Here is a 57300-nt window from a genome sequence, read left to right as displayed (position 1 = left end):
GTTGCAGAGGCCGGATCTCCACGCCGTCCGCCCCGTACTTTGTCCAGCCCTCTGGCAGCCCCATCAGCCGTTCGCTTTCCGTTTCCGTCAGAAAACGGATACAGCCGCCCTCCGGGTCGCCCTCATACCAGAAGGCGAAGGGCGTCACGTCACTGGCTAAAAGAGTGGGAAAAGGGTCAGTTGGTAATCCGAAGCTGTTTCGGAAGGCCGTTTCTTCCTGCCTTTTTGCCGCTCCCCGCATACGGAAGCACTGAAAGGGGTGGATGACTGGTATCTGCCGCCCTGTTTCAAAAGAAGCTGTTCGATCTCCTTCGGCGGCGGCCCGCCCGCCCTCTCCGCAAGGCGGAGGAAGTGGGAGCATTGGACGGGGCTTAAATAGTATGTCTGCGGCACGTCTGCCTCCAAAATCCGCCACGACGAAAATCCGCTGCCTTCGTGCCAGCCTTCGGGTGCCTGCCCAATACTGGGCGTCCATGAGCCGCCAGCACACATCAGGCGTTCCCCCTCGCACCATTCCGGCATTTCCCCATCTTCCCGAAGGAGGCATTGGAACTTCGGTGTCCGAGAAGGCGGATAGGACGGCTCTAAAGTCCATCCGGTCATTTGTAGAAAACGCTCCCATGACGTTTTCCCAAACAGCGATAGCTGGATATAGGTTATCAGTAGCATCCCTCATTTCCTGTATGATACGAAACGCCTGATAGAACAGGCTTGATTTTGCCCCGGCAAGGCCGGAGCGGTTGCCGATCAGAGAAAGGTTCTGACAGGGGGAACCGAAGGTTATCACATGGACCGGCGGGATTTTCCCGCCGTCCACCTTCGTAATATCTCCCAAATGCGCCATATCGGGAAAGTGCCTTTTGGTTATGGAGATGGGCGCTTTTTCAATCTCGCTGGCCCAGACCGGACGGATACCGCACCGGGAAGCAGCCAGAGGGAACACGCCGATCCCGTCGAAAAGGCTCCCCAGCTTAATGTCCGGCATGGCCCGGGGTGCCGTGTCCCTTCACGGCAAGCACCCCTTCCAGCGTTGTCGCCGCAATGCCCAGCCGTCCGGCAACCGCAATATCGTTTTTCACATCCTCGTCCACAACGCTGCCGCAGACGATCAGGGTATGAGAACGCCGCAGCATATCCCGGCGCATATCAATCCCGGCCTTATGTTCCTCGGGAACGCTGTCATTCAAAAACAGCGGCAGGTACAAGAGCGGGCAGATCGGGGAAAAGCCCGCCTCATAAGCAAGGCGGCAGTAGTGAGCCGCCAGCTCCATATCAACATCCGGCTCGCCGCTCCATGCGGCGGTCAGGTACGCTAAAGGTCGTTTCATTGGTTGAGCCTCCATTTCTGTTTTGGTTTAGGGAAAAGCAAGAGTTCGCCCAATCCCTCCGCCCCTTCCCCCGGGAAGGGGAACGGCTCTGGAGAATTTATATCCCCGTCGCTTGACCGGGAAAAAGCATAACCGGGAGAAATCCGTCAAGGGTGCCTCTGGCACCGCCTGCGGCGGCGCTGCCCTTGACTGATTTTCCCGGCTATGCTACGGAATAACTGGCGACGGGGAATCATTTATATCTCCAGAGCTTCGGGGCGCGGGGCAGAGCCCCGCAATCCTCGGGCCATGCTGACCCGAAGTTTTAGCTTACTTTTCCTGTTCGGTTTTCTTCTCCGGTTTTTCGTGTTCCTTCTGCTGACCCTTCCAGTCGTCCAGCAGCTTGATGATCTGGTCCTTCATTTCCCTCGGCGTAGTTTCCTTGCCGAAATACTTGCTCAGTTCCGCACCTGTCAAAATCACTTTGTCTACCTCCTTTTTGTCCTCCATCATAATGCCGTCGATCACATCCCCGTTGAGCAGCTTCTTTTCGTCCAGTTCCCGCATACGCTTTGCCTGCGCCTGTGAAGGCGAGGACTGCTGGCTGTCAATGGCAACGGCGATATAGTTCTGGTTCTTCTTGCCGATATAGGAAAGCTCCACCGCCGTAGTAAAGCCCAGTTTTTTTTCATCCATCAGCTTCATCAAGTCGGGAACCAGCTCATTGAGCCGGATATACCGCTGCACCTGTTTGACCGCCATCTTATTACGCTCGGCCACAATTTCGTTGGAGCGTTTTCCTGCGTCCTTCGGGTCAATCTGGCCCGAAGTGCGGGAGCCCTGGTGCTTGATAGCCTCAAGCTGCATTTTCAAGGCTTTGGCCCGCTCACTGGGGAGGATTTCTTCACGCTGGTTGAGATTATCCTCGACCATCTGCGTGATGGCTTCATCGTCTGTCAGGTTTCGGACGATACAGGGCATATCCGCATATCCGGCAAGCTCGCTGGCTTTCTGGCGGCGGTGGCCGGACACGATCTCATAGCCGCCATCCTCACGGGGACGGACGATAGCGGGCTGGGTCACGCCCTTGTCCTTAACGCTGGACACCATAGCCCGCATTTCTTCATCGTCCCGGACTTCAAAGGGATGGTTCTTGAAGGCGTGGAGTTCGTTCAGCTTGATATAGACGATCTGCTCCTTGCCCCGGCGTGGAGCATCCTTCGGTTTTTCGGGTTCCTTCGGAGCGGGAGCGGCCTGTACCGTTGGAGCCGTTTTTTTCTCCGGTTCCTTTTTGACCGCCTTTTCCGTTTTCTGTGCGGGAGCTTTGGATTTCGAGGCTGCGTCCTTGTCCTTATCTGCTTTCGGGGGACGGCCCCGGCGCTTCGGCTGTTCCGGCTCTTTGGGTTTTTCCTCTGCTTTTTTCGGAGCCTCCGGCTGCTTTTCCGGTTTCTCCGCTTTTGCCGGGTCAGGCTTTTCCACGCCGGGAGCTGCCGCTCGTTCCTCGGCTTTCTTTTCCTTCATAATTTCAGCGAAGTTATAGACAGAAACCTGTGGGGTCTTTACCTCTGGTTCCGTCTTTTTTTCCGGCTCCGGGGAAACGGAAACCTTCTCCGACTCTTTTGGGGGATTAGGCGGTGTTTCCTTGCCCGGCCCGCTATCCGTTACCGGCTGTTCCGGCGTTTTTGTGGTTTTATCATCTGCCATAAGCATTTACCTCCTGTTTTTTGGCATGAAAAAAGGGGCTCAACTTTTCAGTCAAGCCCCCGTGGGAAGTTCCTCCTTTCTCCGCCATGATACAAAAATACCGCCCGTAGTCTCGTTTGGGCGGTACTTTGTGTAAGATTGGCAGTCCATTATTAAGTTTTTTATTATGTTCCCTTTGTACACCGTTGCAAGGGTGTCAACAGAGGGACAGGTCAAACAAGGATATTCCCTAGCGGAGCAACGTGCGGAAATTGAAAAATATTGCAGTTCCAAAAGTTACAACTTGGTAGGAATATTCAAGGACGAGGGTATCAGCGGAGCGAAAGCCAACGAGGACGAAATGAGCATTGAGCGTGGCGGTCAGACTTGGTAAAGGTTCTGCTACACAGAGAACTCAAAAAGAACAATGTGGATATTAAAGCGATTGACAGACCGAATTATTCAATCTACACGCAAAATCCAAACGAAATTTTTGTAAATGGGATGTTTGAACTTTTGGATGTGTATGAGCGGTTGGAGATAGCATTGAAATTAAAACGTGGACGATTGCAGAAAGCCAAGGGCGGTGGTTATGCAGGTGGTGGCGCTCCGTTTGGTTATGAGAGTCTGCGTGGTGGCAAAAAATTATATGTAAATGCAACAGAGGCAAAAGCGGTACGGAGAGTATTTGAGATTAAGCAGAGTTTTCCAGATATGACGCTGAAAAGCATAGCAGAGTTTATGAAAATGGAAGGACACAAGGGCAGAAAAGGTGCTGACTTTAACGCTATGCTTGTGAAGCGTATTCTTGATAAAGAGAATTTTTATAGAGGATATTACAATTACGACGGTATTGAGAGCGTGGGAGAGTATGAACCGTTACTTTCATAGAAAATAATATGTGTCTTGACATTGCTATCATTTTGGAAAGATTGCAGTTGTTATATGATAAATTGCAGGAGCAGAAAAAACGTGGAACGGACTGTTGATAGGAAATTGTACTGACAGCAAAAGTAGAAGAATAGCAGTGGGCAGGAAAGAAACAGCATTCAGAAGGGCATGGATGGTATTACATAGTAATTAGAAATTTTGAAAAAAATGTGAGCAGGAAGGAACGTGCAGCGAATATGGAAACATTGGAAAAGGTTTGGGTTCTATATGACGAGATGTTTTGTGACGAATTATCCATAAAGCTACTATATCAGAAGAAAGATTCAATTAGCGAGTTCGTGGATGAAAATGAAAATCCCATTAGCAAAAGTGCAGTAGCAGTCTGGATTATGGAGAACTATTACAATGACAGAAAATTTGTGGAGTACTGCAAAGAGAGAAAAGGGAAAATACTCGAAACAGCGGAGCAACTGTATCAATATAATGAGGAATACAGAAAGAGCGTAGATGAAGAAAGATTGTATCTGCTGTATCTGATTGGCATAGCGGTTACAAAAGTTGCAAATACTTTTGGAGTAAGTCGGCAGACAGTATATAGCAGAATTAAAAACTTTGAAGAAAACAGATATATAAAAGTTTTCACATTACTCCGACTAATCTGTAATTGGATTAGCCGGAGCTTTTTATATTCCAGTATTAAATGCTACAAAAGAACACCTGTTTGTGCAACAAAGTATTGACAATGACATACTATAGAAGGTAGAATGATGAGTAGTCGGAGGTGTCAAATAGTGAAAAAATCAATATCAATAAGCATACGAGTGAGCGAAGAAGAATTAGATAAATTCAAGCAGGCAGCTAGATTAGAGGCATATGCTTCGTATAGCGAATTTGTACGAAGGACAGCACTTATCGAGGCAGCGAAAATAATAAAAAAGAACGAGAATGAAGGAGCAAAATTCGATGAATGTAATTAGCTTGTTTAGTGGTTGTGGAGGACTTGATTTAGGATTTGAGAAAGCTGGATTTAATATACCTGTAGCGAATGAATTTGATAAAACAATATGGGAAACGTTTAAGGTCAATCATCCTAATACACATTTAATAGAGGGGGATATCAGACAGGTTACAAGAGATGATATAGCACAATATATAGATGGAGAAGTGGATGGCATCATAGGGGGACCGCCTTGTCAGTCATGGTCGGAAGCAGGATCTCTTAAGGGAATTAAGGATGCAAGAGGTCAGTTGTTTTTTGATTATATAAGAATATTAAAAGAATTCCAGCCAAAGTTTTTTTTAGCGGAAAATGTAAGTGGAATGCTTGCAAATAGACATTCAATTGCGGTTCAGAATATTTTAGAATTATTTGATGAGGCAGGATATGATGTTTCTTTTACATTGGTTAATGCTAAAGATTATGGTGTTGCAGAAGAAAGGAAAAGAGTATTTTACATAGGGTTTAGAAAAGATTTGAATATAGACTTTGGTTTTCCGAAGGGGTCCACTAAAGATGATTCTAAGAAGATTACCTTACGTGATATAATTTGGGATTTGCAGGATATGGCAGTTCCTTCAGGAGAAAAGAATCGACATAATCCAAAAGCGATAAATAATAACGAATATTTCACAGGTGCTTATTCACCTATATTTATGAGTCGTAATCGTGTTAAAGGCTGGGATGAACAAGCGTTTACAGTTCAGGCATCTGGACGTCAATGTCAGTTACATCCACAGGCTCCTAAGATGGTAAAAGTTGGAACTAACGATTGTAGATTTGTAGAAGGAAAAGAACATCTTTACAGAAGAATGACAATTCGTGAAGTTGCAAGAGTACAGGGATTTCCGGATGATTTTAAATTTATATACAATGATACAAATACTGCATATAAAATGATTGGTAATGCTGTTCCAGTGAATTTAGCATATGAGATTGCTACAGCAATAAAATTGTATCTTGAGGGAAAGGGTACGGCTGTTGAAATTGATAGAGATGCTATTGATGCTAAGGAGGTTAATGAGAAAAAAGTGAGTACAAAGAGTAATGATCAGGGTAGAGCATATGAATATGCATGGATTCAAACTTTATATAAGGCAATAGCTGAGTTAAGGAAAACAAGAATTGTTGAAAATTCAAGTTTGATAGCAAATGAAAAAGCATGGTCTTTAATGGATGAAGATATGCAAGAAACATTTATGATATCTGCTGGAGCTGCAGTTAATACAGTATTAGAACTTGAGCCAAGAATGGCTGAAATGGATAATGATGAGCTTACTCTTGAATTCCAAAAGGATGGTCAAGGCATAAAAGGTGATGTTAGAGATATTGTAATAAAGAGAAAAGATATTGAATGGGAGATTGGCTTAAGTATTAAGCACAATCATGATGCGGTTAAGCATAGCAGATTAAGCTATAAATTAGATTTTGGAAATGAATGGTTTGATATGCCTTGTTCTGATGAATATTGGAATGCAGTTGAACCAATATTTAACTTTTTAAAACAGGAAAAAGATAATGGCACAAAGTGGTCTGAAATTGGGAACAAGAGTCAGAATGTGTATATCCCATTGTTGCAGGCTTTTATTGATGAAGTGAATCGAGCAAATGAGAAAGACAATACAATGCCAAGAAAAATGATTGAATATTTAATTGGAATTGAAGATTATTATAAAGTTGTGAGTAAGGATAGCAAGAGACTTACAATGATTCATACATTTAATATGCACGATACGTTGAATAAGCCTGCAAAGAACAAGGTATCTGCAATCACAGTACCTATTGTGAAATTACCTACAAGACTTGTAGCACTTGAATTTAAGCCTAACAGTGATAATACAGTAGAAATGTATCTCGATAATGGTTGGCAGCTTAGTTTCAGAATTCACAATGCAAGTACAAAAGTTGAACCAAGTCTTAAGTTTGATGTTCAGTTTATTAGTATGCCAATAGAAGTTCTTAATATAGAATGTAAGTGGAATTAAGGCGGTAGCGTAAATGAGAAAAATGCTTTTAAGCTTCAAGCCGGAGGTATACGAGAAAATAAAGTCTGGGAAGAAAATATTTGAACATAGAAGAAATTTCCCGGATGAGCCAATTATGGCATATATGTATGTTAGTTCGCCCGTTAAGGCAGTTACAGGTATAGTATATTTAGGTAAGCGACATCTATTATCTGACTGGAGAGAAGAGTTTAAAAATGATAAAGATGCTGTTGCACGTATTGAAAAATATCAAGAATCATATCGATACGCTATGGAAATTGATGAATTTCAAGAAACCACAGAGATTTCACTTGATGATTTAAGACATGCCGTTCCGGGATTTGTTGCACCGCAGATGTACATGTATTTGGATGGGACGGAATTATTGGAATATATTAATAAACATATAAAAATACAAAAAGTGCATTTGATACATAGCTTTAATAGAATTGCATCTGAGCAGATTTGTGTTCATTAATTATAAATAGGAGAATGTGATATGTCGATTAACATTGGTGATAATAATAAAATTAAAAATGCTAATATTGCGGAAAGACTTGAGATTAATGATGATCAATCTGTTAAGAAATCATTTTATGAAAAGCATCCTGTAATATGTGGATTCCTGATTTCTTTAGTGGCGGGGATTGTATTATTATTTTCATTCTGGGATAGAATTGTAAATTTGATAGAGGGGGTGTTTTAATGCCAAAAAGTAAAATTATCAAGGAACTTGCAAACGGGACTGTGGATACGCTTATAGCACTTAAAAGAACAAAGGTGTTATTAACTGGGTTTGATAATGTTGAATTAAATACTTGGATTAATAATGAGATAACAGGATATCCTAAGGATGCAAAGATACCTACATATAGAATAGTACGTGGAAGTCTTATGGGGTCATATTTTAAAGGTTCAATGGCATCACATATGACATGGAATCATGTTTCAATTCCATTAGGAAAGATGCCGGAAGATTTACAGGATTCTTTGCTAAATGTTAGTTTTCGAGAGGGAGTAGAAGCATTAAGACAACTTGTGGAAAAATGTGATTCATCAAGTATACAATTAGGAAAACAGATTAATGCAGATTTTTTTCCAGTAATAGTACACTATAATAAAGATCCATATATGATGATTACATCGGCAATGGTTGAAATCTCAAGTCAATGTATTCATAATATTTTATCTACCATAGAAAATAGATTACTTGATGCTTTGATTCTTTTGGAAAAAGAGTTTGGAGTATTAGATGATTTAGACATAGATATAGACTCAAAATCTAAAGATGAGAGAATAGAAATAGTTAAGCAATTACAAGTAATAATATTTAACGACAATAGCGTAAATATTGGAGATGGAAATAGAATAAAAGAATCTAATATCGCATCCAGTATACAAGAATAATATAGTTTGATTGGAACAACTGTAAATAAAATTTGTCAGTTATTTAAGCCAAGAAGAATGTGAGGAATATTTTAAAAAATAGTGGGGTATCCAAATCTCTACAGTATTTCTGCCTGAAGACCGATGGTCCCCTACGTGCGAATTTTCGCAGAATTAAACAGGGGGATACCCACAGAATCCATATTATATGAAAATTCCCATAGAATACCGCTTCTTTAGCCGATTTTGTTTTGCCGGATAGTACCGAAATACGCATAAAAACCGTGTGTAAAACAATAGAAAAAACACAGTTTTTATGCGTATTTTTTTGCAGAAATATAATCAGAAATACCTTGCTATTCGTAAACGCTCCATACCAAGTACCCTATAAGCTAAAAGCCGCTTCCGCGGCTCTACTTCATTGCTTTTTCGGTTTTCTGACAACGTCCGGCAACTTTTTCGACCATGGAAGCAGGTCATCTAAGAATGACCGGTCGCTGTCATCCATGCGCTTGGGGATCCCTGTCAGAAGGTGTTCAAAGTATTCGTATGGTTTTAGGTTATTCGCTTTTGCCGTCTCTGCGATGCTGTAAATAATCGCGGATGCTTTCGCACCATTGATCGTATCGATCATCTGCCAGTTCTTCTTTCCAACACAGAATCCGCGGATCGCGCGCTCAGAGGCGTTATTATCCATAGGGACATCCCCATCTGTCAGGAAAACCCGGAGATATTTTTCCTGATTTAGAGCGTAACTGAAAGCATCCTTCAGCTTTTCTGTTCCGACCTCGCTTTCATGCTGCTTTAGGTACACGAACAAAGCGTCTACCAGTGGCTTTATAGCCACCTGACGCTGGGAAAGCCGTTCTTCCGATGAGAGCTCCTTTAGCTTTCCTTCTTTTCTGTAGATCGTCTGGATCTGCTTTAAGATCAGATAGGATGCGGATTCTTTTTGGCGTTCTTTCGGTACTACTGCAAGCGCTTCATCAAAGCGCCTGCGGGCATGGACCCAGCACCCGGCTATCGTCAGGTCTTCATGCTCTTTTTCCAGTGTATGGTAGACCTGATAGCCATCCGTCACGCAAATGCCGGAATAATTCTTTAGGAATTCCCGGGGATGAGAGGCATTTCTTGTCCGCTGATACTCATAAAGGATGATCTGTTTTTCCGGATACATGTGGTCAGAACGGTACACCCACATATAACTCTTGGAACCGGCACTGCGACCATCCCGTTTTACCAATACCGGTGTCTCATCAGCCTGGATGACATGATAGCTGTAAAGTAGCGAATGAAGGTGATCATACAAAACGGCGAGATATTCTTCTCCCAGCCGGATCATCCAGTTCGCCATGTTCTGCCTGGTTATGGCAAGGCCATATCGAAGGAATTCCTGTTCAAGGCGATAAAGAGGGACCGCGTTTACGTATTTTCCATTCATGACCGCAGCAGCGAGCGAAGCGGATACGGGGCTTCCATGAAGCAGGCTTTTGGGATGCTTTGCTTTTATCATGTGCCCGTCTGTTTTGCTGGCATATACACCAACATGGTGCTCATCCACCTCGACTTTTGCCGGAATGAAACGATATCTGCGTGTAATAGCATCTGGAAGCTGTTTCCAGCCGTTTTCACCGAATTCTGCTGTTAATTCTTCTTCGGTCATGTAGTGGTCGATCCGATTTGTAGGAAGCCCGGACATATCCTGTGCTTTCTTACCGGTTGCTTTTTTTCTGCGTTCCGGTGCCGGCTCCAGAGTCTCTGGTTCCGGTGCCTCCAGATCACAGACAGCTTCGGCTTCATTAAAAAACACAATGGTTCCATCCACTTCAGCAAAACGGAGCTGCTGGGCATCCTCCATTTTTTCAGAGGAACGTCCAAACCGGTTCTTATTAGCCAGGATCAGCTGTTCCATCATTGCCTGCATCTTCGTATCCAGGGAATGCAGGTCGGCACTGACCTTTCCTAACTGTTCCTGTTGATTCAAAAATAACTGGATCAGCATAGATTTATCAAAGCTGTTTAACTGTTCTTCTGTGAACTTCATCGTCATGGCAGGAACTCCTTTTCTCAATGAGTCCATTGTACCAGATCTGTACGTTTTCTGCCACTTGGCGCCTGTTTTCCTTTCGGCATAATGACGGTGGATAACAGTACAGAGCACCTGGGATAGCTTTTCAGGATTCCAGATGTTCTGTACTGCTATCCACAGATTCAGAACGATTTTTCTGCCCGAAACCGTGTGGTTTGATTCCTGCGGACTGAATTCTGTGGATAAGCTTTATGAAACGGAAGAGATTCTTTTTTCTTCTGTGAAATATGGAAATTTTTTCTCCATAATGCACAAATGTTACATCAATCTTTTAGGCGGATCATTTGGCCTGATCGGATGTTTGGGGAGAATTTCAAGCCCTTGCATCAGCATCGTATACTGTTCCGGGGATATTTCCAACGCCTCTTCTACGGAACGTGGCCAGTTGAAGGCACCGTTGCTCAGTCTCTTGTAAAGAAGTAGGAACCCATCCCCTTCCCATAAGAGTCCCTTGATCCGGTCCGTCTTCTTCCCGCAGAAAAGAAAGAGCGTATTTTTATCATACGGATCGAGCTGAAACCGGAACCGGATGATCGTTGCGAGACCATCCATTCCTCTCCGCAGATCGGTATAACCAGCTGCAAGATAGATCTTTTTCAGACCTGTGGCGTCATTCAGCATTAGACAGAACCTCCAGGATACACTGAAGCATATCTTTAGAGACAGGATTATAAATTTCAAGTGCCAATCCTCTGGAATTTCGCAAAATAGCTGTCGGTTTTAAGCTGCTGTCTTCCTGGGGCAGAGCTTTCTCTGTCGGCTGAGGAAGTTCCACAAACGCCGGTTCTGGATTGTAGACCTCCAAACATGCTTTGCGGACTCTTTTCAGACGATAATAATAATTCGCTTTTGTGATGCCATGCTCACTGCACCAGGTTTCTACTTTCATATCTGCAGGGCGGTTTTTACAATCCTGGATCTGTGCCGCCCATTGCTGCAACCGAACCTGTTCAGCAACTAAACTTGTTTGACTGCTCATAGCTAGACCTCCATAGGCGGTCAAAAAAGTTGAGTACTTAACTTTTTTGACTCTGTATAGTGTGAGACTATTATGGCAGAAAAAGGAGTGGAGGAACAGGTACTTGCTATGGAGCGTTTACTGCTATTCTGTGCCGTCAGAGTGATATATGTACTACCGAAAAAGAAAGGCAGGTACATATTATGAAAAATGGAATCAGATTTACACTGAAACCAAAGCAAAGACCGAAGCTGGCACAGAAGATTGGCAAAATACTTGGAACAGCACCGAATTATGAGCGGGTGCCAAGCTGTGCATACGATATTGCAGGATACCGACTGGACAAAGAGGGCGTGCTGCACATCCCAGAGGGAGTAGCGGTAGAAATGGTAGAACACTTAATTCGGCAATTACGAGAGTGTGGTTTTCAGGATGATGCGGAATTTACTGAAGAAGTCCCAATGCAGCAGGACAAGCTCACAATAGCAGTTCCGAGAGCATGCCTTACGGATACGGCATTGGAAAATCTACAGAAGATCATAACAAATAAGCAGACGCTTTTCCAAAAGGCATTTCAGACGGACAGCACCGAGGTTGAAATCACAGAGGAGAAAATTAACTTTGCATGGTTTCCATATACGGAAGATGGTGACGAGATAGCAGCATACACGCAATTTATCACAGGACTGTGTGATATGGCAAAAGATGCAAAAAGAGTATCATCAAAGCCGACCGAAACAGACAATGACAAATATGCTTTCCGATGTTTTTTGCTCAGGCTTGGCTTTATCGGAAATGAATATAAGACAGCAAGGAAGATTTTGCTTAGAAATCTGACTGGAAATTCAGCATTTCGTTATGAGAAATAAGGATAAAATCACACTGGGGTGTCGGTGCGGACCAATGCCCTTTTTCTATGAAAAATCAGTTGGGGCAACTTGTGGCAGATGATTTAGCTTATTCTTATAGAGCCTATATAGAAAATAACCTATATTACTTGCCACATCTTGCCCCAGTGTGAAAACAGCCGTGGTCACGCCCAGAGGTTGTCATTTTCTTCCTGTATTTTTCTGTGATAAGCTGTGCGGGATTTTCTGCGGTTTCGTTCCTTTTTACATTCTGGATTGTCACAGTATTTCTGACGGTTTCCGTTCTTGATGAATAGGCGGCCACAGCACTCACAGGTGGCAACACCAACCCGGTCCGCATAAGCAATCGGATAATCCGTAGGGATAGATACATATTGCGACAGGGCGAATCGGGCAGCATCGAATACAGAGTGAAAATCCGGCATGACCTTCAATTCTCCATTCTCATCTAATCCGAGCTTCATGGTTACTCCACTCATTTCATTCAGGTAAGCAGATATTTTACCGAGATGTTTCTGCATAGGAAATGAATTAAAATCTGCAAATTTATTTGTCCATGTGATCTGTGCAAGTTCTGCAGAAACATCAAGCTGTTCCAGACATTTTTTGAACATAAGGACAACAAGAGTGTCACGGTACAGTTTTTCTAAATCATCTCTCATCTCTTTTACAGCGAAAGTAAAACTTCCAAGAATATTGGTAGACACATCCCAATATTCTGCATCTTTATCTATACCCCATTTATACACATATCGGATTTGACGATGCTGAGGAAGAACTGAAGCGAATGGAAGACTTCGGAAAGGCACAGGCGGAGGTTGAACAGAAGAAGGAGAAACCGATGTCGCAGAAGATGTTTAAGGTAATTTGATATAGAAGATAGATAATGCTCCGGCTTGGCTGGGGCGTTTTTTCTATGGAAAAAGAAATAATCTATTGGTATAATATAATTGGAAGTTTATATGAAAAAGAGGTGAGAATAATCAAAATTCTATTTTGGAACATATATAATAAAAATCTAATTAGTCCACTAATTGATATGATAAAGGAAAATCAATTAGATATAGTTTCTTTGGCTGAAGCTGAAAATTTGGATATAACTGCAATATTGAATCATCTCAAATTAAGTGGTAATGAATGGAACGATATTCAGATTAGCCCGCAAAATGATATTAGAGTGTTGGCAAAGAAAGAAATTAAGATTATTCCATATAAAGAAGATGGGCATTATTCCATTTATAAGATAAAAAAATATGATAAAGTTGATTGTCTATTAGTAGTTGTTCATCTTTTGAGTAAAAAGACAAAATCTAATGAGGCACAATATAACCGTGCGAATGACATAGCTAGGGAATTGAATAAATATGAACAAGAATTTTTTGAAAATAATGAAAAACGGACAATTATAGTAGGGGATTTTAATATGCAACCATATGAGGCTGGAATATGTAGCGGTTATGGTTTTAATGCAACAATGTCAGCTAGTCATGCGGCTAAGAAAACTAGAAAAATTGATGGGAGAACAACATATCTTTATTTTAATCCTATCTGGGCTTTAATGGGTGCAAATAAATTAGTTCAAGGTTCTTACTATAATTCAGGAGACAAAGATGACCATGCAATATACTGGTATTCATTTGATTCAGTATTATTAAGACCATGTTATATTGATAAGTTTAACTGGGACTACTTTGAAATAATAGAAAAGACAGAGAATCACAACTTTGTTCCCAATACAACAATTGATAAAGAAAAATATTCTGATCATTTGCCAATAAAATTTGAAATTATAGGAGGATGAAAATATGGCTATAGATTTATGGGGATTTAAAAATGTAAAAGATTTGGAAAAAAATACTAGCGACTTTCCAGAAACAATCTTAAAAGAGCAGATATCTGCATTAGGAGATAAAACGGGATTTGTGCTTTATGGAAAACCTATTTATATGAAAGTGACAAATCATGAAGTTGAATATGGTGCAGCAACAATATTTAATGTAATAGTTCCGGCATTGGATGACTATAGTAAGACAGTGCTAATTATGTATTCTAATTTTGAACAGAATTATCCAGTTGCGATTTCAGTAGGGAAATCTTTCTCTGAGGATATGGATTTTTTTTGCCCGCAGTATGAATGTAAAAATATAGATGAATTTAAAGATGCATTGAAGAAAATCCTCAGTTCAGATGAAGTTATGGAAACCATTAAAACATTATATTCAAAGGCTAATATGTTGGGAAATTAAGCAGCATTAGTTAGCTCATTTATAATGGCTGCAGATAGGAGGTTATCAAATGTCACTTCAAGATATTTTACCATATAGATTACCGAATCATGTAGGAAAGCGTTTGATAGATCCGCATGTGGTCATTGTAGGTGCAGGTGCATCTATTGCTGCTTGTGAGATAGATAAAAATGGAAAGAAAGTTCCATTATTAAAAAATATACACAACATTCTTGGCCTTACGGATGAATTGAAAAAATATAATTTTTCGGATGAACAGATGGAGGATTTTGAAAAATTATTTTCTGATATAAATGGAAAAACTGAGTATAGAGATTTACAGAAAAAATTAGAATATGAAGTGTGCGATTATTTTAGCAAATTGCAGATTCCAGATGAACCAACATTATATGATTATTTGATTTTGTCGTTGACTGAAAAAGATGCAATAATATCATTTAACTGGGATCCATTTTTGATGCAAGCATATAAAAGAAATATATGTGTTGGGAATTTACCTGAGTTAATATTTCCGCATGGTAATGCTGGAGTCGGTTTGTGCTATGAGTGCAAAATAAAAGGGTATGCAAATTGTCTTTGTCCGAAATGTTTTAAAGAACTTGAGCAAATGCCATTGCTATATCCTATAGGAAAGAAAGACTATAATAGCAAGCCGATAATTGTTAATGAATGGAATTTGGCGAAATCTGTGTTGTCTAGGGCGGCGGGGATTACAGTATATGGTTATGGTGCTCCTGTTACGGATGTTGAAGCGGTGGAATTGATGAAATCAGCCAATCATTTAAGCCAGATGAAAGATATTGCTCCATTTACAATTATAAATTTGGCAAAAAATGAAGGTGAGCAGAGAAAAAAATGGTCTGAATTTTATGATGTAAAAATGTTTCTGTATTGTAATAAATTTGAAGAAACAATGCTGTGGAAAAATCCTAGAGTGAGTTTGGAAGCCTTGTTTGATGCGATTCTTCAGCAACAACCAAGAAGTGAAGAAAAGTCATTTAGAGAATTTTCAACGCTAACAGAGTTACAAGAATTTGTTAAGACCATTACAGAGTTTGATATGTGTATTTAAAATCCTTAGTAGTAAGCCTACCTCGTTTTACTACTAATTTTACTACTAACAGCCCGCAACAACTTGCTCCATCTTGCCCTATTTTGCCAAGATGCCATCCCAAACACACATTCTACAAATCCCCGGAATCCCTTGCAAAACAGGGCATTCCGGGGAAAATCAAGGAGAAATAAAACAATGATAAAAGTATTATTCATCTGCCACGGCAGGATTTACCGGGCATGATGAAAAGTCTCAAATCGTCTCATAAGCCCCGTTTTTAAGCGTTTTTTGTGCTTCAGTCTCAAATTTACCAAAGATTTACCAATATTTCTGGAGAGCCAGACTTGCAAAAAAATGAGCCAGAATGAGGAGATTAAAACATGAGCGAATTGAAACCAAGAATAACGGAAAACGGAATTGATTATATCTTTGTTGGAGATTACTACATCCCAGACCTGAAACTGCCGGAAGAACACCGCCCCATTGGAAAGTATGGACGGCTGCACCGGGAATATTTAAGGGAAATCCATCCAGCCCGATTGAACACATTGACCTTGACTGGGGAGTTATGGACATATCTTTCAGACCTGAACGAACAGGCACAGGAACGGTTAGACACCATCATGGAGCAGATGAAAATTGCCGAGGGCGTAACCGAGGAATTAAAGTGTACCCGTCAAATGGAATGGGTGCGGCGGTGCAATAATATCCACAATCGGGCAGAAGAAATTGTTTTGCATGAGATAATTTATTCATAATAGTATGGTGTCAGGATTATGACAAATCAGAGGTTAAAAGGTGCGTTATGTTAAAAAGCATAGGGTTATATTTTAGAAAAATAGACTTTCTGAATTTTGCAGTTGGAGCTATAATGCCAATCATTGTATTGTTTATAGTTTATTCATCAGTCAAATCAAATATAATTCTTCAAGACACTGATTTTTTATCACTGTTGATGAATCATAAAGGGAAATTCATATTTTACTTTTTCGTGTCCTTTATTGAAGAAGTTATTTTTAGAGGAATTATTTTTGGGCTGTTGCTGCAAAAATGTAAAAATAAGTATTTGAGTTGCGTAATAGCTGCACTTATTTTTACACTACCACATATTTTTAATACCGATAATATTTCTGTTCTGGTAATGTTTATTTTTCCTTTTCTATATGGAATATTTGCTAATGAAATGTTTTACACTACAAAGAGTATTTGGATGCCCACAGGATTTCATTGGTTATGGAATTATACAATAACAAGTTTGTTTCTTGTTACAGGAACACAAAGTTTCATATATGTACATATCATAGCAGCAATGATTATAATGATACCGTTGTTTTACATTGTTATTGGGAAAACACGCGTAGAATGATTATGACAAATTAGAAGTTTTGGAGGTAGAAAAACGTGTATAGAATATATAGTGCACTTATCGAAATTGTTGCGGCAGCTGTTTTTATAATTCCTATTTGGTGCATATATAACAAGTTATGTTTTCATAGCTGGAAACGAACTATTATTTATATGGTATTTGGGTTTTATTTTACTGCAGTCTTAGCACTTGTAGGCTTTCCTAATATAGCATCTCTGAAAATTGATTTTGCAGTGAACATTATCCCGTTTTTGGATATGGTTTCGGATTTCATTAATGCTTGTTTGAATATACTTTTATTTGTTCCATTTGGTTTCTTTTTGCCGATATTGTGGGATAAATTTAGAAACATTAAAAATATTGCCTTAATGGGATTTATAGTTACAAGTTTAATTGAAATATCACAGATTTTTACTTTTAGAACGAGTGATATAAACGATATTATTACAAATACTGTTGGTACTATAATTGGATATTTTATTGTACATAGGATAACTGATAATTTTACGAAGCGAATCTTTTCAAATTCAAAAATGGGTGACTTTTACATAATATGTGTATCGGTAGCACTTATTATGTTCTTCCTTCAACCATTTATTTCATCATTGTTATGGAAAATGGTGCTGTAACTTCCAGTTTTCCACTCTGAAAACTTAACTGAATAACCCCAGCACAAACCGCTGCTACATGGAAGCCAACAAACCATGCAACAGCGGTTTTTCTTTATCGTTTTTTCCTCTGGCTGATAGGCGTTCCCATTTTCTTTGACTTTTTGAGAATCCGAATTAGCCAGCGAAATTCTTCATCTGACAGATTTTTATAGTTGATACCAAGCTGTTTGCAGTAAAGGACAACGAGCTTTTCATCCCGGCTACCCTTGAAGTTTTCGACCGCTTCCAGATTTTCTTTCAGTTCATTGGCAACGGTGGTCTGGGGTGCACTCTCACTGTCCTTTTTATGGGCTTCTCGAATATCCCGGATAATGAGATTGAGGTCATCCCGTACCATGTGACTGAAATATTCATCATCACTGATATGGGCGGCTTGCAGCACTTTCAAATGGGGGTCATCTTCGCCGGGGCGATACCGTTCAATGATTTCATGCCGGACGGTATCAACAAGTGCATTGAGGTTTTGAATCTGCATGGTGGCAATCCCGTCCACATAAATCTCAATGTCTGCAAGAAACTTGATAAAATCCTTATGTGTGGCAAGTTCACACAGCAGACGGTTGTTAATCCGACCGCTTTTCAGAAGTGCTACCATCTCATCACTCAAATGCAGCTCCCTTAATGGCGTGTTGATCTCCGCCCGGTTCTCTGTCCGGCAAAAGAGATAATCGAGGGACACCTCATAAAAATCTGCCAGCAGGATAAGGTTGCCATGATTGATTTCCTTATAGTCATCTTTTTCATAACTGCCAAGAGCCGATTTTGAAATACCCGTTTGCTCTGCCAGTTCTTCCAGTTTTAATCCTTTGTTTAATCGTAAATCTTTTAGCCGTTCCTGTATTGTAGTAGCTCCGTTCATTGAAGCAGTTCCCCCTTCTGACAACATTTATAACCGTTGAATTGATTATACCATATCAATTCCGCAATCGTGGAAATTTCTGATTTTTACCCCTAATTCCTACTTTGTGGACATACGGCATAGGGCACAAAAATGTTCTATGATACAGGTAGTTCATCGATGGATTATTCCAATCGAATGACCAGCCTGTGTGGGATATGCTTCCCCGGCGATGTAGTGCCATGACTTTTGGCAGGGATGTGGAGGAACCCTGACCGAAACGAGCATACCAAAGGGAGCGATACGCCGCTGTGAGATTCAGGGGAGGAACGACACCGGGGAGAACTGGCGAACTGACACCGAAATGATCCCGAAACACGACAATCTGATAGGGGGATAGTCTACCCTATCGCTGATACTTCGGGAGATTTTAGGCGGCTCTATGGCTGTAATTTTGCCGAAAATCGCCCCGAAACCATACACGAAAACGGAAGGAAGCGCAATATGCCGAGAATGAGCAAAAAGAGGAAGCATGAGCTTTCTTTTTACCTCAATGACCGGGGGCGTGTCACTTACAACGAATTATGCCGGAAATGCCAGCATGGGTGCAAGCAGAGCTTCCGGGCGGTTGTGATTGACTGCCCCCGTTATTTATCCAAACGAGCAAAGAAAAAGGAGGAACACACCGAATGAATTTTGAATTTATGACGATAGACACACCATTGCCGCCCTGTATGGCTTTTCCAAGAGCGTTGACAGGGTTTCCAGTCAGCAGCACCGCAAAGGTCATGTACTGCCGGATGTTGGACGCTATGCTCTCCAATGGGCAGGAGGACGAGAACGGAATCCTGTTTGTCTGCTTCCCTGTCACAGCCATTGCCGCAGTCCTGTCCCGCAGCTCTATGACGGTCAAGCGTTCTTTGAATGAACTGGAAAACGCCGGACTTATCATGCGGGTGCGTCAGGGCGTTGGAGAACCAAACAGGATTTATGTGTTGATACCGGGAAAGGAGGACGCTGCCCTTGCCTGATACCTCAAAGCTGGAAAAGCTCAACCGGGAGCTGGAGAAAAGCGAAAAGAAACTGCGGAAAGCCATCAATGATGAAAAGGCATTGCAGCACCAGTTAAAGCAGCTTACCCGAAAGGAACGGACGCACCGGCTCTGTACTCGTGGCGGTATGCTGGAAAGTTTTCTGCAAGAGCCGGAACGCCTGACAGATGATGATGTCATGCTGTTGTTGAAACTCATTTTTCACAGGCAGGACACGCAGGAACTATTGAAGAAACTGCTGGAACGGGAGAAGCCGGAAACCCCTTAGTTTACTAAGGGCGCAATTATACACCACCCAAAGGTTGGTGCATTGCGTTCTCCGAAGGCTCCTCGCCGGAGGGCTGTGATTTTCCGCAGTCATGGTCTGCTCCAAATCAAACAGGGGACGCTACGCTTCCCCTGCGCTGGCTGCCGCCAGCTACCCTTTTGTGGACTTGCCATCTGGGGACACCTTGCGCTGCAAGCTGTTCCCATCTGACAAGTTTCATAAAATACGCTATCTTTTCGATAGGTAATAAAGTATAATGAAATCAATAACAAACTGGACTTGAATAACGGGAGGGACGCCTATGTTATGGTCTATTAGTGGTGGAGTTATAATTTTTGTTTTAGGTGTGTTTATTTTTTTAAAGCCAGATTTAGTGTGGAAATTAACAGAAGCATGGAAATCTTATCGTGCAGATGAGCCATCTGAGTTATATCTGAAAACCACAAAAATTGGCGGTATTTTATTTGCTCTATCAGGAATTGTTATGATAATACTACCCTTTATTTTGAAATAATAACTTTCAGATTGCATGACGAGCGACAAATCAATTTTAGGAGGGATATAGATGCCGGTTATCGAGATTATAACGATTGTATTTGCAGCGATTACAATTTATTTGTGTTATGACGAATATAAAAAAGGAAAAATGAGTTTGAGGAATTTCAAAATAGTTTCTATATGCGAAAGTCTTGCGATTTTAGGAATGATATTTTTGATAATTTGCTGTTATTCAAATATGAAATTATAATGGGGAGCTAAAAATACGAAATGATGAAATATCAATGTCCTTGCTGCGGATATTTTACCTATAATGTTCCGGCAAATGAAGATTGTGGGTATATCTGTCCCGTTTGTTTTTGGGAGAATGACCCGTTCATTGCTTCTGATAACGAACCAAGTGACTCTAATCATGGAATAACGCTAAAAGAAGCGAAATCCAATTTCTCAAAATTTGGTGCTTGTGAAAAAGAAATGTTATGTTATGTCCGACCACCAAGAGATGATGAAAAAGAAATTTCATAGTAGTGTGTAAAGGAGAATCAAATGAAGCATAAAAAGTTTTTGTTAATTGCACTGATATGTTTAATCGGTATAGGTATTAGCTTTCTTTTGTTTTCTGCTCATAGACCATTCAAAGATTTAGAGGCAGCAGATATTACTTCGGCAAGTGTTCGGTTATCGCCACCTGATACAACAATTCAGATAGTAGAAACAGAGGAATTAGTATCATATCTCAATGAGGTAGTTATTTACAATAAGGACAACTCATATACAGAATATGCCGGACAAGCAGTTATTTTCACTCTGTCTTTGGCAGATGGTTCTCAAGTGGAGATTATAGCATACAATCCATTTATTATAATTGACGGTATTGGTTATAAATGCAAATATGAACCTTGTGAAGTTCTTAATCATTATGCTAATGAGCTAATGACAAGAGAACCATAATTTTTAAGTGTACCATCTACCCATCGGGTCAACTTGTCCCGAACTTTTACAACTAAATATCCGCCGCCAACACAGCGGCGCACCGAGCAGGAAATCTGAAAAAGGTCTCCTGCTTTTTTTCTGCCAAAATGAGGTGGTAAAACGCCACCCCATCCACCAATTACCGAAAGGAGGGACACGAAATGCCCTGCCCACACAACGAAATCACGATTGTTCAGCGCAGCCAGCGACAGTCTGCGGTTGCCGCCGCTGCTTACCAAAGCGGCGAAAAGCTGTTCTGTGAATACGACCAGCAAGTGAAGCACTACCCGGAAAAGCGTGGTATTGTCCACAATGAAATTCTGCTCCCGGAAAACGCCCCACGGTCGTATGTAGACCGCAATACCTTATGGAACGCCGCCGAAGCGGTGGAAAAACAATGGAACTCCCAGCTTGCAAGGCGGTGGGTGCTTACCATCCCCAGAGAGATACCGCCCGACCAATATGCTGTCCTTGTCCGGGAGTTTTGTGAACAGCAGTTTGTTTCCAAAGGGATGATTGTTGACTTTGCCATCCATGACCCCCACCCGCCGGGACACAATCCCCACGCCCATGTCCTGCTGACTATGCGGGCAATGGACGAGCATGGGAAATGGCTTCCCAAGAGCCGCAAGGTTTATGACCTTGACGAGAATGGGGAACGGATAAAGCTGCCATCCGGCAGGTGGAAAAGCCACAAGGAGGATACGGTGGACTGGAACGACCAGAAGTATTGTGAAATCTGGCGGCATGAATGGGAGGTCATCCAGAACCGCTATCTGGAAGCCAATGACCGCCCGGAGCGTGTGGACTTGCGTTCCTATGCCAGACAGGGGCTTGATATTATCCCTACTGTCCATGAGGGAGTTGCTGTCCGGCAGATGGAAAAGCGAGGTATCCAGACGAATATCGGCAACCTGAACAGGGAAATCAGAGCCGCCAACAATCTGATGAAGTCCATCCGGCAGCTTATCCAAAACCTCAAAGGCTGGATTACCGAGCTGGGCGAAAAACGGAAAGAGCTGCTTGCACAAAAGGCAGCGGAGGAAGCAACACTTCTTCCCAATCTGCTGATGAAGTATATGGAGATACGAAAGGAAGAACGGAAGGACTGGACAAGGGCTGGACAGAACCGGGGGACTTCACAGGACTTAAAGGCAGTCAGCGAAGCCCTGTCCTATCTCCGTCAAAAGGGGCTTTCTACTGTGGAGGACTTAGAAGTATTTCTGGAATCTTCCGGGAAATCAGCCGCAGATTACCGCAGTCAGATGAAGCCAAAGGAAGCCCGCAGCAAAGTGATTGACGGGATTCTTGCCAGCCGGACAGACTGCAAGGAATGTAAGCCTGTCTATGAGAAGTACCAGAAGATATTTTTCAAGAAAACAAAGGAGAAATTCAAACAGGAACACCCGGAGGTCGCCCGGTATGCGAAAGCCGCCGCCTACCTTGCCAAGCACCCGGACGATAAGGACAGCACCCAAAAGGAACTGCAACAGGAGCAGGAAAAACTTCTCAGCGAAATCGCAGAGCTGAAAGTACCGCTGACAGAGGTGCAGGAGGATTTGAAGAAGCTGCGGGATATCCGCTACTGGGTACAGAAAGCCACCCCCGGCACAGAAGAAAGCAAAGAGCCGCCCAAGAAACAGCCTATCAAAGAAGTCTTGCAGGATAAGGCTGACGAGAAAAAAGCACAAAGAACTGCCCCGGTGCAGACAAAACACAAACAACAGGATATGGAACTTTAACAGGCACTTGCCATTTTCAGATTGAGAATGTCAGGTGCTTTTCTTTTTTTCAAGGAGGGATAGCTTTGAATGTATTTGAAGCTGTGAAGCAGTCCGTCACAACAAGACAGGCTGCGGAGCATTATGGAATCCGTGTAGGCCGGAACGGGATGGCTTGTTGCCCGTTCCATAACGATAAAACCCCAAGCATGAAGCTGGATCGGCGTTACCACTGCTTCGGCTGCGGTGCGGATGGGGATGTGATTGATTTTGCCGCCGCCCTGTATGGGCTGGGAAAGAAAGAAGCCGCCGTACAGCTGGCACAGGACTTCGGGCTTTCCTATGAGGACTGGAAACCGCCGGGGAAGGTAAAAAAGCCCAAGCCCCGGCAGAAATCCCAGGAGGAACAGTTTCAGGAAGCAAAGAGCCGCTGCTTCCGTATTCTTGCCGATTATCTTCACTTGCTTCGGGCATGGAGAAAGGATTATGCCCCGCACTCCCCGGAGGAAGCCTTTCATCCACGGTTTGTGGAAGCCTTACAGAAGCAAGACCAAGTGGAATATCTGCTGGATGTGCTGCTCTTTGGGGAGACAGAGGAAAAAGCAGCTTTGATTACGGACTACGGAAAGGATGTGATACAGCTTGAAAAGCGAATGGCAGAGCTTGCCGCCGCAAACGCAGCAAGAACTAAAAAACACCATGAACGCCATGCAGCCGCCCCAGAGCATTGAGGAAATCAAGGCGGGGCTGGAAACTACCGAGAAAGGCGGTGTCCGTCAGAGCATACGGAACTGCCTGACCGTATTCCAGCGTGACCCGCTGCTTTCCGGGGCTATCGCATACAACATCCTGACCGACCGCAAGGACATCATAAAGCCCATCGGCTTCCACAGGGAAAGCACCGCCCTGAACGATACGGACATGAAGTATCTGCTTCTCTATCTGGAAGAAACCTACGGGCTTACCAATGAGAAGAAGATTGATAACGCCATCGGGATTGTGGCGAATGAAAACAAGTACCATCCCATCCGGGACTACCTAAGTGCCCTTGTGTGGGACGGGACAGAACGAATCCGTTTCTGTCTGCGGCACTTTCTGGGGGCTGACGCAGACGATTACACCTATGAAGCGTTGAAGCTGTTCCTGCTGGGTGCAATCTCACGAGCCTTTCAGCCAGGGTGCAAATTTGAAATCATGCTCTGTCTGGTAGGCGGTCAGGGGGCTGGCAAGTCCACCTTCTTCCGTCTGCTGGCAGTCCGGGACGAGTGGTTCTCCGATGATTTGCGGAAGCTGGACGATGACAATGTGTACCGCAAGCTGCAAGGTCACTGGATTATCGAAATGTCGGAAATGATGGCAACCGCAAACGCCAAGAGCATCGAAGAAATCAAGTCATTTTTAAGCCGGCAGAAGGAGGTCTACAAGATACCCTATGAAACCCACCCGGCAGACCGCCCCCGCCAGTGCGTGTTTGGCGGCACTTCCAATGCTCTTGACTTCCTGCCCCTTGACCGTTCCGGCAATCGCCGCTTTATCCCCGTCATGGTGTACCCGGAACAAGCCGAGGTTCACATTTTGGAGGATGAAGCTGCTTCCAGAGCCTATATCGAGCAGATGTGGGCAGAAGCTATGGAGATTTACCGAAGCGGCAGGTTCAAGCTGGCTTTCAGCCCCGCCATGCAGCGGTATCTCAAAGAACACCAGCGGGATTTTATGCCGGAGGACACCAAAGCCGGAATGATACAGGCGTATCTTGATAGGTACACCGGGAGCATGGTCTGCTCCAAGCAGCTCTACAAGGAAGCTTTGAACCATGCCTTTGACGAGCCGAAGCAATGGGAAATCCGGGAAATCAACGAGATTATGAACCAATGCATTGACCGCTGGCGGTACTTCCCGAATCCAAGAATGTTTTCCGAGTATGGCAGACAAAAGGGCTGGGAGCGTGAAAACCCGGCAACGGACTCCGGCAACCCGTCTGAAAAAACGATGGACGGTTTTGTGGAGGTCACAGAACAGATGGAGCTTCCATTCTGAAAATGACAGCCCGTTGCACCCCCTGTTGCTATCCCGTTGACGAGCCGGTTGCCGGGGAAAATCCCGAAACTATCGGCTTTTCTCCCCTATGACAACCAAAACAACAGAAAAATAAAAGAAAAATATAAATAGTAACCATCGCCAGATTGAGATTGTTTGCAAGGTCTTTTGAAGCCCGTTGCCGGACTTCGTTGCCGACACCCTCTGTCTGGCTATTTTCATGCATGGAGGATAACTGCCTATGGCGAATAATAAGATGAATATTGAAGGAAAAAATTACTCGGATATTCCGGTGTGGCGTAGATATACGCTTACCATTGAGGAAGCAGCCAGATATTATCATATCGGCGAAGGAAAATTGAGAACGCTTATTGACACACATCCCAATGAGGATTTTTATGTGATGAACGGCAATCGTGCCCTCATTAAGCGTGAGAAATTTGAGAGGTATCTGGATCAGGCTACTGCTGTGTAAACAGAGCTGACAGATTTACCGATTTCACATGATATAACTATGCGGAGAGCTGGATTTGTGCTATGATAAGAGCGCAAGTCTGGCTCTCTTTTTTGAAAGGAGAGTTCACGATGAGTGAGAAAAGACGAGATAACCGTAATCGGATTTTGCGAGAGGGCGAGTACCAGCGTAAAGATGGGAGGTATCGGTTCCGCTATATTGATGAGGACGGAAAAGAGAAAAATGTATACAGTTGGCGTTTAGACAAGAATGACCCAATGCCAAAGGGGAAGAAGCGGGAGCCTTCCCTGCGTGAGAAAGAAAAACAGATTGAAGCGGATTTGTTTGACCGTATCGTAACCAACGGTGGCAACTATACTGTTTTGGAACTGGTAGAAAAGTATGTTTCATTGAAAACAGGAGTTCGTCACAATACGGTTGCCGGATATAAAACGGTCATCAATATGCTGAAAAAAGAGAGTTTTGGGAATCTGCGAATTGATAAGGTGCGTTTGTCAGACGCCAAGGCATGGTTGATTAAGCTCCAACAAATTGATGGGCGGGGATATAGTTCCATTCATTCTATCAGGGGAGTTCTCAGACCGGCATTTCAGATGGCGGTAGATGATGATTTGCTTCGTAAAAATCCATTTGAATTTGAGCTTGCCTCCGTCATTGTCAATGATTCTGTTACCAGAGAAGCGATCACCCGAAAGCAGCAGAGAGATTTGTTGAAGTTTATTCAGGAAGATAAACATTTCAGCAGATACTATGATGCAATCTATATTCTTTTTCACACAGGGCTTCGTATCTCAGAGTTCTGTGGATTGACGGTTTCAGAAATCGAGTTTGGAGAAATGCGTATTAAGGTAGACCATCAGTTACAGCGTACTGCACAGATGCAGTATGTAATTGAAGAGCCAAAAACTGACAAAGGCATCCGCTATGTGCCGATGACGGAAGCTGTCGCAGCGTGTTTTCGCAGAATCATTGCCAACCGCAAGACACCAAAAGTTGAACCGATGGTGGAAGGATATGCAGGATTTTTGTTTCTGGATAAAAACGATATGCCGATGGTTGCCCTTCACTGGGAAAAGTATCTGGAGCATATCATTCAGAAATACAACAGGATTTACCGTATCCAGATGCCGAAAGTTACCCCTCATGTATGTAGGCACACCTTTTGCTCTAATATGGCAAAATCCGGGATGAATCCGAAAACCTTGCAGTATATCATGGGTCACGCAGACATCAGTGTAACCTTGAACACTTACACCCATGTGAATTTTGATGATGCAAAGGAAGAAGTGTATCGGATAGCGAATAGTTAAAAAAGCCCGTTGGTAAGGACGCTTGCTTTACCAACGGATTTACCAAGATTGCAGGGAAAAACATAAGAAAATACGAGAAGATTTGAGAAGATACCTTGAAAAGAAAGGACAACTCAAAAGTCGGAAAACCCTGAAATATCAAGCGTTTGGGAAGAAATACAAGACTTAAATGGAGATATGAAAAGATGATTAAAGTACTATTTATTTGCCACGGCAACATCTGCCGTTCCACCCTAGCCCAAAGTGTCTTCACCCACAAAGTCGCATCCCAAGGGCTTTCCGCCCACTTCCTTATCGACAGCGCCGCCACAAGCACCGAAGAAATCGGCAATCCACCGCACCGGGGGACGGTGAATAAGCTGAGGAAGGTTGGAATTCCTCTGGTGCCGCACCGGGCGCGGCAGGTGACGTGGGCGGATTATGAGAAATTTGATTATATCATAGGTATGGACAGTGCCAATATCCGAAATTTAAACCGAATGCTGAAAGGCGATCCGGAGGGGAAAATATATAAATTCCTCACATTTGCAGGTTCAGACCGTGACATCGCGGATCCGTGGTATACGGGTGATTTTGACGCGACGTATGAAGATGTTCTGGAGGGCTGTGTGGGTTTTCTGGCATATCTGAAAGAACAGGGACAGATATAACCAAAAGTTTGATGAGTATCCATTTCAGGTTAAGATGGAAGGAACGGACTGTTTCTGTTGCAATTTATCAGTGTGCTGGAGGAACATCCGGGCGATTCGTGGATTAAAAAATATATTTTCCCGGGCGTAATGGTTCTAAGTCTCTGGGAAATGATTTCTTGTGGTTCAGCAGATGGATTTTATATCCTGGATGTGGAAAATCTGCGTCTGCACCAGATTTTATTTACAAAAGGAATTGATAATGACTTGCCGATGACACGCTGGTATTAATAAGGGGAGTGCTTTTTTATTTCCAGCTGAATCCGTTCGCAGAGATCCTTGACCGTGACAAGCTCGATAAAATCCGTTTCCGGAATATCGATCTCGAAGCAGTCTTCGATCTCTGTGATAAAGTATACGATCAAAAATGAATCCAGCCCCAGATCGTCGATCAGGCGGTCATCCGGTGTCAGCGGGCGGGTGATTTCTACGTATTCTGATAGAATGTCTTTTATTTCAACCAGGATTTCTTCCTGCGTCAGTTCGTGTTTCATGAGAAGTTCCTCCTAATATATGTGATTCATGCAGCTATTTTTATTGTAAATTTAATATAGAATCTGTGTTTGTGAGATGATTCTATCTGTGTGTTTATTTTATCATGAAACTGCCCGCTTGAGTAGATATATCCCTTAAAATAGGAGGAGCCGACAGGAACGGACTCCTGTCGGCGTAGGTATGAAAAAGTATATTATGAAAGGTCTTTTGCCTTTACGCGTATTACTATATCGAAAAAATGTGATAAAAGTATGTTCGGAATGTGAAGAAATCATAAATTTCGGAAAATATTTTGGAAGTGGATGGGGGAATAAAAATGACACGCAGATATAAGTTTGTGCAATTTTATTCATAAAAATGAAAATATATGCGTGAAATTTTTGAAACAGATAGAATGTAAAAAGGTAATATGATATAATGAGCGCAAGTGAGCCAGAGAGCTGCTTGCAGATTTATGGCGAACGGCGAATGGCGATCACGATAGCTGCGTCAGCAGCGGTAAGCATCGAAGATGCGAATCGTGATATAATATGAACACTTACAGAGAACTTGTCAAATCTAGTGTGAATTATAGCTGAACATTTGATGAATCTGAGATAAAGGAGAAAAATAATCAAAATAAAGATTCAAAAAAACATATCTACAAAGAAGAAGATAGAACATCAGGCGGATGCAAAAGCATTTGCCGGAACGGGTTCAGAAAGGACAGGGAACGATGCGGGCGTTTACATTTGAAAATGCGACAAAGATTTATTTTGGCGGAGGTTGTGTGAAAGAGCACCTGCTGGAGGCGGTGAAGCCGTATGGGGAAACGGTGATGCTGGCATATGGCGGCGGCTCGATCAAGACGAATGGCATTTATCAGGAAGTGATGGATGTCTTAAAGCTGGCTGGAAAACAGGTGATAGAATTTTCAGGCATCATGCCGAATCCGACCTACAGCAAGGTGATGGAAGGGAAAAAAGTCGTACAGGAAAATCAGGTAGATCTGATTCTGGCAGTGGGCGGCGGTTCGGTCATGGACTGCAGCAAGGCGATCTCAATGGCGGCTGCGACGGACAAGGATGTCTGGGAGGAATACTGGATCAAAAAGGGCGAGATTGATTTTGAGCCGGTTCCGGTGGGCGTGATTGTGACCGTGGTCGGCACTGGAAGCGAGGTCAACGGCGAGGGTGTAATCACCCATGAGGAACAGAAAATTAAAACGAGCCGGAATTATCCGCGCTGCAATCCGGTGTTTGCGATGATGGACCCGAAATATACACACACGGTTTCTCCACTCCAGACGGCAGCGGGCGGTTTTGATATGCTCAGCCATGTGATGGAGACATATTTCAGTGCACCGGATGAGGATAATCTTTCGGATGCGATCTCGGAGGCGTTGATGCGGAGTATTATTGAGAACCTGCCGGTGGCGATCCGGGAACCGGAAAATTATGAGGCGCGCAGCAACCTGATGTGGGCGTCCACGATGGCGGAGATTGGCATTATCAAATTAGGAAAACAGTGTGATTTTGAGGCGCATATGATTGAACATCAGATGGGGGCTTACACGGACTGCAACCACGGCATGGGACTTGGCGTGATCCATCCGGCGTATTATCGTCGAATTTGCCGGGACGGCATCAAGAAATTTGTGAAATTTGCCGTAAATGTCTGGGGAATGTCACCAGATGGCGGCGATGAGGAAGAACTGGCATTTGGCGGAATTGACGCATTGCAGGCGTTTATTCATGAGATTGGTTTGCCGGGGACGCTGCGGGAACTGGGAATCACAGATCAGAGCCTGCTGAAAACGATTGCTGATTCATGTATCCGCAATGACGGCGGGTATCGGCAGCTGACGCACGCGGAAATCTTGGATATTTTGGAAGAGTGCTATTAGTACAAAGGAGGAAAATCATGCCACACATTGCAATATCTATGTACCCGGGACGGAGCCGGGAAGAGAAGGCAGCGCTGGCTGAGAAGGTCAGAACGCTGGTATCAGAAGAATTAAAGAAGGATCCGAAGGTTGTGACGGTATCGGTTCATGATGTACCGGCTGAGAAATGGCAGGAACATTTGGATGCGATTCCGGGCGAGGAGAGATTCTATTAGAAGTCTAAGTCGGGGTTGCAGAAAGAGGCAAAAGATCATCAGACGATGGATAATATACCAATGGATAATATAGCTCAAGCAGTGTCGAAAAAATAAACTGCAAAAGATATATAATAATGAATAAAAAAGAACGGACTGTTCATAAATAGACAAAAAAGCATAGGATGTAGAGAATAGATATTTGAACTGTGCCGGTTTACAGAGTATCATCTGTAAACCGGGCAGAAAGAAGCACATTTACGCGCATTACTTAGTGGATTTTGTCTGTATGAACAGTCTTTTTTGCAGCATTTTATAATTGAGAAAATATTTCATTTACTCCTTTTAAATTCCCACAAATATTTCTTGACATTTCCCAGTTACATTCATATAATGAACATATGAACAATGATTCATATAAATAAAAATATTTCAAAGAAATCTTGATAAAATCCTGCAAACTGCTTTCACGAAAGAAGCAGTTTGCAGGGCAGAAACGCGTAGCATGAAGGGAGAAATCGGATGGCAATTCATGATGTAGAGTGCTGTGAGGAGTGTGCTGTTCACGATGAGGTTGTGCAGTCGGTCCGGGGAATGCTGCCGGATGACGATGATTTGTATGATCTGGCGGAGCTGTTTAAGGTATTTGGTGATTCGACGCGGATCCGGATTTTGTTTGTGCTGTTTGAGTCGGAGATGTGTGTCTGCGACATTGCACAGCTGCTTAATATGACGCAGTCGGCGATTTCGCATCAGCTTCGGATTCTCAAGCAGTCGCAGCTTGTCAAGAGCCGCCGGGACGGAAAGTCGGTGTTCTATTCGCTGGCAGACGACCACGTTTACCGGATTATCAACCAGGGCTTTGAGCATATTAAAGAATAGCAAGTTCCTTGAATGATGATAATGGATTGAATGAATGTGAAAGCGGTGCTATCTGTAAAGAAAAAAATTGCAGGTCTCGGAAAGCAAACATTAAAAATTTATAACTCAATAAAAAGAGGAGGATTATCATGAAGAAGAAATTTAAATTAACTGATCTGGATTGTGCAAACTGTGCAGCAAAGATGGAGGATGCGATCAAGAAGCTGGATGGAGTCAATGATGCGAGTGTCAGCTTTATGATGCAGAAAATGACGATCGATGCGGATGACGCACGTTTCGACGAGATCATGAAAGAGGTTGTAGAAGTGTGCAAGAAGGTGGAACCGGACTGCATTATTAATATGTAAAATTGGAAAAGGCATAATCGGATCAAAAGCTGCTTTTTAAAAGAATAAAATCAGATTGTGTAATGCACAGAAGGGCAAAGTAAAAAGATATAGGCAAATGAGCTGTGCCGGCACATTTTCCTATATCTTTTTTTTCAGGGAACGTGTTTCCAGAATGAAGGGAGGCTTTATGAATCAGAAGCAGAAAACGATGCTGAAGCGGATCGTCGCGGCGGCAATCGTATATATCGCGGCGGCAGCAGCGAAAAAAATGAATGTATTTGCCGGAATGCCGCAGCCATGGACAGAGTTAGTCGTATTTTTAATTCCGTATCTGATTATTGGATGGGATATTGTATACAAGGCGTTCCGGGGGATTAAAAATGGTCAGGTGTTTGATGAGAATTTCCTCATGACAGTAGCGACGTTCGGGGCGTTCGGTGTGGGCGAGTTTTCTGAGGCGGTTGCGGTTATGCTGTTCTATCAGGTTGGCGAGCTGTTTCAGAGTTATGCGGTCAACCGTTCGCGCCAGTCGATCAGCGATCTCATGAATATCTGCCCGGAATATGCCAATATTGAAAAAGATGGACAGATAGAGCAGGTCGAGCCGGATGATGTGGAAGTGGATGACATCATCGTGGTACAGCCGGGAGAGCGGATTCCGCTGGATGGCGTGGTGGTAGAGGGTGAATCGATGATCGATACCTCGGCGCTGACTGGTGAATCGGTACCGCGCCGTGCGGCAGCCGGGGATGAAATCATCAGCGGATGTGTCAATGGCAGCGGGCTTCTGCGGGTGCGCGTGACGAAAGAATTTGATGATTCGACGGTGGCGCGGATTCTGGAGCTGGTGGAGAATGCCAGCAGCAAGAAGGCGAAGGTGGAGAACTTTATCACCCGGTTTGCCAGATATTATACGCCGGTGGTCGTGATCGCGGCGGTTGCTTTGGCATTTGTGCCGCCGATTGTGCTGGGCGGAGAATTTAGCGAGTGGATTCAGAGAGCTTGTATTTTCCTGGTAATTTCCTGCCCGTGTGCGCTGGTGATTTCGGTTCCGCTTAGCTTCTTTGGCGGCATTGGTGCTGCATCCCGCATCGGTGTGTTAGTCAAGGGAAGCAATTATCTGGAGGCAGTTTCGGAGCTGGATACGGTTGTATTTGATAAGACAGGCACCCTGACGAAGGGCGAGTTTAAAGTGACGGAGCTGCATCCGGCGGGAATCAGTGAGGATGAGCTTCTGGAGCTGGCGGCGTATGCCGAGAATTATTCGACGCATCCGATCGCGGAATCGATACGGGAGGCGTATCGTGAGAGAAAATGCAGTTTGGCAGAAGCAGAAACTCAAAAGGCGAATGCGGGAACAGCGGAAATCGTTCTGGATGCTGACAATGACACAATAAAAGAGGTGCAGTCCAAAGAGGGTGTGCAGGGAGTAGTACGCAAACCCCTGATCGACTTAACCCGCATCGGTGAAACCAACGAGATTTCCGGTCATGGTATCGAGACAACGATCGACGGTCACAAAGTTCTGGCGGGTAATGGACGCCTGATGAAGAGTAAAAATATACCGTATCAGGAATGCGACGGCATCGGCACTGTGATTTATCTGGCAAAGGACGGAAAATTTGCCGGAAGTATCCTGATTGCCGATACGATCAAGCCGGAGACGGAGGATGCGATCCGTGGACTGAAGGCGGCTGGAATCCGCCGTACTGTTATGCTGACGGGCGACCGGAAAGCGGTCGGCGAGGCGGTGGCTGCGAAGGTTGGCATCGATCAGGCGTACACGGAGCTGCTTCCGGCGGATAAGGTGCAGAAGGTCGAGGAGATGCTGGCGGAGATGACCGGAAAGCGGAAGCTGGCATTTGTCGGCGACGGCATCAACGATGCACCGGTTCTCTCCCGCGCAGATGTCGGTATTGCAATGGGAAGCATGGGAAGTGACGCGGCGATCGAGGCGGCGGACATTGTCCTGATGGATGATAACCCGGCGAAGATTGCAGGTGTGGTTAAAATCGGACGCAAGACAATGGCAATTGCGCACCAGAATATCGTGTTTGCCCTGGCGGTTAAGGCGGTTGTGCTTCTGATGGGCGCGGCTGGAGTGGCGAATATGTGGGAAGCCGTGTTTGCGGACGTCGGTGTTTCCGTCATTGCAATTTTAAATGCGATGAGGGCATTAAGAACTAAATAATCGGTAATATCAAAAAGCTATGGCGGAAGGAATACTTGATGGTTCCGGAAACTGTAGCTTTTTAAATTTGCGGCTCTAAGGGATTTATATATAAAACCAATATTTGCAAGTGGTAAAAGAATAGGAATAAGAAAGAAATCAAGGCTTGGAAAAGATAAAATGCTGGGAATCATACAGGATTTCCAAAATAGTTGTAATAATCCTTAATAAAATAGTAATTGAATCTGACGGAAGAATGAAGTATGATCAAATACCATAGGATATTAGACGGAAAGGAAGGAACAGGATGAAAAAATGGATGAAAACGGCGCTTGTCCTGGCTGCAGCGGTCTGCCTGAGTGTGGCGGCTGCGTTCACAGCACTGGCGGCGCAGACGTTTCAGATAACCGCTTCGATCGGCTCCTGTCTGATTGGTTCGGGGCAGAATACAGTGGATATTTCACTTTCAAGCAACGGTGATACAACGGGGACGGACGGAAAGATTTATCTGTTTGAATTGCGGCCGTATGAGTCGGAGATTGGAAGCCGGACTGATTATGTCAGCAGCGTAGGCGCAGGGGAGACGAGGACCGTCTCGATTCCTTTAAACAAGGGAACTGCCCAGGACCGCCTTTACAGCCGGTTTGTTCCGGCAGTGTTTGACGGAACTGCATTTACGGCAGTTGGCGCGGCACATTATATCACAAATCCGGAGGTGGTTGCATCCAATCAGGATGCGTTTAAGACGCCGCTGACGAAAAAGGGCTTGAATATCCAGTTAAATATGCTCAACGATGCATTTACACTGGGCGTCAAACATGTGGCGGTCAATATCGCATTTTCCCAGTTTTTAGGAAGTGGCATTGATTATGAGTACGATGGAAAAACGTATCATTTTAATAAGTCGGTGGTTGAAAATTATGACAAGGTGATCAGTACATATATCGGAAAAGATATATCTGTGACGGCGATCGTTTTAAATGACTGGAATGACGCGCACCCGGAACTGGTTCATGCGGGAACTGCGAAATCTTCGAGCGCCAATTATTATATGTTTAACACGAAGACACAGGAAGGATTTGAGACAACGCGTGCGATCTTCGCGTTTTTGGCGGATCGTTACAGCGGCAAGAATCATAATTCAAATTATGCGAAGATTTCCAACTGGATTCTGGGCAATGAGATCAACAACCAGATTTGGAACTACATGGGACCGGCAGATTTGAATGCATATGTATCCACGTATCAGCAGGCATTCCGCACGTTCTACACGGCGATCAAGAGCACAAGTGCGAATGACCGGGTTTATTTTTCACTTGATTTCTGGTGGGGAGCTCCGTATGAGAACCTGAACGATCAGGTGCATTATACGGGCAAAGGCATTGTTGATACGTTTAACGCCTTGGCAGTAACGGAAGGCCAGATGGACTGGGGCATTGCCTACCATCCGTATCCGTACCCGATGACGGAACCGGAATTCTGGGATGATCCGGCAACGGGGCTGGTAACCGAGAGTGCAGATTCACCGATTGTCAACTTTGCAAACTTGCATGTACTGACCGATTATCTGAATCAGGATTCGATGAAGACAGCATCCGGCGAGGTGCGCCATGTCATTCTGACGGAGGAAGGATTTACTGCACAGAGTCTGACGCGCGGCGATGTGTCGGATATCCAGGCGGCGGCATTTGCATATTCTTACTATATCGTGGACAGTAACCCGTATATCGACGCGTACATTCTGAGTCGTCAGGTCGATGCGCCGTCAGAGGTAAGGGCAGGCTTAAGCTTCGGTCTGTGGTCCTGTGATATGAATCAGGGCAATGAGATTGTAGCGGTAAAGGATCGAAAGCTCTGGAGAGTTTTCCACGACATTGATCAGAAGAGATACACGCTGGAAACTTCGAATTTTGCAAAATCAATCATCGGAATTAATAAGTGGTCGGATGTGATTCCGAACTTCCGGTGGAAGTCTCTGGAACAGTAGCGGATGGTAGACACAGACTTGTAGAACAAAAACTATAAGAAAAAAGTATAAATAAAAAAGTGCCTTTCTTCTCGAAGAAAATTTCTTGAGAGGAAAAGCACTTTTTTTAGAAAATAAACGTATCTGATGTATCGGAGAACCGGGAGTCTCAGATACCATAGATGGTTTGCTGGATTTTGTCTCCGAATTCTGCCGATTTTATCAGATCTTGAGTTCTTATCAGATCTTATTGCTCTGTCTCCAGATATGCATCTTCTCAGCTTCCTTAATCAGCTGATCGCGGAACTGCGGATGTGCAACGGAGATGATAGCCTCGCATTTCTGCCAGGTTGCAAGACCCTTTAAGTTTACTTTACCGTACTCGGTTACCAGGTAGTGCAGGTTTGCACGTGTATCGGTTACGATGGAACCCTGATTTAAGGTCGGGAGAATACGGGACTGCAGCTCGCCAGCCTTGTTCTTGAAGGTGGAGGAGCAGCAGATGAAGCTCTTTCCGCCCTTGGACAGGTAAGCGCCCAGAACGAAGTCAAGCTGTCCGCCTGCACCGCTGATGTGCTTGATTCCTGCGGACTCTGCATTTACCTGACCGAAGAGGTCGAGGTCAACCGCGTTGTTGATGGACATGAAGTTGTCCAGGGCTGCGATGGTGCGGACGTCGTTGGTGTAATCAACCGGAGCACTCATGCAGACCGGGTTGTTGTTTAAGTAGTCATACAGTTTCTTGGTACCAGCGCCGAATGCGTATACCTGACGGCCTTTGTCCAGTGCTTTGTGAGCGCCTGTGATCTTGCCGGCTGCGGCAATATCAACGAATGCGTCAACGTACATTTCGGTGTGAACACCCAGATCCTTTAAGTCAGATTTCGCAATCAGGGAACCAACTGCGTTCGGCATACCGCCGATACCTAACTGTAAGCAGGCACCATCCGGGATCTCGTCTACGATCAGTTTTGCAACTGCTTCATCGACATCAGTCGCTGCTGCGCCGCCTCCCATCTCTGCGATGGTCGGGTTGCTGCCCTCTACGATCATGTCTACGTTGGAGATATGAACGCCGTTCTCAAATCCGCCGAGGCAGACTGGCATATTTTCATTGACCTCTACGATGACAACCTTGGAAGTCTCGCAGCAGGCTGCCATATGGGAAGCATTTGGTCCGAAGTTGAAATAACCGTGCTCGTCCATCGGAGCGACCTGGAATACAGCTACATCCGGTTTGGTTGCGGACTCACGATAGTATCTCGGAAGCTCGGAATAACGGATCGGAGCATAGAAGCTGAATCCCTGTGCGATTGCCTTTCTCTCGATACCGCTCATGTGCCAGGAGTTCCAGGTCATATGAGCTGCCGGGTTTTCGATCTTGAAGATCTCCGGTACCCACATCAGGATACCGCCGCGGAAGTTTACATTCTCCAGTTCCGGAAGACGTTTTGCGATAGCAGCATCGACTGCTACCGGAGTGCCGGTGGTCCAGCCATAGTCAACCCAGTCGCCAGATTTAACGACGGAAGCAGCTTTTTCAGCGGAAACCAGCTTTTCTGCATACAGTTTCTTGTAATCCATACTTATTCACCTTGTCCTTTTTAATAATATGAAGAAGTCCGTACAAATGCGTGATTCGGACATCCCCCGTTGTTTATCAGTGTATCATCTCCACTACCCCTTGTCAACGAAAGAGGCGGAGGACAAAATAGGGGAAAATGACGACATATTCATATTTATGAATTACAGATATAAGTGTATGTAAATAGAAAAGAAATGACTTTGTCTATTAATTCACAAACAAAATACCATGTTGGTTATAATGCCAGAGAAGACCACTTTTATTGAGAAAACGGAAGAAAAAAATTGTGCATTCCGCCTAAAGGCGATCAAAACGATGTAGAAATAAGTGGATTGTACGCGGAAAAATGAGAATCTTAAATCTTTATAAATCCATTGATAATTATTTGACAGGAGCCGCGTGGGGTGTTAAGATACAAATACACTATCATATTTATCACTATTTTACTATTTACTGCAGTTGTGTTATTTACGTGGTGGATCATTTTCAAGGAGGATTTTTTCAATGTCTAAGAAAGTCGTAATTGCAAGTGCATGCCGTACCGCAGTAGGTTCTATGGGTGGCCAGCTCAGTACTGTTCCAGCAGCTGAGATGGGTGCCGTAGTTATCAAGGAGGCTCTGAAGAGAGCAGGCGTTGCTCCGGAGCAGGTTGATCACGTATACATGGGATGTGTTATCCAGGCTGGTCTTGGTCAGAACGTAGCACGTCAGATGTCTCTGAAAGCTGGTCTTCCGGTAGAAGTTCCGGCAGTTACCCTGAACGTGGTTTGCGGTTCTGGTCTGAATGCTGTAAACGCAGCAGCAGATATGATCCTTGCAGGCGATGCTGACATCGTAGTAGCTGGTGGTGCAGAGAACATGTCCGCAGCTCCGTATGCTCTGATGAAGGCTCGTTACGGATACCGTATGAACAATGCGACCATGATCGACACCATGGTAAATGACGCTCTGTGGGATGCATTCAACGATTACCACATGGGTATCACCGCTGAGAATATCTGCGATCAGTGGGGTATCACAAGAGAAGAACTCGATGAGTTTGCAGCAGCTAGCCAGCAGAAGGCTTGCGCAGCTATCGAGGCTGGACGTTTCAAAGACGAGATCGTTCCGATCGAAGTTAAGAAGAAAAAAGAGACTGTTATCGTAGATACCGATGAGGGTCCGCGTCCGGGTTCCACTGTAGAGGTTCTTGGCAAGCTTCGTCCGGCATTCAAGAAAGACGGACGTGTAACAGCTGGTAACGCTTCCTCCATCAACGATGGTGCAGCAGCTGTAGTTGTTATGAGCGAAGAGAAAGCAAAAGAACTGGGTATCAAACCGATGGCTACATGGGTAGCAGGCGCTCTGGGCGGTGTAGATCCGAGCATCATGGGTATTGGACCGGTTGCAGCTACCAAGAAAGTTCTGAAGAAGACAGGCTGGAAGGTAGAAGACTTCGACCTGATCGAGGCAAACGAGGCATTCGCAGCTCAGTCTATCGCTGTAGCTCGTGACCTTGGCTTCAACAAAGACATCCTGAACGTAAACGGCGGTGCAATCGCTATCGGACATCCGGTAGGAGCATCTGGCTGCCGTATCCTGACAACTCTGTTATACGAGATGCAGAAACGTGACGCTAAGAAGGGTCTGGCTACTCTGTGTATCGGTGGCGGCATGGGCTGCGCAACGATCGTTGAGAGAGACTAATTTCTGACGCAGAACCGGAGTCGTCGGGGCTTATCCCCGGCGCTCCGGCTGTTTCTGGTTTTACGTATTTCAATTCAAGAGCTTTTTAGGAGGAACTGGAAGTGGGATTTGTAGACTATGAGGTAGACGGACACGTCGCAGTCATAACTATTAATCGTCCGAAGGCACTGAACGCGTTAAACGAGGATGTGCTGAAGGATATTGAAGCTGCATTTGATGCAGTAGACCTTTCCGAAATTCGTGCAATTATCCTGACCGGCGCAGGAGAGAAATCTTTCGTAGCCGGTGCTGACATCGCTGCTATGAGCGTGATGACCAAGGAGCAGGGCGAGCACTTCGGTAAATTCGGCAACGATATTTTCCGCAAGATTGAAACCTTCCCGGTTCCAGTTATCGCGGCAGTAAACGGTTTCGCACTCGGCGGCGGCAACGAGCTTGCCATGAGCTGTGATATCCGTATCTGCTCGGACAATGCATTATTCGGACAGCCTGAAGTAGGTCTGGGTATCACACCAGGCTTCGGCGGTACACAGAGACTCGCACGTCTCATCGGACCGGGCAAGGCAAAAGAGATGGTATTTGCGTCCCGCAACATCAAAGCGGACGAGGCATACCGTGTCGGACTTGTAAATGCTGTTTATACACAGGAAGAGCTGATGCTGGCTGCGAAGAAGCTGGCAGGCGCTATCGCAAAGATGGCTCCGATCGCTGTCAGAAACAGCAAAAAGGCGATGAACGACGGACTTCAGACTGATATGGATCAGGCTATCGTGATCGAGGAAAAACTGTTTGGCGGATGCTTCGAGACAGAAGATCAGAAGAACGGTATGCAGGCATTCCTTGAGAAACGGAAAGTGGAGCAGTTTAACAATAGATAGTTAGTTAAATTATAGTTGTATAATTTCAGGAGGATTTGTCATGAAAGTTGGTATTATTGGTGCAGGAACCATGGGTTCCGGAATCGCTCAGGCATTTGCCCAGGTAGATGGATATGAAGTATGCCTGTGTGATATTAACGAAGAGTTTGCTTCCAACGGCAAACTGAAAATTTCCAAGAACTTTGAGAAGAGAGTAGCAAAAGGAAAGATGGCAAAAGAGGATGCAGACAAGATCCTTGCCAGAATCCATACCGGCGTTAAGACTATCTGCAGCGACTGCGATCTCGTAGTTGAGGCAGCAATCGAGAACATGGAGATCAAAAAACAGACCTTCAAAGAGCTGGGCGCTATCTGCAAGGCAGACTGCGTATTCGCTACCAACACCTCTTCTCTGTCCATTACTGAGATCGGTGCAGGTCTTGACCGCCCGGTTATCGGTATGCACTTCTTCAACCCGGCTCCGGTTATGAAGCTGGTTGAGGTTATCGCAGGCTTAAACACTCCGGTAGAGATTGTTGACAAAGTTAAGAAGATCTCTGAAGAGATCGGCAAGATCCCGGTACAGGTAGAAGAGGGCGCTGGTTTCGTAGTAAACCGTATCCTCATCCCGATGATCAACGAAGCTATCGGTATCTACGCTGAGGGCGAGGCTTCTGTAGAGGGTATCGATACCGCTATGAAGCTGGGTGCTAACCATCCGATGGGACCGCTTGAACTGGGCGACCTGGTAGGTCTGGACGTTGTTCTGGCTATCATGGAAGTACTTCAGTCTGAGACTGGTGACCCGAAGTACCGTCCGCAGCCGCTTCTTAGAAAGATGGTTCGCGGCGGCAAGCTTGGCCGTAAGTCTGGCGAAGGCTTCTACAAGTACAACTAATATGTACATAAGTCTGGCTTCTTGACCAGATGAAAACATAATAGAGTACCAGATTTTTAAGAACCGCAACGGGGCGGCGCTTAAAGCCGCCTCTTAAGCGTATATAAGAAAATGATGGAGGAATAGACACATGGATTTTACATTAAGTAAAGAGCATGAAATGGCGAGAAAGTTATTCCATGACTTCGCCGAGAACGAAGTAAAACCTTTGGCACAGGAAGTTGACGAGACAGAGCACTTCCCGGAGGAAACCGTTAAAAAGATGCAGAAGCTTGGCTTCATGGGCATCCCGGTTCCGAAGGAGTATGGCGGACAGGGCTGTGATCCGTTAACATACGCTATGTGCGTTGAGGAGCTTTCCAAAGTTTGTGGTACTACCGGCGTTATCGTATCTGCACACACATCTCTGTGCTGCGATCCGATCCAGACTTTCGGTACTGAAGAGCAGAAACAGAAATACCTGGTTCCGCTTGCTAAGGGCGAGAAGCTTGGTGCTTTCGGTCTTACTGAGCCGGGTGCTGGTACAGATGCTCAGGGTCAGCAGACCAAGGCTGTATTAGACGGCGACGAGTGGGTATTAAACGGCTCCAAAGTTTTCATTACCAATGGTAAAGAGGCTGACATTTACGTTATCATCGCTGTAACAGGCGTTGTTGAAGTAAAGGGCAGAAAGAAAAAAGAGATCTCTGCATTTATCGTAGAGAAAGGAACTCCGGGCTTCACCTTCGGTACCAAAGAGAAGAAGATGGGTATCCGTGGATCTGCTACATACGAGCTGATCTTCACAGATTGCCGTATCCCGAAAGAGAACCTGCTTGGCCAGAAGGGCAAAGGTTTCCACATCGCTATGCATACCCTGGATGGCGGACGTATCGGTATCGCTTCCCAGGCACTTGGTCTTGCAGAGGGCGCTCTTGAGAGAACTGTTGATTATGTAAAAGAGAGAAAACAGTTTGGTCGTGCTATCGGTCAGTTCCAGAACACTCAGTTCCAGCTGGCAGATATGGCTACCAAAGTTAAAGCAGCTCAGCTCCTTGTTTACAGAGCAGCCGTTGCTAAGAAGACACAGAAAACCTATTCTGTAGAAGCAGCTATGGCTAAACTGTATGCAGCAGAGGTTGCTATGGAAGTTACAACCAAGGCTGTACAGCTTCACGGTGGTTACGGCTACACGAGAGAGTACGACGTAGAGCGTATGATGCGTGATGCTAAGATCACTGAGATCTACGAGGGTACATCTGAGGTTCAGAGAATGGTTATCTCCGCTGATCTGTTAAAATAATTCAGTCTGCAGAGAAATCAGAACAATCTCAGTCCTAGAGAAAAAAGAAAAAAATAAGGAGTGAAAATACCGTGAAAATTGTAGTTTGTGTAAAACAGGTTCCGGATACCAAAGGCGGAGTTAAATTTAACCCGGATGGTACTCTTGACAGAAGCGCAATGCTGGCAATCATGAACCCAGATGATAAAGCAGGTCTGGAGGCAGCGCTTCGCTTAAAAGATCAGTATGGTGCAGAAGTTACCGTAGTTACTATGGGTCTTCCGAAGGCTGAAGAGGTTCTTCGCGAGGCTATGGCTATGGGCGCAGACAATGGTGTTCTTGTAACTGATCGTGTACTTGGTGGTGCAGATACCTGGGCTACTTCCCAGACAATCGCAGGCGCACTTCGCAACCTGGATTATGACTTAATCATTACTGGCCGTCAGGCTATCGATGGCGATACCGCTCAGGTAGGTCCGCAGATCTCCGAGCACCTTGGCCTTCCGGTAATCAGCTACGCTCAGAAGATTCGTGAAGTAAACGAAGCTGAGAAATACATCGTAGTTGAGCGTCAGTATGATGATAGATATCATGTAGTAAAAGCACAGCTTCCGTGTCTTTTAACCGCTCTTGCAGAGTTAAACGAGCCGCGTTATATGACTCCGGGCGGAATCTTTGATGCATATGCAAAAGAGATCACCGTTTGGGGCAGAAAAGATCTGAAAGAGGTTGAGGATTCCAACCTTGGTCTGAAGGGATCACCGACACAGATCGCAAAAGCTTCCGATAAGGTAAGAAAGGGTGCTGGCGAGAAAGTAGAACTTGATCCGGCAGCTTCCGCAGATTATATCGTTGGCAAACTGGCAGAGAAACACATTATCTAATTATTTTATAGAAAAGAGTGGTGAATAAGATGAACAACTTAGAAGCATATAAGGGCGTATTTGTCTTTGCACAGCAGGTGGATAATGTTATCAGCAATATCGCTTATGAGCTGATTGGCAAAGGTAAAGAATTAGCAAAAGATTTAGGAGTAGAAGTAACCGCTGTTTTAGTTGGTTCTGACGTTAAGGGTCTTGCAGATCAGTTAGCAGAGTACGGCGCAGATAAGGTTATCGTTGTAGACGATCCGGAATTAAAAGAGTACCGTACAGAGCCGTACACACATGCAATCGCATCTGTTATCAAAGAGTTCAAACCGGAAATCTTCCTGATCGGTGCAACTGCAATCGGTCGTGACCTTGGTCCGCGTGTTTGCGCTAGAATCCATACAGGTCTGACTGCAGACTGTACAAAACTTGATATCGGCGATTTCCCGATGAATCCGGTTCCGGGTAGAGAGACAAAGCACAATCAGCTGCTTATGACTCGTCCGGCATTCGGCGGCAACACCATCGCTACCATCGCTTGCCCGGATTTCCGTCCGCAGATGGCAACCGTTCGTCCGGGTGTTATGCAGAAGGCTCCGAAGGAAGCTGGCAAAAAAGCTGTTGTTACTGAGTTCAATCCGGGATTCACAAAGAACAACAAATATGTTGATATTCTGGAAGTTGTTAAGGCTGTATCCAACACCGTTGATATCATGGATGCTAAGATCCTTGTATCCGGCGGTCGTGGCGTAGGAAGCCCGGAGAACTTCAAGATTCTGGATGATCTGGCAGAGGCTATCGGCGGTACCGTAAGCTGCTCTCGTGCAGTTGTAGATGCTGGCTGGAAACCGAAGGATCTTCAGGTAGGTCAGACAGGTAAGACTGTTCGTCCGAACGTATACTTTGCAATCGGTATCTCCGGTGCTATCCAGCATCTGGCAGGTATGGAAGAGTCTGACATCATCGTTGCTATCAACAAAGATGAGTCTGCTCCGATCTTCGATGTTGCTGACTACGGCGTAGTAGGTGACTTAAACAAGATCGTTCCGATGCTGACTGAGAAGATCAAAGAAGCTAAAGCAGCAGCTAAGAACAACTAATTAAAAGCAGGAAGAGATATCTTCTTACAATAAATAAGCAGTAGAGTTTTGTATATTTTTCTCTGATAAATATATGAGACAGCGCCGGCTGGACGGATTTATCTCAGTCGAGAAGACTGAGATAAACGCTCCGCGAGGATGCGCAGTGATTCTGATAGGAATATGTCAGCTTCGCTGACCAGAATCACGCGCCAAGTCTCACGAACGTTCGACTTGAATCCGCCCAGTACTCCGCAGTCCCGTGCCAGCGAGTAAAGAGAACCCTGTTTCCGAGGTGATGAACCTGGGAGGCAGGGTTTTTTGTTTCATAGGAAATTGCGTCCTATGAAACAAAAAACGCTCCGCGAGGATGCGCACTCGCGCGAAGCAGAAATATGTCGCAAGCGACCGCGCTCGGCGCGAGAATGTGCCAAGGCACATTCTTTATTCTGGTCAAAAACACTTGACAGATTAAGGGGGATTACCCGTATAATAGAGTGTCTGGAATATAGATATGATTTATCTGCTATATAAGAAAATACAGGTTACTGTTTACGGGTAGGCACTTTTGGAACCGAAAGTGCCGTAAGAAAACGTGGTGGAGGCAGGAATTTGCCGTATTTAAAAGAGAAGCCACGGCAAATTCCGTTACTGGGCACGTATGCGTGAACAGTAACAAATACAGGATGGTATGATTTATGTTATTTAGTTCCCTTGTGTTCCTATGGTATTTTTTGCCAGCGGTATTTTTGCTTTATTTTATAACGAAAAATCTGCATATCCGCAATGGCGTCCTTTTGGCTGCCAGCCTCTTTTTTTATGCGTGGGGCGAGCCGAAGTATGTGATTCTGATGCTTGTTTCGATCGGGCTGAATTATTTCTTTGGATTGTGGATTGGGAGGATGCAGAGTAAACACAGAATGCGCCTTGCTGTTACAACCTGCGTGTTTTTAAACCTCCTTCTTCTGGGCTATTTCAAATATTTTAACTTCGCAGTCGAGATTGCAAATTCTCTGTTAAGCCGCTTTGCGGGCGGCGCACATACACTTTCTTTCCGCGAGATTGCTCTTCCGGTCGGAATATCCTTCTACACGTTTCAGGCGCTTTCCTACGTGGTGGATGTGTACCGGGGGACGATTCAGGCGCAAAAAAATATCTTTCATCTGGCGCTTTATATTTCTTTCTTTCCGCAGCTCATCGCGGGACCGATCGTCAAGTATCATGATGTCTGCGAACAGATTGGGAACCGGCAGTGTACGGCGGAGGGGATGGCGTATGGAATCAAGCGCTTTTCCTACGGACTGGCGAAAAAAATGTTGTTTGCTAATACCTTTGCGGCGACGGTAGACTGGATGATGGAGAAACCGCTGGCACAGCTGGGAACGGTCAATGCGTGGATGTTGGCGGTTTTGTACACACTTCAGATTTATTTTGATTTTTCGGGATATTCGGATATGGCGATCGGATTGGGAAGAATGTTTGGATTTGATTTTATGGAGAACTTCAATTATCCGTATATCTCTACCTCGATCCGCGAGTTCTGGAGACGCTGGCATATTTCACTCTCGACCTGGTTTAGGGAATATCTTTATATCCCGCTGGGCGGCAACCGGAAAGGGCAGGTGCGGACGTATATTAATCTGCTGATTGTCTTTTTTGCGACCGGGCTCTGGCATGGCGCTGGGGCAACCTTTATCATCTGGGGATTGTACCATGGGCTGTTTCTGGTGGTGGAACGCATGGGACTTGGGAAGCTATTGGAGAAGAACTGCTTCCGGGGACTGAATCACATCTATACGGCGTTGGTTGTAGTGGTTGGCTGGGTGTTCTTTCGCGCCGATACGCTGGCGGATGCGAAAGTGATCCTGCATCAGATGTTTACCTGGGAGAACGGCATCTATCCGGCGTCGCTGTTCGTGAATCGGAAGGTGATTTTTCTTGCGGTGCTGGGCGTGCTGCTTTCGGGCATCGTGCAGAGTATATGCCCGAAGCTGCGGGAGCATTTGTATGAGAAAGAAGTGACAAAGACAGTGGATATTGTGATTATGGCTGTGCTGCTGTTTTTGTGTACCATGTATCTCGTCAGCAGCACGTATAATCCGTTTATTTATTTCAGGTTTTAGATCCAGCCGCCGTCCAGTTGAATTATCTGTCCCGTTAAATAGGAGTTCTCGCTCCCCAGCTGGTATGCCAGTTTTCCGACTTCCTCGGCACGCCCCATACGTCCGGCTGGAATTTCTTCCAGCAGGGCATTCCGTTCTTCTTCATCGAGAAACTGGTTCATTTCGGTGTCAATAGCGCCGCAGGCGATCGCGTTGACCTGGATGCTGCTCGGCGCAAGTTCCTTCGCGAGGGCGCGCGTCATGGCGTTGATGCCGCCTTTGGTGGCAGAATAGGCGACTTCGCAGGAAGCGCCGCAGACGCCCCAGACGGAGGAAATATTGAGAATGCGTCCCGATTTGCGTGACACCATCATCGGAACGGCGAGGCGGCAGCAGTTGAAGACGGAGGTCAGGTTGGTATTGAGAATGTGGTTCCACTCGTCCGGCGTCATATCCTGGAACAGACCGATGTAGGAAATCCCTGCATTGTTGACGAGGACATCCAGGGAACCGAAGCGCTCCCGGATCGCGCCAAACAGGCGGGAACAGCTCTCAAAATCGCCCGCATCGCCCATCCAGGCAAGGCAGGAAACGCCCAGCGCTTCGATTTCGCGCTGGGTCTTTTTTAATTCTTCTTCCCGCCTTAGGCAGGTAATCACGACATCCCAGCCGTTCTTAGCGTAGGTTAATGCAATCGCTTTCCCGATTCCGCGGGAAGCGCCGGTTACGAGGATAGTTTTATGATTCATGGCAGTAAACTCCTTATATGCGTATATTTGATGATACCAGGGTCAAAAGGTCAGAAGTTCGACGCAAGCTTGCTTGCAGGAGAATTTTTGACCTTGGGACCCGCCAAAAACATGAGTAAGTAGCCATTTTTCAAAGAAAAATGAGCGAATTGCGAATGTTTTTGAGAATTGCGGGAGCACGCAGTGCAGAGCAATTCGGTATTAGAGGGGTCAAAAGCTTTTGCCCCCAACATCATATTTGATTGAATTATAGCATGTATTTAAAATTCATGAAATAGTTTCATTTTTCCGCCTGTCATAAAATCGTAAGAAATTTTCATCCATTTTTTGCTGTTCTGAGTGTTTTACAGCATTGTATGAAAGTGCCAAAATGTGTTATACTAAAACCAAATGGATCTGACACAGCGATAGAGCGGATCAATTACCGAACAGATTCGGAAGAAAGGAACTGTATACCATGTATGATATAATAATCATTGGTTCCGGACCAGCTGGCTTGAGTGCGGCGATTTATGCACAGCGGGCATGTCTGGACACGATTGTGATAGAGAAGAATGGAATCAGCGGCGGACAGGTGCTGAATACCTGGGAGGTGGACAATTATCCGGGATTTCCGGGTGTGACCGGCTTTGAGCTTTCCAGACAGTTCCGGGAGCATGCAAACAAGCTGGGAGCAAGAGTTGTACAGGATGAGGTCGTGCAGGTCGAGCTTTCAGGAAATGTGAAGAAAGTAGTCTGCGAGGAAGAGACGTATGAGGCACGCTGTGTGATTCTGGCATCCGGAGCACATCACAGGACGTTGGAGGTGCCGGGAGAAGAGGAACTTCGCGGGGCAGGCGTTTCATACTGCGCGACCTGCGACGGGGCATTTTTCCGGGGAAGGACGGTTGCCGTTGTGGGCGGCGGCGACGCGGCGCTGGAAGATGCAATTTTTCTTGCACGGATGTGTGAAAAAGTATATATCGTCCACCGCAGAGACAAGCTTCGCGGGGCAAAACGGCTGCAGGAGCGCTTACAGGCGCTTGAAAATATTGAATTTGTCTGGAACAGCGAGACGGCTGCGATTGAAGGAAATGGTCAGGTGGAGGCATTGCGGCTGAGACAGACCAAAACCGGAGAAGAGAAGCGGCTGGACGTGGATGGCGTCTTTATTGCGGTCGGAATCGCACCGGAGAGTGAGCTGTATGCGGGTCAGTTAGAGCTTGATGAGCAGGGCTACATCCGGGCGGATGAGAGCGGTCAGACGAGCGTTCCGGGCGTATTTGCAGCCGGAGATGTCCGGACCAAGGCGTTGCGCCAGATTCTGACAGCGGCATCGGACGGTGCAAACTGCGTGGCATCTGCAGAGCGATATCTTCAGGCATAACTCATTTTTAACATAGAAGAAAACATGGGTCAGCAGGCAAAAATCCCATTGCCGTAGGCAATTTTTAATGGATTTTTGCGCGTGACTGTGAAGGTACTGAACAGTTACAGTTTGAGATAAAACGACGGAACAGAACGGACAGAAGAGTAGGAGGTTCTTATGAGAAAAACGCTGAAATTTCTGATAGCATCAGGAGCGTGCCTTGTGATGGCAGGGACGGGACAGATGAGCGCCCAGGCGGCGATGAATCTGGAGACGGATGCCCCGGTCGCTGGTGCGTCAGTGGCGATCAATAATTACTATGCGAGCAGCTTGAACCCGGAAAAAGAGCTGGCGGAGGCATTTGCTTCTAAAGAAGTTCTGGCAGTGGCGGGAGCCGGTCAGACAGGCGTGGCAGGCGGCGCGCAGACGGCCAAACCGGCACAGGTGCCAGCAGAGACGAAAGCCCAGCCAAAGGAGACAACTGGCGAGACTGAGGCGGTTGTCCGCGCGATGTCCAAGTCGATCTACGATAATATCGCGATTTCCCGTGTGACCAATTATGTCAATGTGCGCGCACAGGCGAGCACCAGCAGCGAGGTAGTCGGAAAGATTTACAATAACTGTGCGGCGACGATTCTGGACACGGTGGACGGCGAGGGCGGCAAATGGTACCATATCCAGTCGGGGTCCGTGACCGGTTATATTAAAGCACAGTATTTTGTGACTGGCGAGGAGGCGTCCAAGATTGCCAGGGAGGTCGGCACAACCTACGCGAAGGTTACAAATACCTCTACGCTTCGCCTGAGAGAGACGCCGAGCTTAGAGGGCAAGACGCTGGATCTTCTTTCTGCCGATGCAGAGTATGAGGTGATCGGAGAAGAGGGCGATTTTGCCAAGATTTCCGTCGATAATGATCTGGTCGGATATGTGTATAAAGATTATATTACGACACAGGTAGACTTTAAACAGGCAGTTTCCGTAGCTGAGGAACAGCAGCAGAAAGCTGAAGAAGAAAAACTGAAACAGGAAGCGAATGCGGCGATCGAGAACCTGGAACAGGTAAAGAAGAAAGCCGAGGAAGAGTCGAGGGCAGCGGAAACCACGGCAGCGGCGAAGGAAACCACGGCAGCTGCCAAAGAGACGACCAAAGCATCGGAGACTTCCTACAGCGGAACAATAGAGGCGAATCCGAGCGAAAGCAAGGCAGCTGGGACGACAGCGGCAGCCAAGGAGACGACAAAGGCAGCTGAGACGAAAGCGCCGACTACCGCGGCAGCGACGAAAGCGACCACTGCAAGCGGCGTTGGACCGGGCGGCGGACCAGGCACAGGCGGTACGTCCTCTTCTGGAAATGAAGTAACAAATGCTACTCGTTCTGCGGTTGTGGCATACGCAAAGCAGTTCCTTGGAAATCCGTATGTATACGGCGGAACCAGTCTGACAAACGGCGCGGACTGTTCCGGATTTACAATGAGTGTATTTGCACATTTCGGTATTTCAACCGGACGAAGCTCGAGAGATCAGGCGGCAAAGGGCAAGGAGGTTGCGGTCAGCGCAGTACAGCCGGGCGATCTGCTTTTTTATGCGAGCGGCAATTATATCAATCACGTAGCACTTTACATAGGCAATGGACAGGTTATCCACGCAAGTACGGCAAAGAGCGGCATCAAGATTTCGCCGTCTAACTACCGAACACCGTGTAAGGCAGTTTCATTCTTAAATTAGTAAACGCAGATAAAGGAGTATATCGGTTCTTACGGAACGATTTCATATCCGTAGGGCGCGGTGGGAATACCGCAAAATTACGTTGCCAGCGGGGCAGAAGATTTCTGATCGGTGAGACAAGCAATTTTGCGGTATTTTTTCATTTTCATAGGAAAATGTGTGCACTCGCGCGAAGAAGAATTATGTCGCAGGCGACCGCGCGAGGCGCGAGAATGTGCCAAGGCACATTCTTTTTCATAAAAAAGGAGAAAAATCATGGCAGAATTAAGAGAACTTTCCGTAAACCAGTTCGTAGAAGAAACTGCTTCGAAGGCGTCTGTACCGGGCGGCGGAAGCGTGTCGGCGATGGTGGGAGCGCTGGGTGCGGCATTGATGGAAATGGTGGCAAATCTGACCATCGGAAAGGAAAAATATGCCGGGGTGCAGGAGGAAATGCAGGCGCTGGCAGCTGAGGGCGCTGCGCTGCATGAGGAGCTGCTGGCAGGGATCAAAAAGGACAGCGAATCGTTCAATGGATATATGAGAGCGCTGAAGCTTCCGAAGGAGACGGAGGAGGAGAAAAAAATCCGCACTGCCGCCCTGCAGCAGGGGTTAAAAGAGGCAACCGAAGCGCCGCTTGCGATTGCGGAGTCAGCGGCAAAGATTTTTCCGATGGCGGAAGCGGTCGTAAAGAGAGGCAATAAAGGTGCCGTTTCTGACGGTCTGATTGCGGCGATGTTAGCCCGGACAGCGGTTGTGGGTGCCCTCTTTAATGTGAAGATCAATCTGGCATCGATCAAGGACGAAAGTTATGTATCAGAACTTGAGAAAAGAGTAGAAAAACTGGAATCGGATGCAATTTTTTGTGAAAAATCAATTTTGTGTCTTTCCAAATTGTCAGACACAGTATATAATAGATAACATTCACAGCCTTTCTGGGAAATTCACAGGGGGGGATCATCTTTACAGCAGATAAAGCAGATAACATTCACTGTGTGGAAACTGACCGGAACAGGCAAAACCGCAAAAACAGGGAGGTACAGGAGTAATGATGACAGATATTGAGATTGCACAGGCAGCGAATCCACTGAAAATCGGTGAGATTGCACAGGCAGCAGGCGTAGACGAGAAGTATCTGGAGCAGTATGGAAATTATAAGGCAAAGGTAGACTACAGTCTTCTGAAGGAGACCGAGGGCAAGGATGGAAAACTGATTCTGGTGACCGCGATCAACCCGACTCCAGCCGGAGAAGGAAAGACCACGACCACGGTCGGTCTGGCAGACGGATTGAAACGTCTTGGCAAAAAGGTAACCGTAGCGCTTCGTGAGCCGTCGTTGGGACCGGTCTTTGGTGTCAAAGGTGGTGCAGCTGGCGGCGGATATGCACAGGTCATTCCAATGGAGGATATCAACCTCCATTTTACCGGTGATTTCCACGCGATCGGCGCAGCAAACAACCTGCTGGCAGCGATGCTGGACAATCATATCTATCAGGGCAATGCACTCCGCATCGATCCGAAGCGTATTACCTGGAAGCGTGTTGTCGATATGAATGACCGTCAGCTCCGCAACATCGTAGATGGTCTGGGACGCCGCGTGGATGGCGTGACCCGTGAGGACGGATATGACATCACGGTTGCCAGCGAGATCATGGCAGTTCTGTGCCTGGCACGCAATATTACGGATCTGAAAGAACGCCTTTCCAAGATTATCGTAGGTTATACCTATGACGAGGAACCGGTCACTGCCGGTGATCTGAAAGCAGCGGGCGCGATGACGGCTCTTTTAAAGGATGCCCTGAAACCAAATCTGGTACAGACCTTAGAGCATACACCGGCATTTATCCACGGCGGTCCGTTCGCGAACATCGCGCATGGATGTAACTCCGTCATTGCGACAAAGATGGCATTAAAGCTGGGTGATTACACGATCACAGAGGCTGGCTTCGGCGCCGACCTGGGTGCGGAGAAATTTCTGGATATCAAGTGCCGGATGGCAGAGCTGAAACCGTCGGCGGTCGTTGTAGTAGCGACGGTACGTGCTCTGAAGCATCACGGCGGCGTGGCGAAGGCTGACTTAAACGCAGAGAATCTGGAAGCGCTGGAGAAGGGACTTCCGAACCTGATGCAGCATGTAGAAAATATTACCAAGGTATATGGACTTCCGTGTGTCGTAGCGATCAACCGCTTCCCAATGGATACCGAGGCAGAATTAAAGCTGATCGAGGACAAGTGCCATGAGGTCGGTGTCAATGTGGCTCTGTCCGAAGTATGGGCGAAAGGCGGCGAAGGCGGCGAGGAGCTGGCAAAAGAAGTCATCCGCCTGTGCGAGACTGAGAGCAATTTCCACTACTGCTACGAGACCGATACAACCATCGAGGAGAAGCTGGATGCGATCGTGAAGAAGATCTACCACGGCGACGGCGTTGTACTCACGGATGCAGCAAAGAAACAGGCAAAACGCCTGACTGAGCTTGGATTTGCTAACTATCCGATTTGTATGGCGAAGACGCAGTACAGCTTTTCGGACAATGCGAAGCTGCTCGGCGCACCGAAGAACTTTACGGTAACTGTCCGCAACCTGAAAGTATCCGCGGGCGCAGGCTTCATCGTAGCGCTGACCGGCGATATCATGACGATGCCAGGACTTCCGAAGGTGCCGGCGGCAGAGAAGATCGATGTCGATGAGAATGGACGGATCACGGGTCTGTTTTAAGAAAAGAAATAGAATATGAATGGAACTTAACATAATGCAAAAAGGGGAACTGCCACATGGCAGCTCCCCTTTTTGCCAGGAAACTTGTCTACTTATAGTACGAAGCGATGAATTAAAATTCTGGTTCGATCAATCCGTAGGTGTTGCCTTTACGTTTGTAAACAACATTGACCTGCTCGGTTTCGGAATTCAGGAATACATAGAAGCTATGTCCTAAAAGTTCCATTTGTACACAAGCCTCTTCCGGATCCATCGGCTTCATAGCGAATTTCTTTACTTTGACGATATCTACTTCGTCGTTGGAATCATACTCTTCATTTATGAAGAGGTCAGAGAATGCAACGGCTGCCTGTTTCTTGTCTACGATTTTATTCTTATATTTTTTGAGCTGACGCTCGATGATTTCTTCTACCAAATCAATCGATACATACATATCGTTGCTTTCCTGCTCGGCACGGATGATGGTGCCTTTGACAGGGATGGTAACCTCGATCTTCTGACGATCTTTCTCAACCGTAAGTGTGATATTCACTTCGGTGTCCTGATTAAAGTATCGCTCTAACTTTCCGATCTTCTCCTCTACAGCTGCTTTTAACCCCGGGGTAACATTGATATTTCTTCCAGTAATCTTATAACGCATAATCATCGCTCCTTTTTATTGGGATGGCTATAGTATACCACTTTTGGATGTTAAATTCAACCTTTTTCGCAAAATTGTCAACACAATTAATTGGAAAACAGGTCGAAATACTGTGTCGTTTGATTTTTCACGAATTACTGTTGTTTTATAAGGGAGTTGTGCGCGGTTTGTGCGGCGGACAATGAAATATTAAAAAAGAGTCTTGCAGGATAGGGCGGAATGGGTGTGTTTTTGCAACAGAAAAAGGTCGAAAAAGCTAGGAAAAACGGGGGTTTGGAGGCAATGCGAGGGTTCTTCATTTGTCAATAGATCTGCTTGTATTTTTGGAAGAAATATGCAAGTTTATGAGATCTGAACAAAAAAGAAATCAAAATGCGCCGGGGAAAACGGGGGCTTCGTGAACAGATGGAAATTGTGGATAATGTGGATAAGTCGGTGTAAAACTCCATTTTCCCTAAAAAAGGGAGAAAATGGGTGTGCAAAACTTATCCACAAAACTGGGGACAAAATGTGGATAATGTGGACAATAAGAAAGTCGAACATATATTTTGTGCAACTTGTCTGGTTTACCATAAAGTTGGCGGGATGGCAGAAGAAAAAACGTTTTACCTGGGTAGGCAAGGAGGCGGCGTTTTACAGCAGGCACCCTGAACGGGAGCGAAGCAGGGTGGCATTTAGAGAAGTTCCAGAAACTTCTTGACCTGCGGAAGCCGATCACTGGTGGGCTGGCAGAGCAGATACGTATTGCGGACAAAGGGTGTGCCATCCTGCCAGAAAAGTGCCTCGGTGTAGCCGTCAAAATTATTCAGGCAGATGGACGGCAGGATACTCCAGCCAAGCCCATACCGCACCATTTCCTTGCAGGTATCGATGCTGTCGATCTGGAAATTCCGTCGGATGCCGGTCAGTCCACGCGCTTCGAACCAGGAGAAAAGCTGGGAATTTAAGCCGGAGTCGGTGTTGTGGCTGATGTACGGATAGTCGGTCAGAGGACGCCCTGCGTCCTCGCGGCTGCAGATCAGGCACACGGGTTCGGAGGCGAGAAGAATCTTTTTGCCGTCCCAGTTATATTCGCCGCGCAGGATGGCGAGGGAGATTTCTTCTTTGCAAAGCATCTTGTAGAGCTGGCGGCTTTGCTCGGTCGTGATATGCACCTCTACTTTGGGATAGCGGTCTGTGTAGTCCTTGAGGATTGCCGGGAGGCGGTAGTGGGCGTAGTTCAGAGAACAGCCGAGTCGCAGCGTGCCGCAGATATAGTCCTGGCTGGCGGCAGCGAGTTCTTCCATCTGCTCCATATTTTTTAGGATCGTGCGGGCGCAGGGCAGCAGGCTTTCGGCTGCCGGGGTGAGGAGCACGCCGCGCTTGGAGCGGATGAGCAGCGGACAGTGCAGTTCTTCTTCCATCTTCTGAATCCGCTTGGTGATGGCAGGCTGTGTCATATAGAGAGACTGCGCCGCCTTTGTTATATTTTTGTGCTGGTCGAGCGCCAGCAGCAGTTCATAGTCACGTTTATCCATATCGAACTCCTTATCATTCCAAATCGTTATGAAGTTTGATAAGATCATACCATTTTACAGCGGATGGGGCAATGAGTTATAGTATGTATAAGAAAAAATTAATAGTAAGTTGGTTGCTGTTCACAGGTAGGCACTTTTGGAACCGAAAGTGCCGTAAGAAAACGTGGTGGCAGCAGGAATTTGTAACTGTTCACAGGTGGGGATTTTCTGAACTGAAAATTTCGTGCGATACAGGGCAGGAGCCAAGGAAAACTCCGTTCAAAACACAGCACAAGGGCAGCTGCAGATGTGAAAGTAAAAACACAACATAGAAGCAGTGAAACAAAAAAGAAGGTTCAATGAAAATAAGCATTATAGGAGAAGGAGGAGAATTATGTACATGAAAAAATATCCATGTGTCTACATGAGAGGAGGTACCAGCAAAGCGGTATTTTTCCACGAGAAGGATCTGCCGGAGGATAAGAGTCTTTGGGATGATATTTTCCTGAAAGTCATGGGTACCCCGGATGTGAAGCAGATTGACGGCATGGGAGGAACGGTTTCTTCGACCAGCAAGATTGCGATCATTGCACCGTCCGACAAGCCGGGCGTGGATGTGGAATACACATTCCGTCAGGTGGATATCGTGATTCCGAGAGTGGACGGAAGTGCAAACTGCGGAAACATCTCATCGGCGGTTGGTCCGTTTGCGATTGATGAAGGTCTGGTTCCGGCGGTTGAGCCGATCACGGTGGTGCGTGTGTTAAATACGAACACCAATAAGATCATTGAGGAACATGTCCGCGTTGAGGATGGCCATGCGATGGTACACGGCGACGAGGTGATTCAGGGGGTTCCGGGAACAGGTTCCCGCATCGATATGTATTTTGAGGATCCGGCTGGTTCCAAGACCGGAAAGCTGTTCCCGACCGGGCAGAAAAAAGAGGTATTCGATGTACCGGGATATGGTCCGGCGGAAGTGACTGTACTTGATTGTTCGAACCCGATGGTATTTATCAAAGCATCGGATCTGGGAATTAAGGGATCCGAGCTTACGGAACTGAATCAGAATAAAGATGTGATGGAACACATCGAGCGTATCCGCGGCATGGCGGCAGTGAAATGCGGTTTCGTGGAGAACTGGGAGGACGCGCGGACGAAATCGACGTCGGCTCCGAAGGTTTCCATCGTCTCTGCTCCGCAAGACTACATCAATATGGATGGAAATGAAGTAAAAGCGGATACGATGGATCTCTGCTGCCGGGCGATCTCGGTCGGCGCACTTCACAAGGCGTACCCGATGACTGTAGCAGTCGGAACAGGCGCAGCAGCACGGATTTCAGGCACAATCGTCAATGAGATTGTCAACCCGGCGCCGGATCAGGATATTATCCGTCTGGGACATGCGAGTGGCGTGACCGAAGTGGATGTTAAGATGGACGGCGAAAAAGTCATCAAGGGCGGCGTGACACGGACGGCGAGACGTATCATGGACGGCTGGGTGTATGTGAGAGACTAATGCAAGAAATGAAAATGGAAGATAGCTGGAAAAGTAAAAAAGCAAGCTTTGCCACATTGCAATGGACGTCGTAAAAGAATAAAGGTAACCTGGCAACAAACACAAGATAGAAGAGGGAGAATGATTATGGGACTTCAGGTAGTAGCACTTGGATGCCTGATTGGGGCGATTGTACTTGGATTTGTGAAGAAAACAAATGTAGGTCTGGTCTGCTTCGGTCTGGCTTTGATACTGGGAAAAATTGGCGGCATAGGTGCGTCAGATATCTATAAAGGATTTCCATTTAAGCTGTTTGCAACCCTGCTCGGAACGATGCTGTTTTTCAGCCTCTTACAGCAGAATGGAACTCTGGAAAAGATATCGGATCGTCTAATAGGACTTTGCGGGAAACATTTATTTTTAGTACCGATTATCATTTATGTAGTTAGTTTTGGTTTATCTGCAGCCGGACCGGGCGCGATCAGCGTGCAGTCGGTTACCGTCCTTTTTGCAGTCGCATTGGCAGTACAGATGAAGGTAAGTCCGATTCTGATGGGTGTCATGGCGATTCTCGGTGCGGTCGGCGGAACGGCTTCCCCGATTGCCCTGACAGGTATTATCGTAGGTGATATGATGACAGAGATGGGAATTGAAGGTTCCATCAACAATATTTTCATCGGTGTCAGCGTCAGCAACTTTGTCTGTGCAGTTGCGATGTATATCCTTTTAGGCGGCTACAAGCTGCGCGGAAATGCAGAGAGCGGCGAGAAAAAGGTGGAGAAATTTACGCGGAATCAGTGGCTCAGCCTGATTGCTCTGGTAATCATGGTTGTGTTGGTTGTCGGCTTCTCCTATGATGTAGGACTTCTCTGCTTCACACTGGCAATGATTCTGATTTTACTTGGTACAGCAGATGAGAAAAAAGCGATCAAGGCGATTCCGTGGAGTGTTCTGATTCTGATTGCAGGCGTCAATGTCCTGATGAATATTACCCAGACAATGGGCGGCATCGACCTGCTTTCCTCCATCCTGGCATCCTTTATGACGAAGCGGACGGCTGGTTCGATCATGGGCTTTACGGCAGGCTTAATGTCCTGGTTCTCCAGTGCAAACGGCGTTGTATTCCCGACTCTGATTCCGACGGTTCCGGATATCGCATCCCAGGTGGGCGGTGCATCCGTCATGCAGATTATCACTGCAATCGTGTGCAGCGCAACCGTTGCAGGTATCAGCCCGCTTTCAACCGGCGGCAGCCTGATTCTGGCAAGCTATGCACAGGAGACGGACTGCAGCGATAAGGAGCAGCAGAAGATGTTCGGTACTCTGTTCGCGCTGTCCGCGACGGTCGTTGTGATTGTGTGTGTACTGACCTTTATCGGAGTGACAAGTTTTGTTGGATAATTGACAGAGCCAAGAGGAGAAAGCGGAAGTTCAGAAACCGGAATGCCATTTTGAATGGATTTGGTTTTGAAAATGGAACAGGCAGGTTTCTGAACAATCGTTAAGTGGAAGTTTAAGGAAAGGATAGG

The 57300-nt window shown here is 45.7% G+C and carries 59 protein-coding genes and 1 pseudogene (1 of these 60 cut by a window edge); 47 read left to right on the top strand and 13 right to left on the bottom strand.

The window, feature by feature from the left end; all coding sequences use genetic code 11:
* The 3 genes from DWZ45_RS07910 to DWZ45_RS07900 all read right to left on the bottom strand — a co-directional run.
* Positions 1-985, bottom strand: partial view of a DNA cytosine methyltransferase gene (locus DWZ45_RS07910; RefSeq protein WP_107001185.1) — the 5' portion only. 101 nt of this gene lie to the left of the window's left edge; the window shows 985 of its 1086 coding nt (coding positions 1-985); the start codon lies at positions 983-985; the stop codon falls past the left edge of the window.
* Entirely contained in the window at positions 972-1328 is a 357-nt protein-coding gene (locus DWZ45_RS07905; RefSeq protein WP_009901612.1) for a hypothetical protein, read from the bottom strand. The genes DWZ45_RS07910 and DWZ45_RS07905 overlap by 14 nt, the downstream gene beginning before the upstream one ends.
* Positions 1329-1637: 309 nt before the next feature.
* Positions 1638-3017: a ParB/RepB/Spo0J family partition protein gene (locus DWZ45_RS07900; RefSeq protein ID WP_107001186.1), complete on the bottom strand. Its 1380-nt coding sequence runs from the start codon at positions 3015-3017 to the stop codon at positions 1638-1640.
* A gap of 160 nt (positions 3018-3177) precedes the next feature.
* On the opposite strand from DWZ45_RS07900, the gene DWZ45_RS14590 reads away from it, so the two are divergent.
* The 8 genes from DWZ45_RS14590 to DWZ45_RS07860 all read left to right on the top strand — a co-directional run bounded on the left by DWZ45_RS14590 (position 3178) and on the right by DWZ45_RS07860 (position 8270).
* Positions 3178-3384, top strand: coding sequence for a recombinase family protein (locus DWZ45_RS14590; RefSeq protein WP_207663860.1), 207 nt, complete (start codon positions 3178-3180; stop codon positions 3382-3384).
* The gene (locus DWZ45_RS07890) at positions 3378-3881 is read left to right on the top strand and encodes a recombinase family protein (protein WP_207663587.1); all 504 of its coding nucleotides are present in this window, start codon (positions 3378-3380) and stop codon (positions 3879-3881) included. Before DWZ45_RS14590 ends, DWZ45_RS07890 begins: the two co-directional genes overlap by 7 nt.
* A 236-nt stretch (positions 3882-4117) precedes the next feature.
* Complete coding sequence (locus DWZ45_RS07885) at positions 4118-4621, top strand: helix-turn-helix domain-containing protein (protein WP_118468487.1); 504 nt, start codon at positions 4118-4120, stop codon at positions 4619-4621.
* 51 nt (positions 4622-4672) lie between these two features.
* Entirely contained in the window at positions 4673-4858 is a 186-nt protein-coding gene (locus DWZ45_RS07880) for a DUF1778 domain-containing protein (RefSeq protein WP_118468590.1), read from the top strand.
* Positions 4845-6863 carry a HaeIII family restriction endonuclease gene (locus tag DWZ45_RS07875; protein WP_118468485.1) on the top strand — a complete coding sequence of 673 codons (2019 nt, stop codon included), beginning with the start codon at positions 4845-4847 and terminating at the stop codon, positions 6861-6863. Before DWZ45_RS07880 ends, DWZ45_RS07875 begins: the two co-directional genes overlap by 14 nt.
* A gap of 13 nt (positions 6864-6876) precedes the next feature.
* Positions 6877-7341 (top strand): hypothetical protein, encoded by a 465-nt coding sequence (locus DWZ45_RS07870; RefSeq protein WP_118468484.1) that lies wholly within the window; start codon positions 6877-6879, stop codon positions 7339-7341.
* A 21-nt stretch (positions 7342-7362) separates the two neighbouring features.
* Positions 7363-7569 (top strand): hypothetical protein, encoded by a 207-nt coding sequence (locus DWZ45_RS07865; protein WP_118468482.1) that lies wholly within the window; start codon positions 7363-7365, stop codon positions 7567-7569.
* Positions 7569-8270 carry a hypothetical protein gene (locus DWZ45_RS07860; protein WP_118468480.1) on the top strand — a complete coding sequence of 234 codons (702 nt, stop codon included), beginning with the start codon at positions 7569-7571 and terminating at the stop codon, positions 8268-8270. Before DWZ45_RS07865 ends, DWZ45_RS07860 begins: the two co-directional genes overlap by 1 nt.
* Before the next feature lie 397 nt (positions 8271-8667).
* Here DWZ45_RS07860 and DWZ45_RS07855 read toward each other — a convergent pair whose 3' ends face one another.
* The 3 genes from DWZ45_RS07855 to DWZ45_RS07845 all read right to left on the bottom strand — a co-directional run bounded on the left by DWZ45_RS07855 (position 8668) and on the right by DWZ45_RS07845 (position 11317).
* On the bottom strand, positions 8668-10299 hold the full coding sequence (locus tag DWZ45_RS07855; RefSeq protein ID WP_118468478.1) for an IS66 family transposase: 1632 nt from the start codon (positions 10297-10299) through the stop codon (positions 8668-8670).
* 297 nt (positions 10300-10596) lie between these two features.
* On the bottom strand, positions 10597-10959 hold the full coding sequence (gene tnpB / locus DWZ45_RS07850) for an IS66 family insertion sequence element accessory protein TnpB (protein WP_118468476.1): 363 nt from the start codon (positions 10957-10959) through the stop codon (positions 10597-10599).
* Positions 10949-11317, bottom strand: a complete 369-nt coding sequence (locus tag DWZ45_RS07845; protein WP_118468474.1) for a hypothetical protein — start codon at positions 11315-11317, stop codon at positions 10949-10951. The genes tnpB and DWZ45_RS07845 overlap by 11 nt, the downstream gene beginning before the upstream one ends.
* Before the next feature lie 182 nt (positions 11318-11499).
* On the opposite strand from DWZ45_RS07845, the gene DWZ45_RS07840 reads away from it, so the two are divergent.
* A complete protein-coding gene (locus tag DWZ45_RS07840) occupies positions 11500-12165 on the top strand; it encodes a hypothetical protein (RefSeq protein WP_118468472.1) in 666 nt (221 codons plus the stop codon).
* Positions 12166-12329: 164 nt separating this feature from the next.
* Here DWZ45_RS07840 and DWZ45_RS14655 read toward each other — a convergent pair whose 3' ends face one another.
* Positions 12330-12629 (bottom strand): hypothetical protein, encoded by a 300-nt coding sequence (locus DWZ45_RS14655; protein ID WP_243023466.1) that lies wholly within the window; start codon positions 12627-12629, stop codon positions 12330-12332.
* A 452-nt stretch (positions 12630-13081) separates the two neighbouring features.
* Between DWZ45_RS14655 and DWZ45_RS07825 the strand changes: the two genes are divergently transcribed.
* The 6 genes from DWZ45_RS07825 (at position 13082) to DWZ45_RS07800 (ending at position 17460) form a co-directional block, all read left to right on the top strand.
* Positions 13082-13966, top strand: coding sequence for an endonuclease/exonuclease/phosphatase family protein (locus tag DWZ45_RS07825; RefSeq protein ID WP_147352818.1), 885 nt, complete (start codon positions 13082-13084; stop codon positions 13964-13966).
* 4 nt (positions 13967-13970) lie between these two features.
* Positions 13971-14411 carry a hypothetical protein gene (locus DWZ45_RS07820; RefSeq protein WP_118468468.1) on the top strand — a complete coding sequence of 147 codons (441 nt, stop codon included), beginning with the start codon at positions 13971-13973 and terminating at the stop codon, positions 14409-14411.
* A gap of 49 nt (positions 14412-14460) precedes the next feature.
* On the top strand, positions 14461-15483 hold the full coding sequence (locus DWZ45_RS07815; protein WP_118468466.1) for a hypothetical protein: 1023 nt from the start codon (positions 14461-14463) through the stop codon (positions 15481-15483).
* A gap of 362 nt (positions 15484-15845) precedes the next feature.
* Positions 15846-16223, top strand: a complete 378-nt coding sequence (locus DWZ45_RS07810) for a TnpV protein (protein ID WP_118468464.1) — start codon at positions 15846-15848, stop codon at positions 16221-16223.
* A gap of 47 nt (positions 16224-16270) precedes the next feature.
* Positions 16271-16831, top strand: a complete 561-nt coding sequence (locus DWZ45_RS07805) for a CPBP family intramembrane glutamic endopeptidase (RefSeq protein ID WP_118468462.1) — start codon at positions 16271-16273, stop codon at positions 16829-16831.
* A gap of 35 nt (positions 16832-16866) precedes the next feature.
* Positions 16867-17460, top strand: coding sequence for a VanZ family protein (locus DWZ45_RS07800; protein ID WP_118468460.1), 594 nt, complete (start codon positions 16867-16869; stop codon positions 17458-17460).
* 94 nt (positions 17461-17554) lie between these two features.
* On the opposite strand, the gene DWZ45_RS07795 is transcribed toward DWZ45_RS07800, so the two are convergent.
* Complete coding sequence (locus DWZ45_RS07795) at positions 17555-18361, bottom strand: helix-turn-helix transcriptional regulator (RefSeq protein WP_118468458.1); 807 nt, start codon at positions 18359-18361, stop codon at positions 17555-17557.
* Positions 18362-18844: 483 nt separating this feature from the next.
* Here DWZ45_RS07795 and DWZ45_RS07785 point away from each other — a divergent pair, with 483 nt between their 5' ends.
* The 13 genes and pseudogenes from DWZ45_RS07785 to DWZ45_RS07715 all read left to right on the top strand — a co-directional run.
* The gene (locus tag DWZ45_RS07785) at positions 18845-19033 is read left to right on the top strand and encodes a hypothetical protein (protein WP_002304353.1); all 189 of its coding nucleotides are present in this window, start codon (positions 18845-18847) and stop codon (positions 19031-19033) included.
* The gene (locus DWZ45_RS07780) at positions 19030-19371 is read left to right on the top strand and encodes a DeoR family transcriptional regulator (protein ID WP_005930726.1); all 342 of its coding nucleotides are present in this window, start codon (positions 19030-19032) and stop codon (positions 19369-19371) included. Before DWZ45_RS07785 ends, DWZ45_RS07780 begins: the two co-directional genes overlap by 4 nt.
* Positions 19364-19660, top strand: a complete 297-nt coding sequence (locus DWZ45_RS07775; protein ID WP_002594808.1) for a DUF3847 domain-containing protein — start codon at positions 19364-19366, stop codon at positions 19658-19660. Before DWZ45_RS07780 ends, DWZ45_RS07775 begins: the two co-directional genes overlap by 8 nt.
* A gap of 301 nt (positions 19661-19961) precedes the next feature.
* Positions 19962-20174 (top strand): DUF6199 family natural product biosynthesis protein, encoded by a 213-nt coding sequence (locus DWZ45_RS07770; protein WP_118468456.1) that lies wholly within the window; start codon positions 19962-19964, stop codon positions 20172-20174.
* Between the two features lie 254 nt (positions 20175-20428).
* Positions 20429-20683: a CPCC family cysteine-rich protein gene (locus tag DWZ45_RS07760; RefSeq protein WP_073929945.1), complete on the top strand. Its 255-nt coding sequence runs from the start codon at positions 20429-20431 to the stop codon at positions 20681-20683.
* 21 nt (positions 20684-20704) lie between these two features.
* Positions 20705-21109 (top strand): hypothetical protein, encoded by a 405-nt coding sequence (locus DWZ45_RS07755; protein WP_118468452.1) that lies wholly within the window; start codon positions 20705-20707, stop codon positions 21107-21109.
* Between the two features lie 182 nt (positions 21110-21291).
* Entirely contained in the window at positions 21292-22872 is a 1581-nt protein-coding gene (gene mobQ, locus DWZ45_RS07750) for a MobQ family relaxase (protein ID WP_118468450.1), read from the top strand.
* 65 nt (positions 22873-22937) lie between these two features.
* Positions 22938-23582 carry a CHC2 zinc finger domain-containing protein gene (locus DWZ45_RS07745; protein ID WP_099323100.1) on the top strand — a complete coding sequence of 215 codons (645 nt, stop codon included), beginning with the start codon at positions 22938-22940 and terminating at the stop codon, positions 23580-23582.
* On the top strand, positions 23551-24888 hold the full coding sequence (locus DWZ45_RS07740) for a virulence-associated E family protein (protein WP_118468448.1): 1338 nt from the start codon (positions 23551-23553) through the stop codon (positions 24886-24888). Before DWZ45_RS07745 ends, DWZ45_RS07740 begins: the two co-directional genes overlap by 32 nt.
* A gap of 241 nt (positions 24889-25129) precedes the next feature.
* A complete protein-coding gene (locus DWZ45_RS07730; protein ID WP_016218019.1) occupies positions 25130-25363 on the top strand; it encodes an excisionase in 234 nt (77 codons plus the stop codon).
* A 110-nt stretch (positions 25364-25473) separates the two neighbouring features.
* A complete protein-coding gene (locus DWZ45_RS07725) occupies positions 25474-26673 on the top strand; it encodes a site-specific integrase (RefSeq protein ID WP_008703747.1) in 1200 nt (399 codons plus the stop codon).
* Positions 26674-26858: 185 nt separating this feature from the next.
* Positions 26859-27323, top strand: coding sequence for a low molecular weight protein-tyrosine-phosphatase (locus DWZ45_RS07720; protein WP_022358595.1), 465 nt, complete (start codon positions 26859-26861; stop codon positions 27321-27323).
* Between the two features lie 45 nt (positions 27324-27368).
* Positions 27369-27593, top strand: a pseudogene (locus DWZ45_RS07715) (SAM-dependent methyltransferase); the annotation flags it as partial.
* Here DWZ45_RS07715 and DWZ45_RS07710 read toward each other — a convergent pair.
* On the bottom strand, positions 27590-27856 hold the full coding sequence (locus DWZ45_RS07710; protein WP_118468444.1) for a phosphopantetheine-binding protein: 267 nt from the start codon (positions 27854-27856) through the stop codon (positions 27590-27592). The pseudogene DWZ45_RS07715 and the gene DWZ45_RS07710 overlap by 4 nt on opposite strands.
* Before the next feature lie 716 nt (positions 27857-28572).
* Here DWZ45_RS07710 and DWZ45_RS07705 point away from each other — a divergent pair.
* The 6 genes from DWZ45_RS07705 (at position 28573) to DWZ45_RS07680 (ending at position 35304) form a co-directional block, all read left to right on the top strand.
* The gene (locus tag DWZ45_RS07705) at positions 28573-29742 is read left to right on the top strand and encodes an iron-containing alcohol dehydrogenase (protein WP_118468588.1); all 1170 of its coding nucleotides are present in this window, start codon (positions 28573-28575) and stop codon (positions 29740-29742) included.
* Positions 29743-29759: 17 nt separating this feature from the next.
* Positions 29760-29957, top strand: coding sequence for a tautomerase family protein (locus DWZ45_RS07700; protein ID WP_117796107.1), 198 nt, complete (start codon positions 29760-29762; stop codon positions 29955-29957).
* A gap of 501 nt (positions 29958-30458) precedes the next feature.
* Positions 30459-30818, top strand: coding sequence for a metalloregulator ArsR/SmtB family transcription factor (locus tag DWZ45_RS07695; RefSeq protein WP_022358591.1), 360 nt, complete (start codon positions 30459-30461; stop codon positions 30816-30818).
* A gap of 128 nt (positions 30819-30946) precedes the next feature.
* Positions 30947-31165 carry a cation transporter gene (locus DWZ45_RS07690; RefSeq protein ID WP_022358590.1) on the top strand — a complete coding sequence of 73 codons (219 nt, stop codon included), beginning with the start codon at positions 30947-30949 and terminating at the stop codon, positions 31163-31165.
* Positions 31166-31334: 169 nt separating this feature from the next.
* Positions 31335-33338: a heavy metal translocating P-type ATPase gene (locus DWZ45_RS07685; protein ID WP_118468586.1), complete on the top strand. Its 2004-nt coding sequence runs from the start codon at positions 31335-31337 to the stop codon at positions 33336-33338.
* Positions 33339-33624: 286 nt separating this feature from the next.
* Positions 33625-35304, top strand: coding sequence for a DUF5722 domain-containing protein (locus DWZ45_RS07680; RefSeq protein WP_107001358.1), 1680 nt, complete (start codon positions 33625-33627; stop codon positions 35302-35304).
* Between the two features lie 219 nt (positions 35305-35523).
* On the opposite strand, the gene DWZ45_RS07675 is transcribed toward DWZ45_RS07680, so the two are convergent.
* Positions 35524-36867: a butyryl-CoA:acetate CoA-transferase gene (locus DWZ45_RS07675; protein WP_118468442.1), complete on the bottom strand. Its 1344-nt coding sequence runs from the start codon at positions 36865-36867 to the stop codon at positions 35524-35526.
* 505 nt (positions 36868-37372) lie between these two features.
* Between DWZ45_RS07675 and DWZ45_RS07670 the strand changes: the two genes are divergently transcribed.
* The 7 genes from DWZ45_RS07670 to DWZ45_RS07640 all read left to right on the top strand — a co-directional run bounded on the left by DWZ45_RS07670 (position 37373) and on the right by DWZ45_RS07640 (position 45641).
* Positions 37373-38554, top strand: coding sequence for an acetyl-CoA C-acetyltransferase (locus tag DWZ45_RS07670; RefSeq protein WP_107001360.1), 1182 nt, complete (start codon positions 37373-37375; stop codon positions 38552-38554).
* A 101-nt stretch (positions 38555-38655) separates the two neighbouring features.
* A complete protein-coding gene (locus DWZ45_RS07665; RefSeq protein WP_118468440.1) occupies positions 38656-39432 on the top strand; it encodes an enoyl-CoA hydratase-related protein in 777 nt (258 codons plus the stop codon).
* 40 nt (positions 39433-39472) lie between these two features.
* Positions 39473-40309: a 3-hydroxyacyl-CoA dehydrogenase NAD-binding domain-containing protein gene (locus tag DWZ45_RS07660; protein WP_107001361.1), complete on the top strand. Its 837-nt coding sequence runs from the start codon at positions 39473-39475 to the stop codon at positions 40307-40309.
* Positions 40310-40439: 130 nt separating this feature from the next.
* The gene (locus tag DWZ45_RS07655; protein WP_107001362.1) at positions 40440-41591 is read left to right on the top strand and encodes an acyl-CoA dehydrogenase; all 1152 of its coding nucleotides are present in this window, start codon (positions 40440-40442) and stop codon (positions 41589-41591) included.
* Positions 41592-41662: 71 nt separating this feature from the next.
* Complete coding sequence (locus DWZ45_RS07650) at positions 41663-42454, top strand: electron transfer flavoprotein subunit beta/FixA family protein (RefSeq protein ID WP_107001363.1); 792 nt, start codon at positions 41663-41665, stop codon at positions 42452-42454.
* Between the two features lie 29 nt (positions 42455-42483).
* Positions 42484-43539 (top strand): electron transfer flavoprotein subunit alpha/FixB family protein, encoded by a 1056-nt coding sequence (locus DWZ45_RS07645; protein WP_022360637.1) that lies wholly within the window; start codon positions 42484-42486, stop codon positions 43537-43539.
* 677 nt (positions 43540-44216) lie between these two features.
* Complete coding sequence (locus DWZ45_RS07640) at positions 44217-45641, top strand: MBOAT family protein (protein ID WP_118468438.1); 1425 nt, start codon at positions 44217-44219, stop codon at positions 45639-45641.
* Here the strand turns inward: DWZ45_RS07640 and DWZ45_RS07635 are convergent.
* A complete protein-coding gene (locus DWZ45_RS07635) occupies positions 45638-46369 on the bottom strand; it encodes an SDR family oxidoreductase (RefSeq protein ID WP_118468436.1) in 732 nt (243 codons plus the stop codon). The genes DWZ45_RS07640 and DWZ45_RS07635 overlap by 4 nt on opposite strands.
* Before the next feature lie 448 nt (positions 46370-46817).
* Here DWZ45_RS07635 and trxB point away from each other — a divergent pair, with 448 nt between their 5' ends.
* From trxB to DWZ45_RS07615, 4 genes are all read left to right on the top strand, one after another.
* Entirely contained in the window at positions 46818-47735 is a 918-nt protein-coding gene (gene trxB / locus DWZ45_RS07630) for a thioredoxin-disulfide reductase (protein ID WP_118468434.1), read from the top strand.
* A 159-nt stretch (positions 47736-47894) separates the two neighbouring features.
* A complete protein-coding gene (locus DWZ45_RS07625) occupies positions 47895-49442 on the top strand; it encodes an SH3 domain-containing C40 family peptidase (protein WP_118468432.1) in 1548 nt (515 codons plus the stop codon).
* Positions 49443-49697: 255 nt separating this feature from the next.
* Complete coding sequence (locus DWZ45_RS07620) at positions 49698-50342, top strand: cyclodeaminase/cyclohydrolase family protein (protein WP_118468430.1); 645 nt, start codon at positions 49698-49700, stop codon at positions 50340-50342.
* A gap of 127 nt (positions 50343-50469) precedes the next feature.
* Entirely contained in the window at positions 50470-52137 is a 1668-nt protein-coding gene (locus tag DWZ45_RS07615; RefSeq protein ID WP_118468428.1) for a formate--tetrahydrofolate ligase, read from the top strand.
* Positions 52138-52249: 112 nt separating this feature from the next.
* Here DWZ45_RS07615 and raiA read toward each other — a convergent pair whose 3' ends face one another.
* Together raiA and DWZ45_RS07600 are read right to left on the bottom strand one after the other, a co-directional pair.
* Complete coding sequence (gene raiA, locus DWZ45_RS07610; RefSeq protein WP_022360630.1) at positions 52250-52777, bottom strand: ribosome-associated translation inhibitor RaiA; 528 nt, start codon at positions 52775-52777, stop codon at positions 52250-52252.
* Positions 52778-53451: 674 nt separating this feature from the next.
* On the bottom strand, positions 53452-54294 hold the full coding sequence (locus DWZ45_RS07600; RefSeq protein ID WP_118468424.1) for a LysR family transcriptional regulator: 843 nt from the start codon (positions 54292-54294) through the stop codon (positions 53452-53454).
* Between the two features lie 379 nt (positions 54295-54673).
* Here DWZ45_RS07600 and DWZ45_RS07595 point away from each other — a divergent pair, with 379 nt between their 5' ends.
* Both DWZ45_RS07595 and DWZ45_RS07590 read left to right on the top strand, forming a co-directional pair.
* Positions 54674-55792: a PrpF domain-containing protein gene (locus tag DWZ45_RS07595; protein WP_207661056.1), complete on the top strand. Its 1119-nt coding sequence runs from the start codon at positions 54674-54676 to the stop codon at positions 55790-55792.
* Between the two features lie 126 nt (positions 55793-55918).
* Positions 55919-57172 carry an SLC13 family permease gene (locus DWZ45_RS07590; protein ID WP_118468422.1) on the top strand — a complete coding sequence of 418 codons (1254 nt, stop codon included), beginning with the start codon at positions 55919-55921 and terminating at the stop codon, positions 57170-57172.
* Positions 57173-57300: the final 128 nt, after the last annotated feature.

The organism is Clostridium sp. AF32-7AC (assembly GCF_003477925.1).
Classification (GTDB): domain Bacteria; phylum Bacillota; class Clostridia; order Lachnospirales; family Lachnospiraceae; genus Otoolea; species Otoolea fessa.
Note: the sequence above shows the minus strand (reverse complement) of the source record. Positions and strands in the feature narration are given on the sequence as shown.

What these genes read in the sequence shown, in the direction of transcription:
- tnpB (WP_118468476.1), bottom strand. Translation starts at nt 10,959, where the DNA reads ATGCTGAATGACGCCACAGGTCTGAAAAAGATCTATCTTGCAGCTGGT.
- DWZ45_RS07760 (WP_073929945.1), top strand. Translation starts at nt 20,429, where the DNA reads ATGATGAAATATCAATGTCCTTGCTGCGGATATTTTACCTATAATGTT.
- DWZ45_RS07870 (WP_118468484.1), top strand. Translation starts at nt 6,877, where the DNA reads ATGAGAAAAATGCTTTTAAGCTTCAAGCCGGAGGTATACGAGAAAATA.
- DWZ45_RS07725 (WP_008703747.1), top strand. Translation starts at nt 25,474, where the DNA reads ATGAGTGAGAAAAGACGAGATAACCGTAATCGGATTTTGCGAGAGGGC.
- DWZ45_RS14655 (WP_243023466.1), bottom strand. Translation starts at nt 12,629, where the DNA reads ATGAAGCTCGGATTAGATGAGAATGGAGAATTGAAGGTCATGCCGGAT.
- DWZ45_RS07815 (WP_118468466.1), top strand. Translation starts at nt 14,461, where the DNA reads ATGTCACTTCAAGATATTTTACCATATAGATTACCGAATCATGTAGGA.
- DWZ45_RS07825 (WP_147352818.1), top strand. Translation starts at nt 13,082, where the DNA reads ATGGAAAAAGAAATAATCTATTGGTATAATATAATTGGAAGTTTATAT.
- DWZ45_RS07685 (WP_118468586.1), top strand. Translation starts at nt 31,335, where the DNA reads ATGAATCAGAAGCAGAAAACGATGCTGAAGCGGATCGTCGCGGCGGCA.
- DWZ45_RS07660 (WP_107001361.1), top strand. Translation starts at nt 39,473, where the DNA reads ATGAAAGTTGGTATTATTGGTGCAGGAACCATGGGTTCCGGAATCGCT.
- DWZ45_RS07860 (WP_118468480.1), top strand. Translation starts at nt 7,569, where the DNA reads ATGCCAAAAAGTAAAATTATCAAGGAACTTGCAAACGGGACTGTGGAT.
- DWZ45_RS07695 (WP_022358591.1), top strand. Translation starts at nt 30,459, where the DNA reads ATGGCAATTCATGATGTAGAGTGCTGTGAGGAGTGTGCTGTTCACGAT.
- DWZ45_RS07625 (WP_118468432.1), top strand. Translation starts at nt 47,895, where the DNA reads ATGAGAAAAACGCTGAAATTTCTGATAGCATCAGGAGCGTGCCTTGTG.
- DWZ45_RS07805 (WP_118468462.1), top strand. Translation starts at nt 16,271, where the DNA reads ATGTTAAAAAGCATAGGGTTATATTTTAGAAAAATAGACTTTCTGAAT.
- DWZ45_RS07795 (WP_118468458.1), bottom strand. Translation starts at nt 18,361, where the DNA reads ATGAACGGAGCTACTACAATACAGGAACGGCTAAAAGATTTACGATTA.
- DWZ45_RS07730 (WP_016218019.1), top strand. Translation starts at nt 25,130, where the DNA reads ATGGCGAATAATAAGATGAATATTGAAGGAAAAAATTACTCGGATATT.
- DWZ45_RS07710 (WP_118468444.1), bottom strand. Translation starts at nt 27,856, where the DNA reads ATGAAACACGAACTGACGCAGGAAGAAATCCTGGTTGAAATAAAAGAC.
- mobQ (WP_118468450.1), top strand. Translation starts at nt 21,292, where the DNA reads ATGCCCTGCCCACACAACGAAATCACGATTGTTCAGCGCAGCCAGCGA.
- DWZ45_RS07840 (WP_118468472.1), top strand. Translation starts at nt 11,500, where the DNA reads ATGAAAAATGGAATCAGATTTACACTGAAACCAAAGCAAAGACCGAAG.
- DWZ45_RS07875 (WP_118468485.1), top strand. Translation starts at nt 4,845, where the DNA reads ATGAATGTAATTAGCTTGTTTAGTGGTTGTGGAGGACTTGATTTAGGA.
- DWZ45_RS07855 (WP_118468478.1), bottom strand. Translation starts at nt 10,299, where the DNA reads ATGACGATGAAGTTCACAGAAGAACAGTTAAACAGCTTTGATAAATCT.
- DWZ45_RS07635 (WP_118468436.1), bottom strand. Translation starts at nt 46,369, where the DNA reads ATGAATCATAAAACTATCCTCGTAACCGGCGCTTCCCGCGGAATCGGG.
- DWZ45_RS07865 (WP_118468482.1), top strand. Translation starts at nt 7,363, where the DNA reads ATGTCGATTAACATTGGTGATAATAATAAAATTAAAAATGCTAATATT.
- DWZ45_RS07640 (WP_118468438.1), top strand. Translation starts at nt 44,217, where the DNA reads ATGTTATTTAGTTCCCTTGTGTTCCTATGGTATTTTTTGCCAGCGGTA.
- DWZ45_RS07620 (WP_118468430.1), top strand. Translation starts at nt 49,698, where the DNA reads ATGGCAGAATTAAGAGAACTTTCCGTAAACCAGTTCGTAGAAGAAACT.
- DWZ45_RS07600 (WP_118468424.1), bottom strand. Translation starts at nt 54,294, where the DNA reads ATGGATAAACGTGACTATGAACTGCTGCTGGCGCTCGACCAGCACAAA.
- raiA (WP_022360630.1), bottom strand. Translation starts at nt 52,777, where the DNA reads ATGCGTTATAAGATTACTGGAAGAAATATCAATGTTACCCCGGGGTTA.
- DWZ45_RS07705 (WP_118468588.1), top strand. Translation starts at nt 28,573, where the DNA reads ATGCGGGCGTTTACATTTGAAAATGCGACAAAGATTTATTTTGGCGGA.
- DWZ45_RS07820 (WP_118468468.1), top strand. Translation starts at nt 13,971, where the DNA reads ATGGCTATAGATTTATGGGGATTTAAAAATGTAAAAGATTTGGAAAAA.
- DWZ45_RS07845 (WP_118468474.1), bottom strand. Translation starts at nt 11,317, where the DNA reads ATGAGCAGTCAAACAAGTTTAGTTGCTGAACAGGTTCGGTTGCAGCAA.
- DWZ45_RS07770 (WP_118468456.1), top strand. Translation starts at nt 19,962, where the DNA reads ATGTTATGGTCTATTAGTGGTGGAGTTATAATTTTTGTTTTAGGTGTG.
- DWZ45_RS07655 (WP_107001362.1), top strand. Translation starts at nt 40,440, where the DNA reads ATGGATTTTACATTAAGTAAAGAGCATGAAATGGCGAGAAAGTTATTC.
- DWZ45_RS07740 (WP_118468448.1), top strand. Translation starts at nt 23,551, where the DNA reads ATGAACGCCATGCAGCCGCCCCAGAGCATTGAGGAAATCAAGGCGGGG.
- DWZ45_RS07690 (WP_022358590.1), top strand. Translation starts at nt 30,947, where the DNA reads ATGAAGAAGAAATTTAAATTAACTGATCTGGATTGTGCAAACTGTGCA.
- DWZ45_RS07785 (WP_002304353.1), top strand. Translation starts at nt 18,845, where the DNA reads ATGCCGAGAATGAGCAAAAAGAGGAAGCATGAGCTTTCTTTTTACCTC.
- DWZ45_RS07645 (WP_022360637.1), top strand. Translation starts at nt 42,484, where the DNA reads ATGAACAACTTAGAAGCATATAAGGGCGTATTTGTCTTTGCACAGCAG.
- DWZ45_RS07720 (WP_022358595.1), top strand. Translation starts at nt 26,859, where the DNA reads ATGATTAAAGTACTATTTATTTGCCACGGCAACATCTGCCGTTCCACC.
- DWZ45_RS07755 (WP_118468452.1), top strand. Translation starts at nt 20,705, where the DNA reads ATGAAGCATAAAAAGTTTTTGTTAATTGCACTGATATGTTTAATCGGT.
- DWZ45_RS07780 (WP_005930726.1), top strand. Translation starts at nt 19,030, where the DNA reads ATGAATTTTGAATTTATGACGATAGACACACCATTGCCGCCCTGTATG.
- DWZ45_RS07670 (WP_107001360.1), top strand. Translation starts at nt 37,373, where the DNA reads ATGTCTAAGAAAGTCGTAATTGCAAGTGCATGCCGTACCGCAGTAGGT.
- DWZ45_RS07810 (WP_118468464.1), top strand. Translation starts at nt 15,846, where the DNA reads ATGAGCGAATTGAAACCAAGAATAACGGAAAACGGAATTGATTATATC.
- DWZ45_RS14590 (WP_207663860.1), top strand. Translation starts at nt 3,178, where the DNA reads ATGTTCCCTTTGTACACCGTTGCAAGGGTGTCAACAGAGGGACAGGTC.
- DWZ45_RS07615 (WP_118468428.1), top strand. Translation starts at nt 50,470, where the DNA reads ATGATGACAGATATTGAGATTGCACAGGCAGCGAATCCACTGAAAATC.
- DWZ45_RS07680 (WP_107001358.1), top strand. Translation starts at nt 33,625, where the DNA reads ATGAAAAAATGGATGAAAACGGCGCTTGTCCTGGCTGCAGCGGTCTGC.
- DWZ45_RS07885 (WP_118468487.1), top strand. Translation starts at nt 4,118, where the DNA reads ATGGAAACATTGGAAAAGGTTTGGGTTCTATATGACGAGATGTTTTGT.
- DWZ45_RS07905 (WP_009901612.1), bottom strand. Translation starts at nt 1,328, where the DNA reads ATGAAACGACCTTTAGCGTACCTGACCGCCGCATGGAGCGGCGAGCCG.
- DWZ45_RS07590 (WP_118468422.1), top strand. Translation starts at nt 55,919, where the DNA reads ATGGGACTTCAGGTAGTAGCACTTGGATGCCTGATTGGGGCGATTGTA.
- DWZ45_RS07900 (WP_107001186.1), bottom strand. Translation starts at nt 3,017, where the DNA reads ATGCTTATGGCAGATGATAAAACCACAAAAACGCCGGAACAGCCGGTA.
- DWZ45_RS07595 (WP_207661056.1), top strand. Translation starts at nt 54,674, where the DNA reads ATGAAAAAATATCCATGTGTCTACATGAGAGGAGGTACCAGCAAAGCG.
- DWZ45_RS07700 (WP_117796107.1), top strand. Translation starts at nt 29,760, where the DNA reads ATGCCACACATTGCAATATCTATGTACCCGGGACGGAGCCGGGAAGAG.
- DWZ45_RS07675 (WP_118468442.1), bottom strand. Translation starts at nt 36,867, where the DNA reads ATGGATTACAAGAAACTGTATGCAGAAAAGCTGGTTTCCGCTGAAAAA.